Origin of the sequence: Alkalitalea saponilacus (assembly GCF_900168165.1) — a bacterium.
GTDB lineage: Bacteria > Bacteroidota > Bacteroidia > Bacteroidales > Marinilabiliaceae > Natronoflexus > Natronoflexus saponilacus.
Genome location: NZ_FUYV01000025.1, coordinates 1 through 47126, shown reverse-complemented (window position 1 = coordinate 47126; position 47126 = coordinate 1). Strand labels below are relative to the sequence as shown.

The window sequence follows — 47126 nt, the reverse complement described above, 5'->3', positions numbered from 1 at the left end:
CAGGGAGATAAAGCAACTCCTTCATATTAAATCTTTCATCGGAACTAGCGAAAATGCTGTAATGATACAAATATGGACTGCTTTGATAACTATACTTGTCCTAAAATACTTAAAAGCATTAGCCCAATATGGCTGGAGGTTGTCAAATTTAGTTGCGTTTATCAGGTTGAATATGTTTGTGAAAATTGACTTGCAAAAGTGGTTGGATAAACCCTTTGATGAACCTCCTGAACCAGTTCAAAAATACATACAGGGGGTTTTATTCTGAAATTGTAGATGTTTCTGGCTAAAACTACTATTTTTAAAGAGCAATAAATCCTACTGAAGATTATTTAGGACAGTATTGATACAAAACCTTCAAAACCAGAAAGTCATTTTGACCAACAGGCTTTTTAATTCGATAAATAAGGATCGAATGATGGTTCTTTTTCAGAATTCACTAGAATTGCAAATCACATCATAAAATTTTCCCGGAAAATTTGGTACTCAACTTGTATGACTGTGGTTTCCTCGATAAAATTGATTATTCTATTCGTTCAGACAGTTGGCAACGGCTTTAGGGCATCGCTGAGGTCACAAACCTTATGATGTTTTGATTTATGCTATAATGTAGTATCAACAACGATATTTCTCTGATTTTCTATAATCGCTTTAATGATTGATATTTCTCTTGGCTCTTCTATATGAAAATTTTGGTGCATATATTCTAACTCTAGTTTCCGACCAAAATGATACTTATTCTTAAGCTCCAATACAAAAAAAGTAGTCCATGGATTCTTGAAATCATTATGACCTGCGATTGCTGAACTAACTGATATAACCTCCCTAACCGGTATGGTAATTTTCTTCCAATTGTATTTTAAAATAATGGTGTCATTCTTTAAATACCCATTTTGAATATTATTTTTATAAATATTGAGGGCTGACAAAACTAAAATTGCTGGATAGAAGACAATCAGCAGTCTGGTACCGTCTTGAATAATAAAAGAGAAAGTTATTACTAGTAAATTAATCACTATAACTCTTATTATTGTCCATTTTCTATTTGTGATGGGTAGTTTCAAGTCTCTTTTTTTGTTTCTGAAGAGGCTGTCCAAAAAGTAATTTTAAATTTTCCTTAACTTTCAAATCGTAAATTTCACGTTAATAATTCACCCCTAAATCCCCCAAGGACTTTAAGCCTCCCACTTGGGGGAGGTTTGGAGGGGTGAAAGCAAGGTTGTTTTACAAATTGTAAGTGTTGAATATTCTTAACAGACTTTTTAGACAGCCTCTTCAGCATTATATGATTTCAGGTTCGCTCTACTTTTCACTTTCCTTTTTGCTGTTGAGAAGTGCTGCGAATCACCCAATGCCTATTGAGTTTAACACGTTATTAGTAAAAAAGAAAGGGTTCGTCCGGCTTGAGGACAAAACACACAATACTATGGGCTGTTAACTTTTTCAACAAACCCTAAATATAAGCTTTTAAGAATTGTATATGCAATATTAAACCCTTTGAGCAATTTGAAAAATTTCGTTCTATAATAAACACACCAAGTCATAGCAATCATGCACACACCTCATCAATGTGGTTGCAATGGTGGCTGCAACAATAAACACAAAAACCGTAAAAGCTTTAAAAATAAAGCAATTACGGTTTTAATGTGTAGCCCCAACAGGACTCGAACCTGTATCTGAAGTTTAGGAAACTTCCGTTCTATCCCTTGAACTATGGAGCCATTAATTGAAATGCAAAAATAGAAAAATTATCTTACTCTTAAATAATAAGAGGCAGATTAAATGAACATTGAAATCAAAGATTTTCTTCACTGTTGACATCGAAATGGTTAACTGCAAATAAAGTTTAAAGCATCCCTTTTGCCTATGTTCTCTCAATCTAAGTAGTTCCTGGAATTAATAAAAAATTAAATATGCCCGTATTATTTAAAAATTATCATTGGTGTCCGGTTAATTATTTAAAAATCATGAAATATGCCTTGTTTATTGAGCTGCGCGGCTTTCTTGGAATATTGGGCTTGCTTTCCGCCTCAGGAAAAAGACGTTAAGAAAATCAATGTTGTTTTCGTTAAGAAAACCGTGTTGTTTGAGCGTAGCGAGTTCACGGTTTTTAGAAAAACATATTGATTTTTAGTCTTTTTCGTGCAGCGGCGGCATTTTTTGTTTACTTTTTTTTGCTGTAGAAAAAAAGTAAAAGCCTGTGCGGCTTGAGCACTTAAATAATATGAAATTATTTCCCCGGACAATAGTGAAAAATTATCATAAAAATATTATTTTTGATTCTACTAATCACTAAACAAATCCGAAAACTATGTCAACTTACTCTACAGATTTCATTAAAGTGGAATACTCAAAAGAAAATGAGTGCCTCTATTCAACCTGGCTTAAAGCAACTGAAAATGCAACATGGGATGATATCCGCACCGCATTTATGGATGTTTTTCTGGAGGCGGTAAAAAAGCACAAGCCGCGTTTTCTTCTCAACAATGAACAGGAAATGAATCGTCCACATACTCCCGAAGAGCAGGAGTGGATTGATAAAAATTCTGCCCCTATTGTCCTGAACTCCTCTGTTGAGAAAATTGCCGTGATAATTAGTCAGGATGGTTTTGTTGAACTAGCTTCCGAATCAATGATGGAAGAGGAAGTATCCAAAAACCTGAATTTCAAATTTTTCGACAATGTAAACAGCGCGGAAGATTGGCTCTTTAATTAATCCAGAACTAAACCCGAACCATTATAATGAACTCTCTCTTAGGTTTTTTGCTCATCTTTATTGGAATAGTCATCCCAGGCCTGTTTTATGGAATAAAGTATTTATATAAAGGAACTTTTCTTCATAAAACAGCCTTGGTTTTATTGGCATATACTGGAATTATCGCAACTATATTTTATATCGTTGGATCGTTAAGTTTATGGCATTTACTTTGGGTTGTTCCCTTAATGACTTTTTTGTTATACAAAGGGATACAACTTTTTAACAAGCAGTTATCTGATTTATTAGCCGGGCTCTCAGATCAAATAAAACTGGTTGCAAAAGGGGATCTAACCATTCGACATAAAACAATAAAACAAGGAGAGAGTCTCGAAGAACTCACAAATGTCTATAAATCATTAAATCTGCTTGTAAACAATCAGGTTAATGTAATTAAAAAACTCAGAAGAGAGCTGGAAAGCACAAAAAAGTTCAACGAGGAAGTAGTACAGAGGTCTAATAATATTCTTCAAAGAGTAACAGATCAGGCCGGAACCCTCGAAGAAGTTTCTTCCTCCATTGAGGAAATATTAGCAAACATTGAGCAAAATGCAGAAAATTCCAAGAAAACTGAGTCAATTACCAAAAAATCAGCAGATAATATTTCGATAATAAATAAGGCAGTAGAGGGTGCCATAGGATCTGTTCGTCAAATCATTGAAAAGGTATCGGTAATCAATGAGTTTGCAATGAAAACGAACCTTTTATCATTAAATGCAGCCGTTGAGGCAGCACGTGCGGGTGAGCATGGTCGTGGATTCGCAGTTGTGGCATCAGAAGTGAAAAAACTTGCTGACAACAGCAAAACAACAGCCAACGAAATAAACATAATGACCAATCAAAGTCTAAAAACGTTCGAAAGGTCAATTAAGTTGCTGGGAATGATAATTCCTGAAATACAAAAAACAGCATCATATGTGCAGGAAATTGCTGCTGCAACGGAAGAACAAAAAACAGGAACCGATCAAATAAACACAGCTGTGCTTCAACTGAATTTATTCACGCAGGAAAATGCCTCCGCTGTAGAGGATATGAACAACTACTCTTCATTATTAGATAAATCCTTCTCTGCTTTGGGAAAAACAATAAATCTTTATAAACTATAGAACAGTTTTCTGCTTATGCCAATATGCCTGAGTATTTACTTAAAATCACATGTTAGCCGAACATCATAATACATGAAACCATAATAATTTCTCTTCCGCCATTATCTTGAGTAATCATAATCGAGAAAGTCGGCTAATAGCACTATCCAAAATATCAACAGGTCTTGCAAAATTAAACCTAATCCAGGGGTTTTTCTGTTTTTCATGGAAAAACAGACTATAAGGAACTGCAGCCACTCCGGTATGATGTAAGATCTTTTCAATAAATTCACGGTCTCTATCTTCCGATATCATTTCATAGCTAAAAAGTTGAAAGTAGGTTCCTTGACTGGGAATGGGAATCAAACGGGTGTTGTTGATAATCTTCCCATTAAAATAGTCGCGCTTAGCCTGATAATAGTTTCCAACTTGCTTGTACACATCAGGATTTTCAATAATCTCAGCCAAAGCCATTTGAAACGGGGCAAAATGTCCACTGTGAAGTACTTGAAGTATTTGACGTACTTTCTTCATCATTTTTGCTGGTGCAGCGCAATAACCAACCGGCCAGGAAGCCCGACAGGTTTCACTCAATGAACTAACCAAAATGCTTCGTTCTACCAATTGCGGATACAGTGCCACGCTTTGATGGGAGAATCCGTCAAAAACAATATGTTCATACCTTTCATCGCTTAAAACAATAATCTGGGTACCATTTATCACTTTTTGTAGTCTCAACATATCCAACTCGTTAAACACCATTCCTGTTGGATTGTGTGGCGAGTTGATGATGATCATTTTTGTTTTTGCTGTTACCATGCGTGTTACTGCCTCCCAATCCACATGGAAATCAGGTTCTTTGAGCGAGATATAAACAGGGCGGGCTCCACATAGCAAAATAATGGGAAGATAGTTCTCGTTAGCTGGTTCGAATAAAATCACCTCATCACCCTCTTCCAGAAAAGCACTCATGGAGGCGAAAAGAGCTTGGTTGGCTCCGGTAGTAATAGAAATTTCATCACCTGCGCAATAACCATGGCCGTATAACAGAGCTGTTTTTCGGGCAATGGCCTCCCTAAGCGACATCAAGCCATTTGCCGGGGCAAAGGGACGAAGAATATCCTGTTCCGGAAGATTCTTAAAATAGGTTGCTAGTTCAACCGGCATGTTTTCCATAGAACTGCCGGCCGCCAGATCGATTGCCCCTGAAGTCAAGGCTGTTTCACTAACTTGAGAGACATACTCTGGATCCAATGATAAGAATTTTGGTTGTATCATGCTGGTTTAATATTTATCATAAAACGACTTTACTCTACTACCAAATATAGTGAATAGATATGAATTAAATACCGCCTGAAACCTCCATAAATCCTGAATATTTAGCTGTAAGCAGCCAAATAGCATTCATTGGTCAAATATTTGGATACATTCTTCAAATTATGGTTAAACCAAGCCAGAAAAAAGCTCTTTTAGTACATCCAGGGACCTGATTTTGCCAATTTCCTGATGATGAAACTCATAGAAAAGTACAATGGAGTTAAGCAGTTGGCGTCGGCGCGTGATATTTTCAGCGATATCGGCAAGTTGCCCCAACTCAATATGGAATAACGATGCAAGCCAACCACTCTCTTCTTTATCAAGAAAATATGGGTGAGATGGTTCTCCGCTGACAAAACAGCCCTCCTTGATATCAAAACGGGAATATGCATCACTAAAATTATTGTGAGGGAACAATCCCAGATACCGTGTTAAATTAAATAAGAACCAGATATGATAGTTCTCCATCCCGGAATGATCTCCATCCATAAATTCCACAGACTGATCTAGAAATTCGAACAGGTATTGATTTTTACCTTCACCCCGAAGTCCCCTTGATAAAATCTCCGTAATCAAAAATGCCTGAGCTCTGCGTGTTTGTGAGTATGGGATCCGCAATAAAGGTCTGACTGGACGAAACTCCTTTATTCGATGTATCTCCTTGTTTGAATGGTGATACACTTCCATTTCAAGCACATTGAGAGGTTGGAGTAAAAGTCCGTTGGACTTTTTGCGTTTGCCAAAAACCCGGTTAGCCATGTAACTCTGCATACCAAACATTGATGTATAAACATGTACTATGGCGCTGGAATCGCCATAACGTGTATGATTCAGAACTATACCGCGGGTTTTGTGTATCATGAACAGAGCATTTGTCCTGCAAAAGTAAATAAAATGTAAGGAATATGGTTTTTTCTTGTTTGGAATGATGAATTATTATATATTTGCCGCGCAATAAATCTTAATGTTGTTTGCCCGGATGGCGGAATTGGTAGACGCGCTGGTCTCAAACACCAGTGACAGCAATGTCGTGCCGGTTCGACCCCGGCTCCGGGTACAAACTTCAATTAAAGCTGCCTTGAAAAAGGCAGCTTTTTATTTTTACTCCCATATTACTTCCTTTAAATATTCTCAATTGGTAAAATACGGCTCAGCAGCACTTTCTGAGGAGAATAAAATCCATAACTTAAGCACTCAGTTTGCCTACCTTTGTCGCGCTGGATATAGTGATCCAACCTGGATCGGCTCTGTTTATGAATATAATATTTACAGTGGTGTTATGAATCCTCAGGAAATTGCCACAAGGGCTGCGGATTTTCCATTTTATGTTTCGTCAGATGCCACTTTATTTGATTTAAAAGTTGACGATATTACCATAGACAATTTCGATGCAAACACATTGGAATATACTATGATTTTGACCAATGATATTACAGAATCTCCTGAGGTGACCGGATGAGCCATATGCAAATGTTGTTATAACCAACGCGAGCCAAATTCCCGGTTCAACAACAATTCAAGTTACAGCTGAGGACGGCACAAAAGCTACATACACCATCAACTTTATATATGATACCCAGACTTCGTTTGAACAAGAAAAAAATAGCAGAGTAATTGTTTACCCGACTATTACGGACAATGGATTCTATGTTATTTTAAACGATGAATTTGTTGCAGTAAGAGTATACGACATAACAGGAACTCTTATAAAAACAATCATTAACCCGAGCGAGAGCAATATGATACCATTGCCAGGTCCTGGCGTATACATTATTCAAATAGAATCTGAGACTCTGAATAGATCCTTCAGAGTCTTAAAAACGAAATAGTTAAATTGTGCTGCCATCCAACCCCGGATATAGAATTTACTCTCTATCCGGGGCTCTTTTATCAAGACTTAAATTGAGTTTAACCAGTTTCCCAAAAATTGTTAACAACTTTTTCATAAATCCCAAACAAACTAAAGCATAAATATTTATATTTAGCCATGAAATATGATTGAGGAGAAGTGACAAAACCTATGTCTAAAACAACAAAAACCTACATTCGTCATTTACATGCTTTGATTAACAGGCATTTGGGGCCGTCGTCACTACCCGGAGAAGGCATCCAATATTGGAGGCAACGGATTTTTCACTACTTTTCTTTGGCGATTGTATTTTTTGGGGTAACTGTATATCTGTACTACGGTTTATATTTTCTCTTTTCTCAGGATTACCTTTTGCTTGCTTTCAGCACCTTTATTTTTATCTCTTCACTTTTGATGGTCAGCCTTCCGGGCATTCCACTTAAAATCAGGTCAGGCTGGGTGCAGCTGATGCTATTTATTACCGGGACATTCCTCCTTTTCCTGGGGCCCCATACCAACATTGGGATGATCTTCCTTTTTGCCTGTTCCATCATGGCTGTTACCATGTCGGGAACAATTACGGCCATCAGATATATGATTTTGCACTCCATTGTGTTGACAGCGGTGGGCTTTTATTGGTATTCAGGAAAATTCCAACTGACCAATTTTCCGGACATATCACTTCACACCTATATAAATCTGGCAATAAGTTTCATGGTGCTGAATACGATTACTCTGGCACCGCTAATCTCTCTGATTAACGGATTAATGTTCAGCATAAAAAAAGAACGCAGGTATCAACGCATTCTGGAAAAAGAGCAGGATGATCTGGTTTTAGCCCGCCAGAGAGCCGAAGAGTCTGATAAATTGAAAACGGCTTTCTTATCCAATATGAGTCATGAAATTCGAACTCCGATGAATGCCATTCTCGGATTCTCGAACCTTTTATCGCATAAGGGGGTCAGCGATCAGGAGAAGAAAGAATTTGTAAATCTCATTCGAATAAATGCCAACAACCTGATGTCTCTGGTTGAGGATATCATTGATATTTCCAAGATGGAAAGTGGTCAGTTTGAATTACACAACAGCCCCTGCCAACTGCACCAACTACTGGATGAGACCAACAACATCTTTGAAGAAGAGATCTTCAGACGTGGAATTACCAATGTAAAGCTATACCTGAAGAAAGGCCTGGCAGATGAAAATCTCCAGATTTTAACGGATGGAACCCGGTTGAAAAAAGTTCTGGCCAACTTAATAGGTAACGCTATTAAGTTTACGCACAAAGGATATGTGGAATTTGGATATGTGGTAATAAATCATCATCAACTTGAGTTCTACGTTAAAGATACCGGCATCGGACTTCCTGAAGGAACTGAAGAGCTTATTTTTAATCGTTTTTACAAATGCAGCAACAACAGTGAAAAACTTTACGGAGGAACCGGCATTGGGCTCACCATTGCCCGACATTTAGTCAGATATATGGGTGGAGACATTCGCGTGGATTCCAGATCGGCTGTTGGAACAACCTTTTATTTCACCATCCCTTTCCAGAAGGTGTTAGTCCCATTGCAAAACCTGGTGAAGCCCTGGCTTTCGGACAGCATAAATTGGGAAGGAAAAACCTTTTTGATAGCAGAGGATGAGGAGGATAATTTCCGTTATCTGGAAGTGGCGCTGTCGCTCTTTAATGCGTCTCTGATTTGGGCAAGAGATGGGAGAGAAGCCGTTGACATCCTGCAAAAAGTGAAACAGATAGATTTGGTACTGATGGATATAAAAATGCCGGTTATGGATGGGTATACTGCAGTGCGGGAGATACGAAAATTCAACAAAACAGTACCTGTTATAGCCCAAACAGCTTATACAATGAGGGGAGAGAAGGCCGAAGCGATGAAAGCTGGATGTAATGAGTATATTTCCAAACCCATTAATTACAACGAACTAGTTGATATGATTAAACAGTTCATTCCCGACAAAATGGAAAACAAGACCCAAAGTCAAGGGATTGTTTCATGAGGAAATTAATAAAATGCCATTCCTACTACCGAGATGTCATCAAAAATGGATTGCCTATCCACATGTTTTGATATAAACTTTCTTATCTCCTCAATATTGGTATCAATTGATTGAGAATTTGAGATGATTTTCTCAACAGCATTCAACCCGGATGTGATCTCATCGCCACGCTCCAACTCCACCAAGCCATCAGTAAAAGCAAGCAGTTTAGATCCTCTTGAAACGGTCACGCGACCGGTTTCAATTACTGGAATGGTGTCCAGCATCCCCAACCCGATGCAGCCTTTATCAAGAGAGATCAGATGCCCCTTTTGCGGCTCAAACAGCAACGGAGGCAGGTGTCCGGCATTTACATAACTAAGCCTTCGTGTCAGAATATTATATTTCCCAATAAAAATGGTAATGAATTTTTCACTATTGGCGCTCTCGTTTACTCTTTTGTTTAATTGGTGAATCAGTTTTTTCATTTTCACCCGTGAAGTAAATGCAGATCTGATAACCGCCTGAAAATTTGACATCAGCAACGCTGCTGAAATACCTTTGCCGGAGACATCGGCTACGCAAAAGCCAATGGTGTTTCGCGAAAGTTTCACGAAATCGTAATAATCGCCCCCTACTCCATAGTGAGGATGATATAAAGTGTGAATTGCCAGCTTCCGGTGTTGCGGTAAATCTGCGGGTCCGGGAATCAACTGATTCTGAATGCGGGAAGCCAGCTCCAGCTCCTTTTTCATTACTTGCTGCTCAAGTAGTTCTGCATGCATTCGTTTGTTTTCAATGAAAACAATGATCAAATTTGAGATAATCTGAATGAGCTTAAGGTGTTTGATGGTTGGACTTATGCCTTGTTGTTCTTCCTCAACATCGCCAATTAGGACATACCCAATCGCCTTAAACCGGTGGAAAAGCGGGATGATTGCATCAAAGCCTTTTAGATTTTCAGGAGGAGTGAGTGTGATGTTTTCTATGCCTTTAAAAACCGTTAAATCTCTTTCGACATCAATACCTGCCACCTCTTCGGGAGTAACTCCTGAATTCAACAAATTAGACCAGACTCCTTCCGTGTTGGTGTATACAAGAATCTTTCCAACATCCAGTTCTTCACGTAGCAAAATTTCAAACTCAGACAACAAATCTTCAATGTTGTGGTCTTCATTGATGGTCTGCGCCAAATCCAACAGGATGTTTAACCGGTCTTTATATAATCTAATGCGTCTTTTCCGTGTATGTGTAATCATTATAACTCTTTTTCCCGTTCTGCGACAGACTAAATTTACAAAAAAAATATATGTAGTCAAGTAACAAATCATGCTTAGATCATCTGATTTAAACATATTGTCTGAAAATTTGATATAAATAAAGATTTTGTTACGATTCGATTATCGCTAGTCAACCGGAAAACACTTTAAAGTATCTGCCATAACAAACACATTATAAGATGAATGGTTTTCAAAACGAAAAACCGGGTTAGCGTAGTTGCGCTAACCCGGTTTGTCTATATAGATTAATTTTAAATCGAAGAAATATAAACTCAAAGAATTTATTCCTTCGCTCTTTCAACATAAGATCTCTCTTTGGTATCCACTTTAATTCTTTCTCCATTTTCAATAAAAAGAGGTACCATAACAGTTGCCCCGGTATCAATCGTAGCTTGTTTCAAAGATGATGTAGAAGAGGTATCCCCTCTCACACCAGGTTCAGTATAAGTTATTTCGTAAACAATAAATTGCGGGAGATTTACCATTAAAGGTGTTTCAGAGTCCACATGGTAAACAAGGTCTACCTCCTGACCTTCACGCATAAGGTCGGGCGATTCTACCAATGCTTCCTGAATGGTCATTTGTTCAAAGCTCTCAGTATTCATAAAATGATAACCCATATCATCCTTATACAAAAATTGGTGAGGACGGTGCTCTACGCGAGCTTCGGTTACTTTAACTCCGGCTGAAAAGGTGTTTTCCAATACACGACCGGTTGAAATGTTTTTGAGCTTGGTTCTTACAAAGGCAGGGCCCTTGCCCGGTTTTACATGCTGAAATTGCACAATGGAGAATAATTGCCCGTTGTGCTCAATACACATCCCGTTTCTAAAATCTGCTGTTGTTGCCATATTAAAATATCGTTTTTTCGAATAATCTCAACAAAATCAGGCTGAGAATGATCTGTTTTTTTGGCAAAAATAGTCTAAAACAATAAAATATGCTTTATATAACCTTAATAAAATACTTTTACAACTACAGATAAACCTCATTTACAAATAAAAAGCGACAACCGCTTATCGGTTGTCGCTCAAAAAAGCAGTTCATTTTATACTACCCTTATCTTCCAAACAAAAAAGCAGCTCCAAAAATTCCAGCAACAAGAATCCATAGTACGATACTGATGGCAGTCCATATCAATGCTGCTTTTGCAAAATTGGCTTTGCTAACTTTGGTGTTTCCGCCGAAGGCCCAGACAAAAAGCATAATTAATCCTATAAGCGGAATCATTACAATTAAAAGAGAAAGTACCCATTCTCCAACCGATACATTTTGACTTTCCTGTGCGTAAGCTAAAGGTTCTTGTTGATTTTCCATAGTAGTTTGATTTAAATATATTAATGTGATTTAAAGGATGGCTAAAACTTTTATCAGTTGTCAAAAAAATCAGTAACCAAATTACTAAAATAGGACATTGCTATGGTCTCTTTTTTGACTAAATCATTAATCTACAAGATAAAACCTTTTATTCTGTTGACTAAGAGATCTGAAAAGCGAAATAATGGCAAACTAAAAATTTAATGTTAAATTTACGCGATGTAATCCCGCTTCATGTTAAGCGGAGTGGAAAATTGAAAACTTTTTAAAATGCATATTTTTGATATTATTGCATTAATCATTATCCTTTTTTTTCTTTTTAAAGGACTAAAGAACGGTTTCATTATTGAGTTGGCTTCGTTGGCTGCTCTTTTTTTAGGAATTATCCTTGCAGTGATGTTCTCAGAAGTAACAGCAACGTGGTTATCTGATTACATCACCTCCAGATATGTATCCATTCTTGCGTTTATTTTGGTATTTACTGCCACTGTGCTTGGGGTACATCTGGTTGCAAAAATGATTGACAAGCTGGTTTCAGCCATTGCACTGGGTTGGCTGAACCGCCTAACCGGAGCGGCCTTTGGGGTTGTAAAAGCAGCCATTTTAATCAGCATTGGTATTCTGTTGTTCGAAGCCACCGGCCTAAGCGAGAAATATATGACTGCGGAAAATCGTGAGAATTCTCTTTTGTACAGCCATCTGCAAAAGGCCGCTCCACACGCTCTGCATCTCATCAATCTCAGTGTCGATCATTTACTACCCAGACTTGAAGAGTTACCCGTTATGCCGCCTGCTTCCATGAGCTGATAAATCAATCACAGTAAAAGATAGTATTTAGGTTGACATGTTTAACCGGCTTTTTTTGATATATTTGCGCCGCAAAAAGCGCAAAAAATAATTGACCATGAATTTTGTTGAAGAATTAAAATGGAGAGGTATGATCCACGACATCATGCCCGGAACTGAAGAGCAACTGCAAAAAGAGATGACTTCTGCCTATGTTGGCATTGACCCAACTGCAGACTCCCTGCATATTGGCCATCTGGTAAGTGTTATGATGCTTAAACATTTTCAGGTAGCGGGACACCGTCCCATTGTATTGGTTGGTGGAGCAACCGGTATGATAGGCGATCCTTCCATGAAATCGGCAGAACGTAACCTTCTGGACGAAAAAACTTTACGTCACAATCAGGAGTGCATCAAAAACCAGTTGAGCAAATTTCTGGATTTCAAAAGCAGCGAGCCCAATAAAGCCGAAATGGTCAATAATTACGATTGGATGAAGGATTTTACCTTTTTAGACTTTATCCGGGACATTGGCAAGCACATCACGGTAAACTACATGATGTCTAAGGATTCTGTTAAAAAACGAATCACCGGCGACACACGTGAAGGACTATCTTTTACCGAATTTACATATCAGTTGGTACAAGGGTATGATTATCTGCACCTGTACCGTGATAAAAGCTGCAAACTGCAAATGGGAGGTTCCGACCAATGGGGTAACATCACCACTGGAACTGAGCTGATTCGCAGAGTGGCAGGAGGTGAGGCATACGCGCTCACCTGTCCGCTTATTACCAAAGCCGATGGGGGTAAGTTTGGGAAAACTGAGTCGGGTAATGTATGGCTGGATCCGGAAAGAACCAGTCCTTATCAGTTCTACCAGTTTTGGCTGAATACATCAGATACCGATGCTGAAAAGTACATCAAAATTTTCACCCTGCTAACGCGTGATGAAGTGGAAGCTCTCATACAAGAGCATCAACAGGCGCCCCATGCACGCGCATTACAAAAAAGGCTTGCGCAAGAGGTAACCACCATGGTACACGGTGCGGAAGCATATGAGTTTGCCGTGGAAGCATCACAAATCTTGTTTGGAAAAGGAGCAACTGAAACTCTCAAAAAGATGGACGAAAAAACACTATTAAGTGTTTTTGATGGAGTTCCTGTATTTGAAGTAAACCGTTCTCTGCTTGAATCCGGCATCAATGTTTTGGATTTGATAGCCGATGCAGCGGCCGTTTTCCCATCAAAAGGGGAGGCCCGAAGAACCGTAAAGGGTGGTGGGGTCAGCATCAATAAAGTAAAAGTGGAATCCCAGGACGATGTAGTTGATACCTCAGCATTGCTGAATAATAAGTACATTTTGGTTCAGAAAGGAAAAAAGAGTTATTCGCTGATAATTGCACAGTAATAACCATCAAAATTTACAACAAAACTTAAAGGGGTTGTCGATCATTCGACAACCCCTTTTTGTCAGGTGTGACAGTATTACTAAACTTCAAAACCGACTCCGGATAGAACATGGAAAAATTAACTGGTCTGGTCTGTATTAATTTTTCGGAATCTCTTACCTAATTTGATTACGCATAAATCTCAAATTATCTCGACCCATGTTTTTATACCGGCTTCCGATTTTAATGTAAATATATGTTTACAATTCCATTTGAACCTTAATCCGGAGTGTTAAAATCCCTTAGATGCATATTAACAAGTTATTAATTACAACTTCTTGCACAGGTAATGATGCAGTTATTGAGGAAGTTAGCCTCTGTTTTCGTTTTGTGAAAAAAAAATCAGAAAAAAACAGAAATCCCTACATATAAAAAAAGGCCGCTCTATCGAGCGACCTTTTTTCTATACAGTCATTATGTCCTGTTCTTTTCTCTCAAGCATCTCTTCGATGCGTTTCATGAACTTATCGGTGAGTTTCTGAGTTTCGTCCTCGGCATCTTTAGCCATATCTTCAGGAAGTCCATCCTTCTGAAGTTTCTTAAATTCGTCTATGGCTTCTCGACGCACGTTACGGATTCCAATTCGGGTCTCTTCCCCAATTTTTTTAACCATTTTTACAAGATCTTTTCTTCGCTCTTCGGTTAATGGCGGAACATTTATGCGTATAACGTCTCCATTGTTATCGGGGTTCATACCGAGATTAGCAGCCAGAATTGCCTTTTCTATGACGGAAATCATTCCCTTTTCCCACGGCTGAATTGCGATGGTTCTCGGATCGGGAGTATTTACATTTGCAACCTGTGCAAGCGGAGTCATGGAACCATAATAATCGACCATAAGGCCATCAAGCATTTTGGGGTTGGCTTTACCGGCACGTATTTTGGCCATTTCACGATCTAAATGGTCAATGGCTTTATCCATTTTTTCTGTGGCATCTTCCAGAACTAACTTAATTTCATCTTCCATAATGCAAATATTTTGTTAAACATTGCTGAGTTTAGTAACAAATATAAAACTTTTACTCTGACTGACAACCCTCCAATTCAGCTAAAATATTAAGTGCCTCAAGTCTGGAATTACCACATATCAGTAACTCAGCCATAAATCCTCCGCAAACAGAAGGCCTGTCAATACTTTCAAAAATGGCACAACGGTAATCTTCCGTTAAATGTATGCAACGCACACCAGCCGGTTTGCCATTGGGCATTCCGGGAATTGGGGAAGATATAGAAGGAGCAATACAACATGCCCCGCAGTTTGCTCTGCAATCCATCATTTTTTTTGCGAAAATAAGAAAACCTGTTGTTGATAACAACACATTAACAAATATTTATACGGCTACTATACAATGAATTACCTTGCTGTGAGAAACTACCATGAATGATTTCTCAGTGGATTTTTGTAATTTAGCAAAAAAGACTCTTTTGTCTCTATAACATAAGAATAGGAAAATGAATCAACATTTGATTGAATTAAAGAGCTGGTTTACAAAGCACAAAGGTGTTTTAACTGCTCTGTCGGGGGGAGTTGACTCTTGTCTGGTTGCCTGGGCTGCCCGTCAGGCGTTACCAAAAGAAAAAGCCATTGCATTAATAGGCGATTCTCCAAGTTTAAAACGTCGCGATTTGGATATTGCCATCGAATTCTGTAATCAACACGACATACATTACGCCATCATCTATCCCAACGAAATTGAAGACCCAAACTATAGGGTAAATCCTGAAGATCGTTGTTTTTGGTGTAAAAGTTCACTATATACTGTGATGGGTGAGTTCAGAGAAAAAAACTATCCCGATTTTATTCTTGCCAATGGCAACAACAAAAGCGATTGGGGTGATTATCGTCCCGGATTGAAGGCTGCCGATAAATACCACTCATACAGTCCACTGGCCGATTGCGGAATGACCAAAGAAGATATACGCAATCTGGCACGTGAAGCTGGTTTACAGGTTTGGGATAAACCTGCAAGCCCGTGTTTAAGCAGTCGTTTCCCTTATGGTGAATTGATAACCGTGGACAAGTTGGCACTCGTTGAAAAGGCTGAGGAGATTGTAGCCAACCATGGTTTCATGGATGCAAGAGTTCGTTATTTTGGCTCTAAGGCCAAAATAGAGGTCCCACAATTTCAGCTATCTATCCTTAAAGAGAAAATCAACACCATTACCAAACAATTTGCAGAAATTGGGTTTAACGAAACTGAGATAGATGAAGAAGGGTTTGTTTCAGGAAAGTTAAACAGACTCATAGGCAAATGATATTTCAACAAAAACTGGTTCACGGAACTTTAATAAAACGTTATAAACGTTTTTTGGCCGATATAAAACTGGATTCCGGAGAAATTGTAACAGCCCATTGCACCAACAGCGGCTCCATGAAAAGTTGTCTGGAAGAGGGTGCAGAAGTATATATCTCGCCTGTTACCGATCCGAAACGAAAAACCCGGTTCACTTGGGAGATGATTAAAATCAATGGCGACTGGGTTGGCATCAATACATCACATCCCAACAAAATTGCTTACGACGCCATTCTTAAAAGGGAAATTCCCGGGTTGGATAGCTATACTTCAGTGAGACGTGAGGTGAAATTCGATGAAAGCCGTTTGGATATTCTGGCCGAAAACGACCACGAGAAATGTGCCATTGAGGTAAAAAACGTGACCATGAAAGATGGTGATTTTGCACGGTTTCCCGATGCACGGACAGAGCGGGGTCTGAAGCATCTCCACACCTTAATACGACTGAAGAAAGAGGGTTTTCGAGTGGCCATGGTTTACATTATTCAGCGACAAGACGTTAGCATATTTGGCCCGGCACATGAAATAGATCCGGAATATTCCAACACCCTGATTCTGGCTGAAAAGGAAGGAGTGGAAATATTTCCGGTTCAAGTGAAAGTTGAACCGGAAAGGATTGTTGTTGATAGGGTTCTGCCTTACAATCTTTTAGATTAGCACAATTCGCTAATGCACAATACTCGAAAAAGGATGCTGTAAGCCACGGAAGTTCTCCAAATCGCACACGAATGCACCAACCCGCAGATTAAAACGGATGCGTATTGGGACACGATTGGCATCACGTGTGATCCATACATGCATGTCGTCTTCGGTCTTAAAAGCGCGTCCAACCTCTGTAACAGGTGAGAATTTATAGCACTCCACTTTACCAAATCGGGTATTAATTACCTCAATTCCTCTGTAACGTATACGAAGCGGAAACTCCTCGTCGGAGAAGTAGGTCATGAATTCCATCACCTGGCCTTCAACCATATCATCGTTAAAATGATGCTTTCGGGCAACATAAAAAGCAGCAACAATGTCATAAATGTTTGGGTAAACGTATTTCTCACCAGTACGCTGGCTGATGATGAAAGTGGAATCAGGTCCATGGTCAAACAGCACCTCATTATATCTGCGGTAACTGCCTTCTCTTACATTCCGTATGGCCTTTACGGGAAAGTCGGTTTTGGGGTCGATAAAGCTCTCGTAAACATTACGAACCCGAAAAACCCGGTCGGCCAAACCTACTGTATTTGCAGCTCCTACCAGGTGATGAACATGTCTGCCATTTAAAATAGTATCCTTTACTGATAGGACTCCGCGACCGCCGGTAATAAACCCGTAGGACATGATATAGTGTAACTCCTCTCCGGGGCCGTATGCCGGTCTGTTCGGTGTTTTGGGTGAATTGCTTGCTGATGCAGTATCAGACATAATGGCCATCAAAAAAAAGATGATGTATAGAATAGGTTTAATTGTGCCCATGTGCATAAGATTTTAATGAATACTCACATCACAATGACCTTTGGTTCATTGTATATGGTTTAACAATCTAAATCATGATTTGGATTGTTAATATCTGTTATACAAATTATGAGCCTTTCTTGTTTCAGTATTAGAAAAAAAGAAGAAGATTGTTGATTAAGCGTTGAAATAGAGGTTCTTATATCTGCTAAAAAACTTTGCGTTTTGGTACCGTTACCAGAAAATCTTTTAGGTAAAACGGCTCAAAATAAGCGACGCTTTCAAATTTTTTATCCAAAAACCTTTGATGTGCCAGACTGGCCATTTCTGATGCCAATGGCATCACCTCGTCATCGGGGAAAATAGCGTTTGGATGACGTATAACTCCACGGCATTTAACTGCTCCGTTTCCGGCAAATATGATCCGCGATTGGTCAAGTTGTTCTCGGTAACTCTCTTCAGTGATTATTTCAGCTTCTGTGTTTCGAATTCTCTCAAGCCTACTGTTGTACAAAGCAGAGTAAACCTCCATTCGTCTGGCATCCAACATGGGACAAATCAGGGTGTCGTCAGAAAACTCCTGGTGATGCAGAACCATGGCTGCCAATATTTCTAGAGTAGGAACAGATATCAGTGGTTTTGAAGCTCCGAAGCACAATCCCTTTGCAACAGAAACTCCTATTCGCAAGCCGGTATAAGATCCCGGTCCGCTGCTAACAGCCACTGCATCCAGATCATTGATTTGCAGATTTTGATTTTTAAGTAACTGTTCTATAAGCACTGTAAGTCGGGCAGAATGGGAGTTGGGAACATCTTCCCTCAATCTGGCAATGGCGACACCATTTTCTGACAGAGCTACAGAACAGGTTACAGCAGAAGTTTCAATACACAAAATCAAAGCCATAAAATCATTTTTGGTAGCACAAAGATAGGAAAAGAATCTTTGAGAGAGAATATAAAAAATTAGCCCGGGTAAAACCCGGGCTAACAATATAATCAAACATTAAACATCGACAATCTGATTATAATTCAATTGGATTTCCCTGGTAAAACTCCAGAATCTTCAATCGCAAAATATAGGAATATTTTGCCTGAATGAAGTCAGATTCTGCCTTCATCAACTCAGTTTTTGCCACATTATAATCAACAGGATTAAGCAAGCCCACATCGAATCTTTTTTCGGTATACCTGAATGACTCCTGGTAGGATTCAACAGCCGTTTGGCTTGCCAGATATTGGCGAAAAGCAGCTTCTGCATCTGCATATGCCTGCTGTATTTCTTTTCTAAGTTGTTGCTTTTGCCGATCCAGTTCAAACCTGGCATTTTTAACACCTAAATGAGCATTTTCAACGCCGGTTCTAGCCTGAAATCGATTAAAAACAGGAATGGCTAGATTCAGTCCAACGTAACTGTTGGCATTGTCTCTGAATTGGTTCCCGAATGAAGGATTCTCAAAATCTTTAACCGAAACATAATTAGTTCCCCAACCCATCTCGAAAGAGAGCGTTGGTAACATTCTCCCCTTGGCAATTTCGACATCAAGTTCGCTGCTGGATAGACGATGCTCTGAAGCAGCAATCTGTGGCATGTTATTGATGGCATACTCAAGAACATCGGCTCTTTCTACCAGTTCAGCACCTGATAATTCGTCCAGTACAGGTTCTTGAATATCAAATCCTTCAACCACTTCCAGATCCAAAGCCTGAGCCAGATCAAGCAGAGATAGAGCCACACTGTTCTCCAGCTGGGTTATATTTAAAGACTCTCGTGCAACCAATGAACGCATTTCAAGATAGTTTCCCTGGGGGACACTTCCTGCATCTACCAACCGGCGGGTTCGTTGCATCTGCTGTTCAACTACCTCATATTGCCTTTTAGCTGCCTCCAGGAGTTCTTTATCAAACAATATCTGAAGATATAAGGCGGTGATGTTCAAAGCCAGATCATTTCTGGCACGATCAACATCCTTTAGCGCAGCCTGCCAGTCCGATTGATTTCTTTCAATGGTATTTCGCCTGGCAAACCCTTCAAACAAAGGAGTTGATGATCCCACGTAGAAGTTAGTGGTATTTGATGTAATATCCACAATTCGCAGGTTTACCTGATCCGTCGTGCGTCCGCGTGTTATACGGTGGGATGAACCTGCATTCAGGTTCGGATATAATTCATACCTGCTCTGCGTATATTGGTTCCCGGCATACTCAGCATTTAAGGATTGCTGTTTTATGGAGAGGTTATGTTCCAATGCGTGATTGATACAATCCTCCAGGCTCCACGGTGCAGGAGTCTCATCTGCCTTGGCAAAACCAACAACCAACAGAAAACTGCTTACCAGGATGGGATGTATAAACTTCATATTCAAATTTTTTTTAATTACCAATTTATTTGTTCGTTTGAATTTTGAATGCCAAATATTGTAATATTTCCCTCTGCATCCCCAGTTTTAAATTCAGCAATATCCAAACAGGCCAATGACACAACAACAGCGGACTATATCCCTGCTTTTTATCAGTCATTAAATCCTCGGAACTTTTACTTTGTCACCTTCTGTGACACCTTCTTTTATCTCGATATTGAGGCCATCAGATAGACCTGTCTTTACCACTCTTTTCTCAAAAGTCTGTGGCGCTGTTTCAACCTCCACGAAAATGGAGTCGCCATTAAACTGTAAAACCCTTTCGGTAACAGCCAGAACACTGTCTCGGCGATCAAGAACGATGTCGGCATTGGCACTGTATCCGGCTCTGATAAAATTACCTTCCTGTAACTTAACCGCTGCTCTGATTTCAAACTGTATGGCTCCGCTCTCCTCCTGTCCTTTGGGTGAAATGTATTCCAGATAAGCATCAAAGGAATCGCCTTGAAGTGCTCCAATGGTAAGCAGAAGATGCATTCCTTCGCTGATTCTTCCTACTTCTGTTTCGTCCACTTTTCCTTCAAAAATCATTTCATTCATATCAGCCACAATAGCAATTGTGGTGCCTTCGTTGAATGCATTGGTCCTGATCACGGAGTTTCCTTCCCGAACAGGAACATCAAGAATCATCCCATCAATGGTTGATCTTATAAGGGTGTTGGTCTGAGAACCCATTTTGCGGGTAACACCTTCTTGAATCAGCTGTAAATGGTTATCTGCAGCATTGAGATCCTCAAGTCTGGTTCTGTATCTCAATTCTTCAGCCTCAAATTCTGAACGGGCTATGACATTTTGTTCGAACAGCCCCTTTTTTCTTTCGTATTCGATACGGGCATTTTCATACTCCAGCTGCGCTTTGTTCAACCGGCTTTCTGCCGCGTTTACCTCAATCATTTCCGGAATGATTTGAATGCGAGCAATCAGATCACCTTCTTTTACCCGATCACCTGGATCTACATAGATTTCTCGAATAATCCCATTCTCCTGCGGTTTAATAGCAATTTCTCTTCTTGGAATTACAGAACCTGTGGCCACCGTTTTATTAATGATATCGGTGGTAAAAGGTGTTTCTGTGTCAAATACAACAGGGTCAGATTTTGATTGCTTGTAAAGATATACAAATACCCACAAAACAAGGCCTACAAATACTAAAAGGCCGAGAATTTTAAAAAATCGTTTCATTGTTATGGCGTTTTAACAGGTTTTTCAAAAATGATAATTACAATGTTAGATATATGATTTTAGCGTATTTATTCGTGGCGTAAGGCTTCTATTGGTTTAATACGAACGGCTTTTTGAGCGGGGATTAGTCCTGCAATCAAACCGGTAATAACCAGAATTATGAGAGATGCTACAGCCATTGTCACTCCAATTTCCGGGTTTGTGAAAAATACTTGTTCATCGGCAGGCATTGCTGCCTGTGAATGAGTTAAGGCTGTATCTACACCGTGCAAAACCAAAGTTCCAAGGGACAGCCCTATGAACCCTGCGATGGTGGTTAAGAAAACCGACTCCGTTAAAACCTGGCTAACAATGGTCCATGGACGTGCTCCTATGGCACGTTGAATCCCAATCTCTTTAGTTCGTTCCTTCACCACAACAACCATGATGTTACTGATTCCAACTGCTCCGGCAATCAAAGTTCCAATTCCAACAATCCATATCAGCACGTTGATTCCAAGGAAAAGATAAGTCATGGTTCGAACCATCTCTTCCACATTGAAATGACCAATGGCGTCTTTATCATCAGGTGCAACCGAATGGTTGTTTTTAAGCACCGCCATTACCTGTTCTGCAGTTTCAGCAACACTATGTCCTTGCTTAGCTGTAAAACCAAAATAGTGTACCCTGTCACCGTAATTATAAACCTGCTGCATGGTAGTGAATGGGACATATATGCTCTCGCTTTTATTACTTCCTAACTGAATGTTGGGATTTAAGGTTCTGAATACCCCAACAACCTGAAAATAGACACCACTCACTTTCATATACTGCCCAACAGGGTCTTCTCCGCGCTCGAACATTACTTCGTAAACCCGTTCTCCTATAATACAGACCTTACGACGTAAATGAATATCCATTTCGTTTAAAAATCGTCCATGAATCATTTCACTCGGATCGATGAGGTTATATGCAGGATAGTCCCCATTAACAGTAAAAGAACCACTTCGCAAGCCCCGGTGCACATTCTCTCCCTGTGAAACATCCCAGCCTTGCAATCGTGGAGCAATTACATCCACACCCGGAACCTGGTCACGGATAATTTCCATGTCTCTGTTGTTAAAATTCCACCAACGTCCTTGTCGAAATCCTTTATAAGGTTTTGTTGTATTCTGAGTCCACATAAATGCGCTGTTGGATGCAAAATTTGCTGTACCTTGGGTTACGCCATTAACCAGTCCGTTGCCGGAGCCGGTCATAACAACGAGCATAAATATGCCCCAAAACACACCAAATGCTGTCAGGACACTTCGTAACTTATTCTGCTTAATGGCAATAAATATCTCTTGCCAACGATCTTTATCAAACACGATTTCTCTTTTTTAATAGATAAATAGATCTAAAACTTATAGTTTTACGGAAATTAGGTGTCAATCATTCCGAAAGAATTTTTACAAATTACTCATCATGTAGTGCTTCTATTGGTTTAATTGCTGCAGCTTTTCGTGCCGGGATAAACCCTGCAATTAATCCAGCAGCAATAAGGATTAAAGTTGCGGACACAGCCACTCCAAAATCCGCCGATGGGTTATAAAACATCCTGTTTACCATATCGTTATTTTCTGCAATGCCCATTAACACCATATTGGCTAAGTGTAATACACCCATTCCAAACAAAAGACCAAAAAATCCTGCTACAGCAGTTATAAATACCGATTCAGACAACACCAAACGGATCACACTCCATGGGGTTGCTCCAATGGATTTACGAATGCCTATTTCCCGGGTACGTTCTTTTACCAGTATGATCATAATATTACTAACTCCGACAATACCGGCAATGATGGTCATGATTCCGATCACCCATACAAACATTCGAATCGCGGCAAAAACCCCTTGTGCCTGCCTAAAATGTTCCAGTGTATTCCAGATGAAGATGGCACGGTCATCGGTTTCAGAAAAGCGATGGCGTCTGGCTAGCAGAGATCTAATTTCCGATTCAATTTGTTTGTTTTCCTCAACCGATGCTGAAGAAGTGGCAATGGCAAGATTCGCCAATCGGTTGGCTCCGCCAAATACCCGTTGTCCGGTACTGATTGGGATAAATGCCCTTCGGGCATCCCGATTCTGATAATCGTAAAAAGTTCCAACCACCTGAAACGGAACACCTCCTGCCTTAATATATTTTCCCATTGGATCCTCGTCCTTAAAAAGAACATCAACAATGGGTTGAGACAATACGATTACCTTTCGATAGTTATCAATATCCAGGCGATTAATGAACCGCCCTTGTTGCATATCAAAAACTTCAATCCCGTTAAATTCCGGCATCACACCTGTGATGGAATAAATTCCAAATTCATTTTTATAGGTAAGCGGGGCACTGCTTCTAAGATACATTCTTCCAGAAATGTTTTTAATGCCGGAAAGTTCCCTTTTAAGCATGTCATAATCCTCATTGGTAAACTGTATGCGTCTACCTTTTCCCAAACCTTCATATGATTCACCGGTTTCACCACTATGTATCCAGATGGCATTGGTAGAAGACCCCCGGAAATTATATTCCATGCCATTTTGCAGCCCCTTTCCTGAACCCAGCAACAAAAGCAGCATAAAAATTCCCCATGCCACACTAAAACCCGTCATGATGGCGCGGAGCTTATTTTGCTTCAATGTGCTAAATATTTCTTCCAGATAATCAATCATAATATAGCCTGTTTGTTCTCTAAAACATTACAGATAATTAAAGTGGTACTCTTCGAAATTGCCTTTAATTCAAATGAGGAGCTCATCGCTGCTCTAGTAAAACACCGGCAGAAACCTCATTGCTGAAGTTATGGTTTACCTCATTCGACTCAATGATTCCATCCCGCAGTCTGATGATTCTTTGCGTCTGTGCAGCAATCTCATTTTCGTGTGTTACAATAATGATTGAGATGCCGGTTGCATTAACCTCCTTAAGAATTTCCATTACCTCTGTGGAAGTAACTGAATCCAATGCTCCGGTGGGCTCATCGGCCAAAATAACCTTTGGTTTTGAAATGAGAGAACGTGCAATGGCCACTCTCTGCTTTTGACCTCCTGACAATTCTGAAGGCAAATGATGCGCCCATTCTCTTAACCCAAGTTTTTCGAGATATTCAAGCGCAATCATATTTCGCTTTTTGCGGCTTACCTTTTGATAATAGAGCGGCAAAGCCACATTTTCCATGGCATTTTTAAATGAAATCAGATTGAAAGACTGAAATACAAAGCCGATGTATTTATTTCTGAAACGTGCTGCGCGCGTTTCGCTCATCTTTTCAATTTTTATTCCATCCAGATAATATGCACCAGCATCATAGTTATCAAGAATCCCAATGATATTAAGTAATGTAGATTTTCCTGAACCCGAAGATCCCATAATACTCACCATCTCTCCCTGCCTGATATCCAAATCCACCCCTTTTAATACATGAAGCGCATTGCTTCCATTCACATAAGACTTGTGCAGAGTTTCAACACGAATGATACTGTTATCCATTGTATAAAAATTAGCAGGTTGTATAAAAATGCGAAAAAAACTTATCAATGATCAGACCAAAAACTTTTTCATCCTGATTTTGTGATAAATAGCATATCTGAGAAGATTCAAGAAAACATGATAATTGTCTGTTTTTGAACAGGAGGTGTACGTTTACGAACAATTTGTAAAGTTAAACCAGAATTAATTTCAGTGCAACATTGCTCGTAATTTATTGAAGAAAGTTCCATTTAAAAATGACATCAACCAACCCATGTAACATTTTTTCACCTTTATTAAGTCAATTTGTAGCCATTGTGATTCACTTGTAACCTATAGATTTGTTGACAGAAAAACAACAAAGTCCTTTATGACTCCCGAATAATGGTCGATCCCGATTGTCCATGTAATCAGCCACTAATTAAAATGTATATAGTAGCATAGCAAATCAGAATATTGTTTCGACTTATTTAGTCAAGCGATTTCATGATTCGGCTCAAATGGGTTTATTGTTAAAACCAACATACAATCAAAATGAAAAAAAATCTATTTACACTGTTTTTATTATTACTATCAGCCTCTGCGCTAATAAGTCAGAATCCCGACTTTAGTTTGGTTGGCTACGGAGACACCACTGGCGATAACAGCCCGCGAAGCAACAATACCGGAAGAGCCGGCATACATCATACCACTACAGGAGGAGAAGGGTCGAACCCGCAAGTGGTTACCTACACAGGAAACGACCTGAGGGATGTATTGCGAAGTGGAGATTATATGGGAGGGATGATTTATGAGATTTATGACGCCGATATGTTAGCCGGTGTTTTACTTGAGTTTACCCGGCATCACAGAAACAGCAACTATTCAGCTCCCTATCAGCCTGTAACATTTTACATAAAAAGCAACTTAACCAACACAGGCAGCACCAGAGAAATTCGCATTGAGGATACGGAGAATGTTTCCATCATTGGAATGATTAATGGCGGTGAAAAAGCCGATTTTCATGATCTTGGGATACGTATAATCAGATGCAGTAATGTGATTGTTAGGAATTTGCGGATATACAATGTGCGACAAGGAGCTTCAACAGGAACAGAAATTGCTTATAGTAATAATATATGGATAGACCGTAACGAGTATCATAGTGAAGGCCTGTTGCCGGAAATTCACAGGGATTATTACGATGGTCTTCTGGATATTAAGCATCAATCCAATGCTATTACTGTATCATGGAATATATTCCGAGACCATTACAAAGGTCTCCTCTTAGGGCATAGTGACAGCCCGAGTGCAGCACCAGATAATATTACATATCATCATAATTTGTTTCTAAACCTGAATACCAGAGCTCCTCTGATACGCTTTGCCAACGTGCATATGTTTAACAATGTTTTTGAAAACATTCAGGGTTCTGCCACCAATTGTCGCATGGGAGCTGTGGTAAGGATTGAAAATAACCACTACATAAATGCAGGATCTGGAACCGTTGACAGCCAAGGGAATTACCAGCAAGGAGCTGTAGGTTGGTGGTATGGCAGTAGTACCGGATATTGGCACCTGATTGACAACATATTTGACAACAGCCCGCTTGACGACAAAGTTTGGCAAAACAACCTAAGCAGTACAAGTGTACCCTATGAATATGCCCATGTACTGCATCCTGCTCAGGATATTTACGACCTTGTATATCAGTTTGCCGGCCGGGTACAAAGCTATGAACCGGATGAAGATGCTACATTGTCCGCATTGTATATAGGAGATATTCTGGCTGACGGATTTTCACCCTCTGCTTTTGAGTACTCCCATGAAGTTCCATTTGGCACTCCCAGTGCTCCAACTGTAAGTGCAATAACCGCACAAAGTGAGGCCGGATTGAGCATCAGTCAGGCGACTTCATTACCTGGAACTGCCACGGTGCATGTAACTTCTGCCAATGGACAAGAAAGTAATACTTACACTGTACAGTTTACCATGTATGATCCTTCAGATGATGCTACACTTGCAGGAATCACCATTGATGGAGAACCTATAGAGGGATTTAGCAGTACAAATTTTAATTATACTATTGATTTGCCCTTCGGATCACCTGTTCCGGTTGTAAATGCCACCTTAAGTTGGCATGAAGCAGGTATGGCAATGTATGAAGCAGGTTCAATTCCCGGAACAAACTCCATTCAGGTAACATCTGCCGATGGCACTGAATCGAACATCTATTATATTATTTTTACTCAGTCAGATCCTTCTGCTGATGCTACATTGAGTGAGATAAATGTAAACGGTTCATTAATTTCCGGATTCAGTCCAAGCCAGACAAACTATACGATTAATATTCCAGATTCAGAGGCCTCAATCCCTCAGGTTTCTGCGGTAGTGAACGATGAACTGGCTTCTGTGGAAATTAATCAAGCCGATGATTTGCCTGGTGTGGCAACGGTGGAGGTAACAGCGCAGGACGGCTCTAAGCAAACCTATACCGTTACATTTACAGTTACCACCAATTGGCTTATTTACGACGCCTCCGCTTTACCGGGAAGCAGCTCGCCTTCATTCTCGGCCAGTGATTTTGATAACCCTTCCTTCTCTCTCGTAGATGATACAGATGGATGCATTGACGATAATCAACTCCTTAAACTGGAACACACAAGCCCGTCAAGCAAAGGAAACTGGCGGTATGATTTCCCATCCGGCCAAATTGCCGTAACCATAGTGGCTCGTGTAAAAGCACTTCCTGGTGCCTTTGATAAAGTTATGGTGATTGATATGCAGTTTGCCGGATCTCGGGAACGAATATATATTAATAGTGACAACACCTACTGGCTGAGACATGCCGGAGCTGGAAGCGTATCAGGTCCGAATGAACAACTCCCAAATGGTGCGGATATAAATGAATGGAACATTATCCGTTTAACCAAACAGGGACACAATGTAAATTTCTATCTCAATGAGCATCCTGTTCCGGTGGAATCTGTTGTAACCGGTACTTCTACAAATAATAACTACTTCAGGTTTGGAGATCCGTTTGGAGATCAAACTTCAGGGGCACTTATTGACTGGATAATTTGGGATGAAACCGGAGCTTATGCTCCGGGAGAAGGTTCCCCAATTCCATCTTGGATATGCTCCACTTACGGAGACAATGTATCAACTGTTACCCCCGATTATGAAAATCAGCAAAAGGTTGACATTTATCCAAATCCGGTTACCAATGGATTGGTAAATATTGCTCTTACCGGTTTCGAAGGAAATAAAAAAATCAAATTGCTGAATCTGAGTGGTACGGTTATTTCAATATCAGAAACGTCTGCCAACAGCTATGTATTGCCTGTAAACCTGCCAACAGGGATATACCTCATACAGATAAATAATGCAGACTTTGGTGTTACCAAAAGACTAATAGTCAGATAATCCTCAATAAAGGAACTGTTAATTTCAATTGCGAAAGGGGGTTTGTCCGTACGGGCAAACCCCCTTTATTTGCAATTATTTCTTCATTTGATGCAATCCGAAAAATTTAGGAATTGATTTCAAGCAGGACTAAGCTATCGTTTATGTTTAAAAACCCTATAAACAGATTGTTTATAGTTAAAAAATCAGAAAATTGATGTCTTAAGACATCAATTACAGAAAAAAATCTCTATATTTGCAATTGCAATCTAGAGATAGCAAAATATGATGTTTTATGAAATGTTCGTTTGATAACATATTTTAAATATTCGGTTTCTCAGTTTGCAAATAACAGAAAAACAACAACATTCAATCACCAAAAAACTAGTATCATGTTTAAATCCGGCAATTGGGAAAATGCGATAGACGTTCGTGACTTTGTGCTGAAGAACGTTCGCCCCTACGATGGCGACGCACAATTTTTGTGCGAAGCCAGTGAACGCACCAAACATTTATGGAACATCTGCCTGGATGCCATTTCAAAAGAACGCGCCAACAACGGAGTTCTGGCCATTGACACCGAAACCGTTTCGGGTGTGACCTCGCACGGCCCCGGCTATATTGATAAAGAGAATGAAATCATAGTTGGTCTTCAGACTGACATGCTTTTAAAACGCGCCATGAAACCTTACGGCGGAATTGCCGTGGTTGAAAAAGCATGCGAAGAGCATGGTGTTGAAGCATCAGAACGTGTAAAAGATATTTTCAACAATTATGCAAAAACACATAACGATGGGGTTTTTGATGTATATACGCCTGAAATCAGATTATACCGCTCATTGGGTATTTTAACCGGTCTTCCTGATAATTACGCTCGTGGACGAATCATTGGTGATTACCGTCGTCTGGCTCTTTATGGAACCGAGAGATTGATTCAGGCTAAAAAGCTTGACATGTTATCACTGGTTGGCCCCATGACCGATGAGCGCATCAGATTGAGGGAAGAGGTTGCTGAGCAAATCAAAGCGCTTCACCAATTGAAAGAACTGGGTGATATTTACGGATTGGACTTGTCTCGTCCGGCAAAAACTGCCCAAGAAGCTGTACAGTGGGTTTACATGGCTTACCTGGCTGCCGTTAAGGAGCAGGACGGAGCGGCCATGTCTTTAGGAAATGTGAGTTCGTTCCTGGACATATATATAGAAAAAGACATTGAGGAGGGAAAAATTACTGAAGATTATGCACAGGAATTGGTTGACCAATTCGTGATGAAACTTCGCATGGTTCGCCACCTGCGCATGGAAGCATACAATGAAATTTTTGCCGGCGACCCAACCTGGGTGACCGAAGCCATTGGCGGAAAACTGGCAGATGGACGCCACAAGGTGACCAAAACCTCTTTCCGTTTCCTACAGACACTATACAATTTGGGGCCATCACCGGAACCAAACATGACCATTCTTTGGTCGCAGGACTTGCCCGAAGGATTCAAAAGATTCGCCGCTCAGGTTTCCATCGATACCTCGTCTATCCAGTACGAAAACGACGACCTGATGCAGTGCACCCGCAACAGCGACGACTACGGAATTGCATGTTGCGTTTCCTTCCAGGAGATTGGAAAACAAATCCAGTTCTTTGGAGCACGTACCAACCTGGCAAAAACTTTGTTGCTTGCATTGAACGAAGGGTATTGCGAGCTATCAGGCAAAAAAGTGCTTTCCAACATTCCGAAATTGAGTTCAGACACGCTTGAACTTGGAGAGGTAATGGATAATTTCAAACTGGCCATGAAAGAAGTTGCCAGGGTTTACAATGAGTCCATGAACATTATCCACTACATGCACGATAAGTACTATTACGAAAAAATGCAGATGGCTTTGGTGGATACCAATCCGAAAATCAATCTGGCATACGGAGCTGCCGGTCTGAGTATTGTTGCCGATTCGCTTTCGGCCATTAAACATGCAAAAGTGACTGCCATTCGCAATGAGAAAGGTCTTACCACCGATTTTAAAATCGAAGGTGAATTTCCGTGCTACGGAAATGATGACGACCGCGTGGATATTTTCGCGAAGCAGATTCCTTCCTATTTCAACGGTTTGCTGAAAGAGCTGAGAACCTATAAAAATGCCGAACCAACGCTTTCCATCCTGACCATTACCTCCAACGTGGTGTATGGGCAGAAAACAGGTGCAACGCCCGACGGAAGAGCCCTTGGAATACCGTTTGCTCCCGGAGCAAACCCCATGCACGGACGCGATAAAAGTGGTGCCATTGCATCTTTGAGTTCGGTTTCGAAAATTGATTACCGCGACTCATTGGACGGTATCTCCAACACCTTCAGCATTGTTCCTAAAACACTTGGCGCAACACAGGATCAGCGTACTGAAAACCTGGCTTCCATTATGGATGGATATTTTGCCAAAGATGCCCATCACCTCAACGTGAACGTGATGAACCGTGAAATGCTTGCCGATGCCATGGAAAATCCTGAGAAATATCCTCAGTTGACCATCCGTGTATCAGGTTATGCCGTAAATTTTGTAAGACTAACAAGAGCCCAGCAGCAAGATGTTATTGCAAGAAGTTTCTTTGAAACCGTATAAGAGGGTACAAACCCACGCAGCCTGCACAAGCAGGCCGCGTGTGGCTCCTGCCCCAAAACTGAGAGTTCATTCCGTTGAATCTCTGGGAACCTATGACGGACCAGGTATTCGGCTGGTTATTTTCCTTCAGGGATGTAATCTCAAATGTTTATATTGCGCCAATCCCGACACCATTGAGTTTGGCGCTGGTTACGAATATGAACTGGACAATCTTGTTCAAATGGCACAACGACAACGCCCCTTTTTCGGAAAAAAAGGAGGAGTTACCGTTTCAGGAGGTGAACCTTTAATGCAGGCAAGAGATTTGGTTCCTTTCTTTCAGAAATTACAAAATGAGGGATTACATACTTGTATTGATACCAACGGAACCATTTTAAACAACAACTCCAAAGAATTGTTGAAACATACTGACCTTGTACTTCTCGACATCAAACACATCGACAACCAAAAACATCTTAAACTTACCGGAAAGCAGAACGACCGCACACTGGCTTTTGCTGAATATTTGGCATCTGAAAACATCCCCACATGGATAAGATATGTTTTGGTGCCCGGATATTCTGATGATGAAGAGGATTTGCATAAAATGGGACAGTTCCTTGCAAACAAAGGAAACATCGAAAAGCTGGAAATTCAGCCATACCATAAGCTTGGCGAACACAAATATGAATCGCTGGGATGGAAATACCAACTAACAGACGTTCCCTCTAATACAGAAGCACAACTTCTAAAAGCCAAAACCATTTTTGAACAATATTTAAAAGAAGTGGTGATAAACTAGGCACTTTTAAGTTCAAAGTCATACTTTTGCGGATTGGAATTCGGGATTGAAACAAGATGGATTCATCAGATGGAAAAGATTTTTTGACATCTGTGCCTCTGTCATTTTTACAATCTATCTAATTTTCATATATCAAAAACGCTTAAAGACAAAATTGAAATGTCTTATTTTACTTCAAAGGAGATTCTGGCTGGGGTTTACGATGCTGCTTTTAAGCGGAGTAACTCTCCCGTTTCAAAAACCATTGTTCTTTCATTTTTAGCAGGTGCCTACATTGCATTTGGCGGACTGCTTTCTATTTCTATTGCGGGTGGCATGCCCGAAATAGCTGCACAAAATCCAGGCCTCCAAAAGCTTGCCATGGGTGCCGTTTTCCCCATGGGACTAATGCTTGTTGTAATTGCCGGTGCCGATCTCTTCACAGGCAATACCGCCTATTTTATACCCCCTGTTGCCTCCGGAAAGATTTCAGTTAAAGCCATGTTTAAAAACTGGGGAATTGTTTATTTGGGAAATTTCATTGGCTCTGTTTTCGTTGCCTGGGCATTGGCATATCACACCGGCATTTTTCAAAGCGAACCATGGTTGGGATTCTTGCATGGAATTGCGGATTATAAAACTTCTGCCACGTTTACTTCTGTTTTTGCAAAAGGGATTGGAGCCAACTGGCTGGTGACATTAGCGGTTTGGACCGCCTTTGCCGCTCGTGATATTCCCGGAAAAATAATGGCCATCTGGTTTCCCATTATGGCGTTCGTAGCCATGGGATTTGAACACAGTGTGGCCAATATGTTCTATATTCCGGCAGCCATCTTTCATGGTGCTGATATTACATGGGGAGAATTCATTACCAGCAACCTGATTCCTGCTACACTTGGCAACATAGTTGGTGGTTCATTCTTTACCGGGACACTTTATTGGTTTGTTTATGACAAGGAATAAAAGGTGAGAGGGTGGAAAGGTAAGATGGTAATAGGGTGGAAAGGTTGTTTGTTTATGGTTTATAGTTCAGGGTTTTAAGTTAACAATGGAAACATCGAACCTAAAGATAAAAAAGGCGCAAAGCATAAACTTTGCGCCTTTTTGTCATTGCATTTGTGATGCTATAAAGCAAAAACTTCATCATCAATTCCTGTGTTCACTTCAATGGAATCGATGGTAATATCAAAAGTTTGAGGTCCGGCGCTTTGTCGCATGGCCGAAGGAAACTTCACCCCATTAACTTCTTTGTAATCCATAAAAACGGAGATAACAGTTCCTTGCATACCGGTGCTCACTTCTCTTAATTTTAAACCACTTTCAACACAATAATAGAGGCTCTTGGTGCTCTCGCCATTGCTCAAAACGTTAATTCGGAAAGCTTCCATTCCTTCAACATTTTCTACACCCACCAGCTCAATTTCAGCATCGGGCTTTAAAAGTGCGTGTTCGGCAAACAAGGCTGATGCCTTCTTCATCTCTTCAAGCATCTCACCTTCCAGACGCTGTTCTCCCATTGGGGATACAATCAGTCCGTTTACGCCATCAAACACCTGTTTTGTAACAACATTTCCACCCATTAAGGTTTCCACCAATAGTTTATTTGGAGCTTTTTGTTGGGTTATCATATTTAACTGCATGCCCTGAATGGTAAAGCTGGCATGCATTTTTACATCTTCTACGGCATTCACTGCATCATGGCCTCCAATGGCCTCCAAATAACGCTCAATGACTTCAACTGCATTGACATCTGTCACTTCGCGAGGGCCGGTCACCACATTGCCATAAAAATCATACTGAACCACCTCTCCTGTTGGTGAAAATTTGCTTAACGACTCACGGATTTTATCGGCCTCTCCCACAGCAAGGATGATCACGTGATCGGGATGCAGATATTTATTAGCCATGGCTTTGATGTCCTGTGGAGTTACTGCAGCCACCTTTTCCAGGTAAGTGCGATAGTAATCAGCAGGCAGATTATATCGCTCAATATTGAGCGCAAAACGTGCCACGGTTTGCGGATCTTCAAGGGAACGGGAGAAACTGCCGGTGAGAACATTTTTCATCAAATCCAGCTCCTCCTCACTCACCAACTCTGTGCGCATTCTGGTCATTTCATGTAAAATCTCATAAACAGCGCTGTCGGTTACCGAAGTGCGCACCTCCGTAGAAGCGGTAAAATGACCGATTCTTTTGTCGTTGCTCAAACGGGAGTATGCCCCATAGGTAAATGCTTTATCTTCTCGCAGGTTTTGGAATAAGCGTGCGTTAAAGGAGCCGCCACCCAAAATCTGATTCATCAGCGATGCTTTAATGGCATCGGGGTGTCCCGGGGTTAAATTCACAGTGTGTGTAACATTTATTGTGGATTGTTTGGCTCCCTCCCTGTTTGCAATGGCAACCTTAGGTTGCTCATACTTTGCGGGATCATTATATTGGTGGGTAGGAACATCTCCTTTTTTCCATTTCCCAAAGTGTTTTTTTGCTTGCTTTTTTGCCTCTTTTAGGGAAATGTCACCAACAATTACCAGATACCCCACATTGGGTCGGAAATAGGTTTTATGGTAATCCTTTAAAAGATCCACAGTGATGTTTTCGAGGGTCTCCTCAGATACCAGTTCTCCGTATGGGTCGTTTTTGCCAAAGCGCAAAACATTGGCCACATTAGCGGCAATGGATCCCGCATCTGATTTATTGGCTTGTAATGCAGAGCGCATCCGCAGGATGCTTCGATCTAGTTCTTCCTGTTGGAATGAGGGGTTCATAACCACGTCTGACATGATTTCCAGTAATTCTTCACTGTGTTTTTTCAATGAACGTGCATACATGCCATCAGAAAAGGTATTAAATGTAGCACCAATAAAATCAATGGCTTCATCTATTTCACCTTTTGTGCGGTTGGTAGTACCTGAGCGCATGAGCGATCCGGCCATAGAAACGTAACCCACTGCTTCGCCTTCCAGAATGGGATCGATTTCCAGATTAAGACTATAAGCTACAAATGGGAGTCTGTTGTCTTCAACCACAAAAACCTGCAAACCATTGGAAAGCTTAAACTTCTTGTACTCTCCTATATTGATCTGCGGAGCCGGACCGGCCGATGGCGGAGTGCTTCTGTCGAGCTGAGCAAGCAGTCCGGTGGTAAAACAAATTGTAAGAATGGATAATATGATCTTCTTCATTGTATATCAATTTTCTATTGTCTTTTTGGTAAATAGTATAACACCACGCGGTTATCGGTACGGAAATATTTTCTGGCAACTCTTTGAATATCCTCACGTGTTACTGCCATATATTTTTCCAATTCCTTATTGATGAGTGATGCATCGCCAAAATACGTGTGATAAGTGGCCAAATTATGAGCGCGCTCAGCAATTCTGGAATTCCCGCCAATGATATCGTTTTCAAACTGATTTCTCAGTTTTTGGAATTCCTCTTCGGGAATCAATTCATTACGAACCTTTTCAATCTCTGCATTCATGGCCTCTTCCAATACATGAGGTTCTATCCCCATATTGGCAAAAGCATAAGTTAAGGTTACCGTTGGTTCATTGTAAGGCAGCGGAAAAGTTCCTACCTGAAGTGCCAACTCCTGATTATCTACAAGCTCCCTGAAAAATCTTGAACTCTGCCCGGTTGATAGCAAAGTACCCAGCATATCGATGGCAAAGTAATCTTCGGTATTGAGAGCGGGCGTGCGGTATGCTTGCAGAACCAGAGGAATCTGTACATTATCGAATATGGTATCGCGCACCTCAGCTTTTAATGGAGGTTCAATGATGTTAGGACGATAAATCTCTTCGGTTCTTGTTGGGATATCACCAAAATATTTCTCAATAAGAGCACGAGTATCTTCTTTTACAATATCTCCGGCAATTACCAGAACAGCATTGTTTGGTACATAGAACATCTCATAGAATTCCTGAAACTCGTGGTCTTCAGCAGCCATGATGTGTTCAGGTTCTCCAATGGTGGTCCATTGGTATGGATGTTTGGTGAATGCCCGTGCCATGGTTTCAATCAGAATGGTTCCGTATGGCCGGTTGTCATACATCTGTTTACGTTCCTCAATTACGACCTGCTTTTGGGTTTGGATTCCAACAGAATCCACCGATGCGTGCAGCATCCTTTCCGATTCCAGCCACAATCCAAGTTCAAGCTGGTTGGAAGGGAGGGTCTGATAATAGTAGGTTCTGTCGGCAGAAGTGTTGGCATTGAGGGTTCCACCGGCCATTTCTACAAACCTTGCATACTCGCCGCGGGGAATATGCTTGGTTCCTTCAAACATCAAATGTTCAAAAAAGTGTGCGAACCCGGTTCTGTCCGGACGCTCATGCTTGGAACCTACATCATACATTACAGCCACTGTTACAATAGGAGTGGCGTTGTCCTGATGTAAAACTACATGCAGTCCGTTGCCCAGGGTAAATTCCGAGAACTCAATCCTCCCGGATTGAGCATCCACCGGAAACATGGCGATGAACAAGCCAAGAAAAAACAGTAATAACTTTTTCGTTTGCTTCATGTTAAATAAAAATTTGTTTTAAAAATTTGGTTGGGACATTCAAAACATCTAAGATTTCAGACTTGTAAAATTAAATCATTTGAAAATGGTTTTCAACCAGAAAATTGAACCTATGATGAAATGGTTCTATAAAATGACAAAGGGGGAAAAAATCATGACAAATAGCAGGCCACCAATTGTTAAGTTCTAACTTTTAAATGTTTGAAAACTGTAAACGATATTGAATTCAATACACATGTGTTCGGAACCGAACATGTGTGTGCACGTATTCGGACACACTTTAACGCATCGAATAAAAACGTCATGATGTAATAAGGCACTCTCTGATTTTATTTTTACTTTTGCCATTGTCATTAATGCAGAAATTCATGCTGAGACCATTTAAGTTTCTATTTATTATTCTATTCGTTGCCATGATGCTTCCGGCATCATGCACGCAGGATCAAATCTGTTTGTCGAACCAAAGTGCCGTTCAGGTGGAATTGGTATCTTTTCATACAAACAGAGATACAACTCTGGCCGGTACCACCATTTTTGGTCTTGATCGCTCTAGTGAAAGAATCTACGACAGCATCAGCGTGTCGCGACTGTTTTTACCGCTGTCCTTTTCATCTGATACCACGGCCTTTGTGATTTCAAGCGACAATTATCTGGATACCATTTGGTTCAGGCATCAAAGTGAGATGGAGTACATTTCAAGAGAATGTGGTTTTACATTCAATTTTGAACTGGATACCATTTGGTTTACAAACACTTTTATCGATTCTGTTTCGATCATATATCCCCTGGTTAATTATGGAGAAGATTTTCAGAATGTTCAAATATATATCTATTAGTTTTTTCCTTTTGATTTCTACGGCCATCGCCGCACAAATCAACATGGAAGAGGTTCCCCGCGATCCGCAGGGATTTACCCTCGGCATTAATCTGGCAGGCCCGTTTAATCGGATAATGGATAACGATCGCACAGGCATTTCTTTTCTAACACGGATTAACGTAGCCGAAAATTTGTTTTTTCGAGGTGAAGCAGGCTTCGAAAATGTCAGTTTTAATCAGGATGCCTATTCATACGATTCAAACGGCACTTTTCTAAAAGCCGGGATTGAATTAAACTCTCTCTCCAAGCGAGAGCCGGGAACACATGCCCATCTTTTGTTTGGTATAGCCTATGGAATGGCCATACAAGAACAGAGCGCCTCCCGCTTTACCATTGAAAACAGTTACTGGCCGGACTTTGTTGACCGTGTAGGTTCGCATACCGTTAATACACATTGGGTAGAACTATCGGGAGGCCCAAGGGTGGAAGTTTTTCAAAACCTTTATCTTGGATGGAGCATTCACCTCCGGGTTTCTGTTCTACGGGACAATCCCGAAATGCTTAAGCCATACTATGTCCCCGGATTTGGTAACGGCGACAACAGACTCAATGGAGGATTCTCATATACCATAGAGTACCTGATTCCCTGGAAAAAGTAGGTATCATTAAAAGAAAATGTGCAGAATTAAATTTCCGCTGGCAAAAGGGGATAATTCAAATTTGTTCATTCCGGAATCGATAACAACTTTAACACCATCGCTACTTGTATATTCCCGCTCAGTCATAGTGCTATATTTTAACCCCAATCCTAATTCCCCTCCGATCGCAACTTTGGGAGCAAAAAACCATTTTGCACCTAAAAAACCATTTGCAGAAAACCCATAAGTACTCCCGCCTTTTTCTTCAAAGTCTCCATCGATAAGGCCCTTGTTAACATATTCAATGTTCCCAATAAAAGTTTGGTTATCTATAATATAAGATCCTCCTCGAAAAGGAAGTAAAAAACCACCTACTTCATAACCATAATATCCCCTGATCCGACTTTTTATTGGCATATAATATTCCTGACCAAAAAACAAACCGACAGCAAGTCCGGATTGTTTCAAATATGCCTCATCGGAACCAAAACTTTGGGTACTCAGAATATCTTTCTCCGAAGTATATCCAAACAAGAATTTCATCCGATAAGCTTTGTCCTCAGCATAGAAATATTTAAAGAATAAGGTTCCCGGATTTTGAGCTGTAAATGCAAATGACGGTGATTCCTGTCGATAATGATTGGAACTTATGTACTCACCCCACCCATCGTAGTAATATACATCGTAATATTCCTTGCTACCAATTAAACTTCCAATATAGCTTAAGAAAGGAGTTGCATCAACACTGATGGTCCAATCTCCTTTTTCAGGAAAATAGTAAAACCCTTTTTTTGAATAAAGATTATGACGGGTGGAATCAGTTTGAGAAAATGCCGAAGCGAGAATAGAAGAAAACAGGATGGAAAAAATTAAGGTACGTTTCATAACTTGGGTTTAATAAAAATACAATAGGTTAAACATGCTTGCAAATATTAAAATAAATTTTCACTTTTGAAACACATTTAATTAGTATATAAGTTTGAATACAATGCATCAACATTTTAAATCCTTAATTCTAAACTAATAAAACGCTTAACTAATCCAATCCCATGAAAAATTTATATAAATTATCTACCAGTATCAGCCTTTTTTTTGTGATTCTGGTTTTTAACTCATGCCACAAAAATGATTATTCAGAACATTTATCCCTTTCAGATACTTTTGAAATAAACCTGGTTAAAGAAGACGGAAAAGTAAAGATTAATTGGACACTTGTTCGTTCAATTAATTTTTCTGAGTACAGGATTTATCGGATACAAGATCCAGATATCTATAACTATGTTTATCGTTCTAACTATGTCATCAAAAACATCCAAAATAAACACCAACTATCCTACATTGATGATGCCCCTGTATATTTAGGCACCAACTATTATTGGATTGAAATATTTGATAATAGAGGTGTCCGTACGCACACAAGCAATATGCTATCTATCAGTATTTCAGAAATCAGGACGTTTAACTATTTTCCCGTAAATGTAATCTTTGATGTTGAAGAATGTTTATTAGGTTTCAATTCAGACAAAGGATATGGAAATAGCTTCACCCTTTATAACTTCGAAAGAGATGAAATCATAATTGAAGCATCCATTTTTTCTCCCCATGCCAGACCTGCTTTTGGGAAATACAATGGTAATACTGAACTATACTTTCCTGCACCTAGCCAACGGATTATAATATATAATGCCTCAAACATGAGTGAAAATAACCACATGTCTTTACCTAACAACCGAATGGCACAAAGCATAGCTGCTGCTGATAATGGGAATATATATGTTGTGGAGCGATTTGGATATTATTTATATGCGCTAAATCGTACAACTGGCAGTGCATTGCGATTTTGGCAAAGCTACATGGATGGGAGTAACCAAATGATCTATTCTCAAAAACTTAGCAAACTTTTATCGTTTAATAATAGTAATGATTGGAGTGGATTTTTGATTTCTACTGCACTGAATTCTGATGGATCCATCAATGACTATGAATCTAATAGCAAATGGGTTGAAGGTGATTATTATTCTGAATTTAGATTTGATCCAAGAAATGATGATATATATCTTTTCCCCAATGTAAAAAAATTCAATGCAAATAATCTGGAAGAGATTCCTCTAAACAAGCCCTTGTATTTAAATGATATTGCTTTTTGTGAATACTTTTCATACTTAGCTCCATTAGATCAAAAAAAGATTATCAAAAAAGACCTAAACGATGAAGTAGTGGAGACTTTTGAATTAAAAGGATATCCGATTAATGTTTTCAAGGCAAAAGATAAACTTGTGGTTATTATTGTCGAAAACAGATCTCAATGGCCAGTTTCGAACTACCATCTTAAAGGTTATCCGAGAAATACGCCATTCGGTATCGAAATCATAAAACTATAAAATACTATTCATAACCCTCAATACACCATTCTCATTATTGTCGTACTCAGTTATAAAACGGGATGCTTTAATGATTTCCGGGTGTGCATTCTTCATGGCATAACTATGCATGGCTGTTTGCATCATCTCCAAATCGTTGAGGTAATCGCCAAACACCATGGTCTCTTCCGGTTTTATGTTCAGTTTTGTCTGGATGGTTTCAATGGCTTTACCTTTGCTGGCTGTATTATTAAATACATCCATCCACTCTTTTCCTGATACTACAACTTTGAGTTGGCCATTGCTGTGTTTCAAAAAATGTTGATAGCTGTTCTCTTCGGCAATTTTGTAATCGAACATGGCCAATTTTAGCACGGTATCTTCTACCTGTGTTAAATCCTTTACCAATTTCAGACGGCCATAATACTTGCCGGTTTCCTGCACAAACTTTTCATTGGCACACTCAATATAAGCGCTGTTTTTACAACAGAGAACGATTTCAGCATCATCAATCTCCCGGCCTGTTTTTATTAACTCAGTTGCATGATCAAAATCAAGTGAATCTACATGAATCTCTTCGTCCCGATGGCGAACGTAAGTACCGTTTTCGGCAATAAACAGCGTTTGATGCCTGATGGCATTAAACATCTCCTCCATGGTGTAATATTGCCGACCACTGGCTAAGGCAAATAAAATTCCTTTATCAATTAGTTTATTATGAATTTCCCAAAACTCGGTCGGCAACTCCTTCCTATCGTTCAGTAAAGTACCATCCAAATCAGATACTATTAGTTTTATGTTCATTGGCAATGTGTTTATCTAAAAAATATGATTCCTGTTAATCCAGGGATCAGCGAAATTAGCCAACCTTCTGTTGGGGAGCAAATTAATTAACCTTGTTTAGGTAATTTAATCAGTTGATAATTATTATCAAGTAATAAGTTTCAATATCTATTTTCCATAAATGCCATCATTCAACTCCAAATCAATTTGCGCCAGCAAATCTGATTTATCTCTTGATAAAGTGCCGGAAAGAACCAGGTTGTTGGAAATATGATTGCTTCTGTAAATGATACGCTCAGCATCAATGTCTTCAATCATCCACCTCAACTCCCTAATGATTTCAGGTACTGTTTGTAACTCAAAATCGCCTCGGAATCTTTTTTGATATTGAGGTTCACCCATGGGAAAAGAGAGCGTTAAGGTGGATAAGAATTTTGGTTTTGTGAGATTGATTAATTCTGCCGATTTTTTGGCATGCTGATGGCTGTAATTTCTTCCACCAAGTCCATTGAGAATCATAACGGAGGTTTCGATGCCAGCCGAATGCGCTTTTAGCAAAGCTTCGCTGGTGGAGGCAAATGTTTCTCCTTTGTTGATGAGCGATAAAAGCTCATCATCGCCCGTTTCGGCTCCCACATATAGAAGTTTTAACCCATAGCTGCGTAGCGTTTCCAACTGAGTCGGCGTTTTTTCCAGGATATCTTTAGGTGAAGCGTAGGCAGAAATCCGCTGCAATCGTCCAAAAGCAGAGTTAACTTCCTCCAAAATCGGCATCAATTTTTCAAAGGACAACACAAAGGCGTTGCCATCACCCAAAAACACTTTTTTTACAAAACCCTTGTAGTGATTGGCCAGTATGTTGATCTCCTGCTTTAGCAGATCCGGTGGTTTTACCCTAAACTTTTTTGAAGTATACATTTCGCAAAAGGCACAACGATTCCAGGAACAGCCGATGGTGGCCTGCAAAATGGCAGAGCGTGCTTCGGCGGGGGGACGAAACAACGGTTCATCATATTCTAGCGGCTGAGAGAAAAAACCAGAAAAGATCATTTTTTGTTAATCAATATATCTTTTTACAATATTTTCGAAAGCATCAATGCGTCGATCACGGAAAAATGGCCAAATCCGGCGAACAGCCTCTGAACGAGCCAAATCAACATCCACAATGAGGTTCTCTTCATTGTTGCTACTTCCCTGTACCAGGATTTCTCCCTGTGGGCCGGCTACAAAACTGCTTCCCCAAAACTGAATACCATTGGTAACCCCGGATGGATCGGCCTCAAAACCCACACGGTTAACCGAAATTACGGGCAAACCGTTGGCGACGGCATGTCCACGTTGTGAAATGACCCATGCTTCGCGCTGTCGCATTTTTTCGGCCTCTTCATCGGTGCTTTCCCATCCTATGGCGGTTGGGTAAATGAGTACGTCTGCACCACGCATGGCCATTAATCGGGCTGCTTCGGGATACCATTGATCCCAGCAAACCAGCACACCCAATTTGCCCACAGAGGTGGAGATGGGTTCAAAACCCAAATCGCCGGGCGTGAAATAGAATTTTTCATAGTAGGCAGGGTCGTCCGGAATGTGCATTTTGCGGTATTTTCCTGCAATGCTTCCGTCCTTTTCCAGTACCACCGAAGTATTATGATAAAGGCCCGGTGCACGTTTTTCAAACAGCGATGTAACAATGACCACTCCCAGTTCTGCGGCTAGCTTTCCAAACCGTTCGGTGGATGGTCCGGGAATCGGTTCTGCCAGATCGAACACATCGGTATCTTCAGTCTGACAGAAATAGAGACTATTGTGCAACTCCTGAAGCACAATCAACTGAACCCCCTTTGATGCCAATTGCCTAATGTTTTCTTCCAACTTTTTTATGTTGGCCTGTATGTTTTCTCCATTGGATTGCTGAACCAATCCTGTCTTTATTGCCTGCATTCTACCCGATTATATGTTCAATTTCTGATTTAATGGCTGCCCAGCGTTCTTCGTCCATTTTGGGGCCAATGACCTCAATCACACTGGCCGATAAAAGAGCACCAAGTTGCCCGCATTTTTCAAGCGGCAGTGATTTAATAAGCCCATATAAGAACCCTGCAGCATACAAATCGCCAGCTCCGGTTGTGTCAATCGGGTTGGCCTCTACCACACCCACTTTTACTACCGTATCAAAATGTTTTATAAGGGAACCTTCAGATCCTTTCTTCAAAATGGTGATTTCGGCCATCTTTCCCATATAGTCGAGAGCTTCATGATTATTTAATCCTCCGGTAAAAGAACGAGCCTCTTCTTCGTTGGCAAACAATATGTCCACATGATCGGAAACGATCTCTCTTAAGAATGCAAGGTTATCCTCCACAACGTTAAAGCTGGCCAGATCAAGTGAAACTTTTAGACCGTTTTCCCGAGCTTTAACCAATGCTTGGCGAATCAGATCACGGTTTTGTACCAGATAACCTTCTACATGGAAATAGGCATACCCCTGAAAAATATCCGTTGGGATATCGGCAGCACTCATCTCCACTGCTGCCCCAAGGTAGGTGGCAAATGTACGTTCTGAATCAGGTGAAATCAGAGCAATGGCACGTCCAGAGTCGCTTTCGCTCTCCAACAACAAGGGCGATATGTTTTTAAACTCCATATCTTTTCTGAAGAAATCGCCCCAGCTATCCCTTCCGATCTTGCCGAGAAACCCGGTTTCAATTCCCAAATTTGCCAGCCCGTGAATGGTGTTGGCTGCCGAACCACCCGAAGCTTTACTGCTTTTGCCATTCCCAAGTGCCTGAAGCACTTTGTCGGCTGTTTCGCCATCTACTAACTGCATGCTGCCTTTTGGCAACGAAAGTTCATTTAATACAGCGTCACTCTCTAGCTGCATCAGTATGTCTACCAATGCATTGCCCATTCCTAATACTTTTCCCATAATTTCTATTAAGTAGATATCATACCAAACCAGTAACTGCAACTAATCTGATTGCTATTATTTTATTTTTCAAATACTCTTTTTTAACGAGAAGCTCTTTTGTTACATGATAAAGATATGAACTGTTCCCAAACCCTACAAAATCTTAACCAACAATATCTCAGAACTTTGCTCTGAATACAAGAAGAACCGGCTAAAATATTTCTACAAAGATGGATTTTTTTTTACAAAATCGTTTGGAGAATTAAAGTAAAGCACATACTTTTGCAAAGCATTTGAAAAACGGAGGGCTTTTCAGGAACTGAAAGATATAAAAAAATCCTTAGTTTTATCTAGCATAGGGATTTGGTTTATAAAGATAAACCATACAAGTACTAAGAATTTAGTGAAGTCAATATTCCTCAGTAGCTCAGTTGGTTAGAGCGGCGGACTGTTAATCCGTAGGTCGTAGGTTCAAGTCCTACCTGAGGAGCAAAAATCCTACATTTTTTTAATGTAGGATTTTTTTTTACCCTAGAATTTAACCCCATGATCTATTCTGTTTACATTTTGTATTCCGACACCTCAGATCGTTATTACATTGGATATCCGGAAACATTGAAAAGCGGATAAATGAACACAAGAATCCAGAGGTTCAGAACAAATTTACTTCCAAAAACTTACCTTGGCTAATTGTTGCACAAATAGAGATGTCTCAGGATTGAGGAGAAGCAATGATATTAGAACGATTTATCAAACGCCAGAAATCACGAAAATTTATAGAATTACTCATTGAAAATCAGACTGACATAGAATTTGTGGAGAAACTTATGAATTCGGCACTTTCTAAGTCGCAATAATATTTCTCTATCGGTTAGTTAGAGCGGTTCCATATGCTCGGGATTAATCCGTAGGTTCCCGAGTAAATCGGGTTAGGCTCCGGTTCATCCCGAATACATTTGGGATAGTAGCTCTCAATTCTGCTTCCACAGAAAAAATGATTGATCCTCATAATTATTTTGATAAAAGCTAGCTTTCGTTGAATAAATGGGATTGTTGGTCAAAATGGCTTCTGATTTTGAATGATTTTGGGTATATTTAAACTTAACGTTTAAATATAATTAATTGGAATATCATGTCATTATAATAAATTCGAAATCATAACAATGCGTTTTTACACGTGCCTAATATGTTAATATGAGCAACCATGTAAAGTATTTACCATTAATTATTTTTACCTTTTTATTATGTGCTGTCTTTGATGGCAATGCATTGGGAGAGGAATATAATAACCGAAGAAAAATTATAGTTGGAGGTGATTTCGACTATAAGCCTTTTTCATATCTCGATGAAAACGGCGAAGCAAAAGGTTTTGATATTGATGTTGTTAAGGCTATTGCAAATAAGTACAATTTTGATGTTGAATTTCGGCTGACCAATTGGGATCAGGCATTAAAGTCATTAGAAACAGGCGAAGTAGATATGCTTGTTTCTATCCTTTTCACCGAAAGTCGTAATATAATATTCGACTTCACCATACCCCTCACCGAAGAGTATTATGCAATATTTGCTCGTAAATACTCAACCATTGGTGAAATTAGTGATCTGGCAGATAAAAGCATTATTTCTTTAAAGGGTGATGCATCGATAGAAAAATTCTTAAAGCCAATGGGCTTTTATGAGAACACTACGTTTATAAACTCCTTGCCATTGGCAATTTCTCTGCTGTCTCAAGGAGAACATGATGCAGCGATAGTACCCTACTCAATTGGAGTTGAAACGATAATTGCTGAAAAGATAAGAAATGTAGAAGCTGTTGGACCACCCATTATCCCAAGTCTGTACAGGTACGCTGTTAAAAAGGGGAATTCTGAACTACTTTCCATTCTTAATGATGGTATATACTACGTTAAAACCATGGGCATAAGTGATGAATTGCGGAAAAATTGGAATTTTCATAAACGTGGTGATGTTACTGTCAGCAGAGTTCTGCGTTACATCGCATATTTTTCAATTCCATTCATCCTGGGTTTTGTAATTCTTTTGTTCTGGTCATGGAGCTTGAAGCGAGCAGTTAATGTCAAAACCCAAATGCTCAAGGAAAAGAATACTCAACTTGAAAACTTAAATGCGGACAAAGATCTGTTCATCACCATTCTTGCACATGATTTAAGAAGCCCGTTTAATGGCTTGCTTGGGTTTTTGGAAGTGCTGAAGACCAATGTTCGTGACTATGATATTGAAACAACCAGAAACAGCCTCAATCTATTATATGAAATTGCGCAAAACACCTTTAAAATTCTCGAAGACACATTGATGTGGGTAAGAGCAAATTCAGGCAAAACATCTTATGAACCTCAAAAACTAAACTTGAAGGTGATATGCACTGATGTTGTTCAAAATATGAAAGAGGTTGCCAACGCAAAAAATATTACCATAAATCACTCTTTGGCAGAGGATTTATTGATTTATGCCGATAAGAATATGTTGAGTTCCATTTTAAGAAATCTCATTTCTAATTCAATAAAATTTACGAATAGAAACGGAAGGATTGAAATTCATGCAGAAGCAGATCACACAAATGCCATAGTAACAGTTTCCGACAACGGAATTGGAATGGAGCCTGAAGAAATCAATAAACTTTTTGGTATTTCGCAAATATTTACAACCGAAGGAACGGAAAACGAAAAAGGAAGTGGATTTGGTCTGTTAATTTGCAAAGAATTTGTAGAAAGACACGGAGGCAAGATATGGGTAGAAAGCAAAGCCGGAAAAGGAAGCGATTTTAAATTTACCATACCCTTGAAACAATGAATATCAATACAAACACTTGGAACAAGATTAGATATACCTTTTATACGCCTGTATATGATTTTATAGCTGGATATATAAAGAATTCAAGAAAGAAGTCGGTTGACTCTTTAGATATTAAAGCAGGTGATAAAGTGCTTATTATAGGAGCTGGAACGGGATTAGATTTAGAGTTCCTACCCAAGGACTGTGAGGTTTTCGCAACGGATATTACGCCCTCCATGGTTGAAAGGATTAAAAAACGCAATAGAAGATTAAATCGTCAAGTTCAGACAATCATCATGGATGGACAAGCTCTTGAATTTGCTGACAATTCGTTTGATAAGATAATTCTACATTTGGTTCTTGCTGTAATTCCTGACCCTATTGCTTGCATTTCTGAATCAGAGCGAGTTTTAAAACACGGCGGACAAATTGCTGTTTTTGATAAGTTTGTTCGTAAGGGTAAGAAAGTGTCTAGCCTTCGCAGGCTTGCAAACGTATTTACAAATTTTCTTTTTTCTGATATTACTCGTGATTTTGAAACAATTGCAAAGAATTCAGGACTAACAATACTTTCAGATGAGGATGCAAATTTCAATGGTAACTTTAGAATGATTAAAATGACAAAGGAATAATAAACTTGACTTCAGGTTTAATTAATAACTGTTTTAGATTTGTTGATTGCCCTCGTAGAGGGCAAACGTTGATAGAAAAGCATCAGATTTAAGAATTAGCACCTCATAGAGGTGCAATGTTTTAATACCGAAACTACATTTATTCAATAATCTGTCAATTGGCTATGGCTATAACGGTTCAAAATGTGCCACCGATTTCGGTTTCATTGTGCCAGTGATTTCGGTTTAAAATGTGCCACTATGTTTGGCATTTTGGTCAAAG

General features: G+C 39.9%; 40 protein-coding genes, 3 tRNA genes and 1 pseudogene. 21 read left to right on the top strand and 23 right to left on the bottom strand.

What is annotated here, in order from left to right; translation table 11 throughout:
• Positions 1-268: pseudogene (locus B5X70_RS18400) on the top strand (hypothetical protein); the annotation flags it as partial.
• A 334-nt stretch (positions 269-602) separates the two neighbouring features.
• Here the strand turns inward: B5X70_RS18400 and B5X70_RS16215 are convergent.
• Both B5X70_RS16215 and B5X70_RS16210 read right to left on the bottom strand, forming a co-directional pair.
• A complete protein-coding gene (locus B5X70_RS16215; protein WP_143255092.1) occupies positions 603-1064 on the bottom strand; it encodes a hypothetical protein in 462 nt (153 codons plus the stop codon).
• A gap of 585 nt (positions 1065-1649) precedes the next feature.
• Positions 1650-1721: transfer RNA gene (locus B5X70_RS16210), tRNA-Arg, on the bottom strand.
• Positions 1722-2311: 590 nt separating this feature from the next.
• Between B5X70_RS16210 and B5X70_RS16205 the strand changes: the two genes are divergently transcribed.
• Positions 2312-2716 carry a hypothetical protein gene (locus B5X70_RS16205; RefSeq protein ID WP_079558957.1) on the top strand — a complete coding sequence of 135 codons (405 nt, stop codon included), beginning with the start codon at positions 2312-2314 and terminating at the stop codon, positions 2714-2716.
• 26 nt (positions 2717-2742) lie between these two features.
• Positions 2743-3861 (top strand): methyl-accepting chemotaxis protein, encoded by a 1119-nt coding sequence (locus B5X70_RS16200; RefSeq protein WP_079558956.1) that lies wholly within the window; start codon positions 2743-2745, stop codon positions 3859-3861.
• A gap of 114 nt (positions 3862-3975) precedes the next feature.
• Here B5X70_RS16200 and B5X70_RS16195 read toward each other — a convergent pair whose 3' ends face one another.
• Positions 3976-5118 (bottom strand): aminotransferase class I/II-fold pyridoxal phosphate-dependent enzyme, encoded by a 1143-nt coding sequence (locus tag B5X70_RS16195; RefSeq protein WP_079558955.1) that lies wholly within the window; start codon positions 5116-5118, stop codon positions 3976-3978.
• Positions 5119-5283: 165 nt separating this feature from the next.
• Complete coding sequence (recO, locus tag B5X70_RS16190; RefSeq protein WP_079558954.1) at positions 5284-6018, bottom strand: DNA repair protein RecO; 735 nt, start codon at positions 6016-6018, stop codon at positions 5284-5286.
• A 112-nt stretch (positions 6019-6130) separates the two neighbouring features.
• Here recO and B5X70_RS16185 point away from each other — a divergent pair.
• The 4 genes from B5X70_RS16185 to B5X70_RS16170 all read left to right on the top strand — a co-directional run bounded on the left by B5X70_RS16185 (position 6131) and on the right by B5X70_RS16170 (position 9025).
• A tRNA-Leu gene (locus B5X70_RS16185) sits at positions 6131-6214 on the top strand.
• Between the two features lie 21 nt (positions 6215-6235).
• Positions 6236-6616, top strand: a complete 381-nt coding sequence (locus B5X70_RS16180; protein ID WP_143255091.1) for a hypothetical protein — start codon at positions 6236-6238, stop codon at positions 6614-6616.
• A 19-nt stretch (positions 6617-6635) separates the two neighbouring features.
• Positions 6636-6986, top strand: coding sequence for a T9SS type A sorting domain-containing protein (locus B5X70_RS18605; protein WP_079558952.1), 351 nt, complete (start codon positions 6636-6638; stop codon positions 6984-6986).
• Positions 6987-7177: 191 nt separating this feature from the next.
• Entirely contained in the window at positions 7178-9025 is a 1848-nt protein-coding gene (locus B5X70_RS16170) for a response regulator (protein ID WP_079558951.1), read from the top strand.
• Positions 9026-9030: 5 nt separating this feature from the next.
• Here B5X70_RS16170 and B5X70_RS16165 read toward each other — a convergent pair whose 3' ends face one another.
• The 3 genes from B5X70_RS16165 to B5X70_RS16155 all read right to left on the bottom strand — a co-directional run bounded on the left by B5X70_RS16165 (position 9031) and on the right by B5X70_RS16155 (position 11601).
• On the bottom strand, positions 9031-10263 hold the full coding sequence (locus B5X70_RS16165; protein ID WP_079558950.1) for a PP2C family protein-serine/threonine phosphatase: 1233 nt from the start codon (positions 10261-10263) through the stop codon (positions 9031-9033).
• 302 nt (positions 10264-10565) lie between these two features.
• Positions 10566-11135 (bottom strand): elongation factor P, encoded by a 570-nt coding sequence (efp, locus tag B5X70_RS16160; protein WP_079558949.1) that lies wholly within the window; start codon positions 11133-11135, stop codon positions 10566-10568.
• Positions 11136-11343: 208 nt separating this feature from the next.
• Positions 11344-11601 carry a hypothetical protein gene (locus B5X70_RS16155; RefSeq protein ID WP_079558948.1) on the bottom strand — a complete coding sequence of 86 codons (258 nt, stop codon included), beginning with the start codon at positions 11599-11601 and terminating at the stop codon, positions 11344-11346.
• Between the two features lie 270 nt (positions 11602-11871).
• Between B5X70_RS16155 and B5X70_RS16150 the strand changes: the two genes are divergently transcribed.
• Together B5X70_RS16150 and tyrS are read left to right on the top strand one after the other, a co-directional pair.
• Positions 11872-12408, top strand: coding sequence for a CvpA family protein (locus tag B5X70_RS16150; RefSeq protein ID WP_079558947.1), 537 nt, complete (start codon positions 11872-11874; stop codon positions 12406-12408).
• Between the two features lie 97 nt (positions 12409-12505).
• Positions 12506-13798, top strand: a complete 1293-nt coding sequence (gene tyrS / locus B5X70_RS16145; protein WP_079558946.1) for a tyrosine--tRNA ligase — start codon at positions 12506-12508, stop codon at positions 13796-13798.
• A gap of 443 nt (positions 13799-14241) precedes the next feature.
• On the opposite strand, the gene frr is transcribed toward tyrS, so the two are convergent.
• Together frr and B5X70_RS16135 are read right to left on the bottom strand one after the other, a co-directional pair.
• Entirely contained in the window at positions 14242-14805 is a 564-nt protein-coding gene (frr, locus tag B5X70_RS16140; protein ID WP_079558945.1) for a ribosome recycling factor, read from the bottom strand.
• Positions 14806-14857: 52 nt separating this feature from the next.
• Complete coding sequence (locus B5X70_RS16135) at positions 14858-15115, bottom strand: YkgJ family cysteine cluster protein (protein WP_232468434.1); 258 nt, start codon at positions 15113-15115, stop codon at positions 14858-14860.
• Positions 15116-15290: 175 nt separating this feature from the next.
• Between B5X70_RS16135 and larE the strand changes: the two genes are divergently transcribed.
• Both larE and sfsA read left to right on the top strand, forming a co-directional pair.
• Complete coding sequence (gene larE, locus B5X70_RS16130; protein WP_079558944.1) at positions 15291-16094, top strand: ATP-dependent sacrificial sulfur transferase LarE; 804 nt, start codon at positions 15291-15293, stop codon at positions 16092-16094.
• Positions 16091-16789 (top strand): DNA/RNA nuclease SfsA, encoded by a 699-nt coding sequence (gene sfsA / locus B5X70_RS16125; protein ID WP_079558943.1) that lies wholly within the window; start codon positions 16091-16093, stop codon positions 16787-16789. Before larE ends, sfsA begins: the two co-directional genes overlap by 4 nt.
• Before the next feature lie 9 nt (positions 16790-16798).
• Here the strand turns inward: sfsA and B5X70_RS16120 are convergent, their stop codons facing one another.
• The 7 genes from B5X70_RS16120 to B5X70_RS16090 all read right to left on the bottom strand — a co-directional run bounded on the left by B5X70_RS16120 (position 16799) and on the right by B5X70_RS16090 (position 24679).
• A complete protein-coding gene (locus tag B5X70_RS16120; protein WP_232468435.1) occupies positions 16799-17599 on the bottom strand; it encodes a DUF3108 domain-containing protein in 801 nt (266 codons plus the stop codon).
• 187 nt (positions 17600-17786) lie between these two features.
• A complete protein-coding gene (gene tsaB / locus B5X70_RS16115) occupies positions 17787-18482 on the bottom strand; it encodes a tRNA (adenosine(37)-N6)-threonylcarbamoyltransferase complex dimerization subunit type 1 TsaB (RefSeq protein WP_079558941.1) in 696 nt (231 codons plus the stop codon).
• 118 nt (positions 18483-18600) lie between these two features.
• Positions 18601-19935, bottom strand: a complete 1335-nt coding sequence (locus B5X70_RS16110) for a TolC family protein (protein ID WP_079558940.1) — start codon at positions 19933-19935, stop codon at positions 18601-18603.
• A gap of 159 nt (positions 19936-20094) precedes the next feature.
• A complete protein-coding gene (locus tag B5X70_RS16105) occupies positions 20095-21177 on the bottom strand; it encodes an efflux RND transporter periplasmic adaptor subunit (protein WP_079558939.1) in 1083 nt (360 codons plus the stop codon).
• 68 nt (positions 21178-21245) lie between these two features.
• Positions 21246-22526 (bottom strand): ABC transporter permease, encoded by a 1281-nt coding sequence (locus tag B5X70_RS16100; RefSeq protein WP_079558938.1) that lies wholly within the window; start codon positions 22524-22526, stop codon positions 21246-21248.
• Between the two features lie 88 nt (positions 22527-22614).
• Complete coding sequence (locus B5X70_RS16095; protein WP_079558937.1) at positions 22615-23862, bottom strand: ABC transporter permease; 1248 nt, start codon at positions 23860-23862, stop codon at positions 22615-22617.
• A gap of 82 nt (positions 23863-23944) precedes the next feature.
• On the bottom strand, positions 23945-24679 hold the full coding sequence (locus B5X70_RS16090; protein ID WP_198314245.1) for an ABC transporter ATP-binding protein: 735 nt from the start codon (positions 24677-24679) through the stop codon (positions 23945-23947).
• Positions 24680-25192: 513 nt separating this feature from the next.
• Here B5X70_RS16090 and B5X70_RS16085 point away from each other — a divergent pair.
• From B5X70_RS16085 to B5X70_RS16070, 4 genes are all read left to right on the top strand, one after another.
• Positions 25193-28063 (top strand): pectate lyase family protein, encoded by a 2871-nt coding sequence (locus B5X70_RS16085; protein ID WP_079558936.1) that lies wholly within the window; start codon positions 25193-25195, stop codon positions 28061-28063.
• Between the two features lie 371 nt (positions 28064-28434).
• Positions 28435-30648, top strand: a complete 2214-nt coding sequence (pflB, locus tag B5X70_RS16080; protein WP_079558935.1) for a formate C-acetyltransferase — start codon at positions 28435-28437, stop codon at positions 30646-30648.
• Positions 30635-31429, top strand: coding sequence for a pyruvate formate-lyase-activating protein (pflA, locus tag B5X70_RS16075; protein ID WP_232468436.1), 795 nt, complete (start codon positions 30635-30637; stop codon positions 31427-31429). Before pflB ends, pflA begins: the two co-directional genes overlap by 14 nt.
• A gap of 159 nt (positions 31430-31588) precedes the next feature.
• Positions 31589-32371, top strand: a complete 783-nt coding sequence (locus B5X70_RS16070) for a formate/nitrite transporter family protein (protein ID WP_079558933.1) — start codon at positions 31589-31591, stop codon at positions 32369-32371.
• 161 nt (positions 32372-32532) lie between these two features.
• Here the strand turns inward: B5X70_RS16070 and B5X70_RS16065 are convergent, their stop codons facing one another.
• Positions 32533-34590, bottom strand: a complete 2058-nt coding sequence (locus B5X70_RS16065; protein ID WP_079558932.1) for a M16 family metallopeptidase — start codon at positions 34588-34590, stop codon at positions 32533-32535.
• A gap of 14 nt (positions 34591-34604) precedes the next feature.
• Entirely contained in the window at positions 34605-35933 is a 1329-nt protein-coding gene (locus B5X70_RS16060) for a M16 family metallopeptidase (protein ID WP_079558931.1), read from the bottom strand.
• Between the two features lie 368 nt (positions 35934-36301).
• Between B5X70_RS16060 and B5X70_RS16055 the strand changes: the two genes are divergently transcribed.
• Both B5X70_RS16055 and B5X70_RS16050 read left to right on the top strand, forming a co-directional pair.
• Positions 36302-36769 carry a DUF6452 family protein gene (locus B5X70_RS16055; RefSeq protein WP_079558930.1) on the top strand — a complete coding sequence of 156 codons (468 nt, stop codon included), beginning with the start codon at positions 36302-36304 and terminating at the stop codon, positions 36767-36769.
• Entirely contained in the window at positions 36729-37409 is a 681-nt protein-coding gene (locus B5X70_RS16050) for a DUF6048 family protein (RefSeq protein WP_157666489.1), read from the top strand. The genes B5X70_RS16055 and B5X70_RS16050 overlap by 41 nt, the downstream gene beginning before the upstream one ends.
• A 6-nt stretch (positions 37410-37415) precedes the next feature.
• On the opposite strand, the gene B5X70_RS16045 is transcribed toward B5X70_RS16050, so the two are convergent.
• Positions 37416-38273 carry a hypothetical protein gene (locus tag B5X70_RS16045; RefSeq protein ID WP_079558928.1) on the bottom strand — a complete coding sequence of 286 codons (858 nt, stop codon included), beginning with the start codon at positions 38271-38273 and terminating at the stop codon, positions 37416-37418.
• A gap of 164 nt (positions 38274-38437) precedes the next feature.
• Between B5X70_RS16045 and B5X70_RS16040 the strand changes: the two genes are divergently transcribed.
• Positions 38438-39769 carry a hypothetical protein gene (locus B5X70_RS16040; protein ID WP_079558927.1) on the top strand — a complete coding sequence of 444 codons (1332 nt, stop codon included), beginning with the start codon at positions 38438-38440 and terminating at the stop codon, positions 39767-39769.
• Here the strand turns inward: B5X70_RS16040 and B5X70_RS16035 are convergent.
• The 4 genes from B5X70_RS16035 to B5X70_RS16020 form a co-directional block, all read right to left on the bottom strand.
• A complete protein-coding gene (locus tag B5X70_RS16035; protein ID WP_079558926.1) occupies positions 39764-40552 on the bottom strand; it encodes a Cof-type HAD-IIB family hydrolase in 789 nt (262 codons plus the stop codon). The genes B5X70_RS16040 and B5X70_RS16035 overlap by 6 nt on opposite strands.
• Before the next feature lie 147 nt (positions 40553-40699).
• Positions 40700-41581 (bottom strand): radical SAM protein, encoded by an 882-nt coding sequence (locus B5X70_RS16030; RefSeq protein ID WP_079558925.1) that lies wholly within the window; start codon positions 41579-41581, stop codon positions 40700-40702.
• Between the two features lie 6 nt (positions 41582-41587).
• The gene (locus B5X70_RS16025; RefSeq protein WP_079558924.1) at positions 41588-42472 is read right to left on the bottom strand and encodes a carbon-nitrogen hydrolase; all 885 of its coding nucleotides are present in this window, start codon (positions 42470-42472) and stop codon (positions 41588-41590) included.
• A 1-nt stretch (position 42473) separates the two neighbouring features.
• Positions 42474-43457, bottom strand: a complete 984-nt coding sequence (locus B5X70_RS16020; protein WP_079558923.1) for an adenosine kinase — start codon at positions 43455-43457, stop codon at positions 42474-42476.
• Positions 43458-43855: 398 nt separating this feature from the next.
• On the opposite strand from B5X70_RS16020, the gene B5X70_RS16015 reads away from it, so the two are divergent.
• From B5X70_RS16015 to B5X70_RS16005, 3 genes are all read left to right on the top strand, one after another.
• Positions 43856-43929 (top strand) — tRNA-Asn (locus tag B5X70_RS16015).
• A 704-nt stretch (positions 43930-44633) separates the two neighbouring features.
• Positions 44634-46250, top strand: coding sequence for an ATP-binding protein (locus B5X70_RS16010; protein WP_079558922.1), 1617 nt, complete (start codon positions 44634-44636; stop codon positions 46248-46250).
• Entirely contained in the window at positions 46247-46864 is a 618-nt protein-coding gene (locus tag B5X70_RS16005; RefSeq protein WP_079558921.1) for a class I SAM-dependent methyltransferase, read from the top strand. The genes B5X70_RS16010 and B5X70_RS16005 overlap by 4 nt, the downstream gene beginning before the upstream one ends.
• Positions 46865-47126: the final 262 nt, after the last annotated feature.

Bases quoted from the DNA above. Each gene is read 5' to 3' on its own strand.
- B5X70_RS16020 (WP_079558923.1), bottom strand. From the start codon at position 43,457: ATGGGAAAAGTATTAGGAATGGGCAATGCATTGGTAGACATACTGATG.
- B5X70_RS16195 (WP_079558955.1), bottom strand. From the start codon at position 5,118: ATGATACAACCAAAATTCTTATCATTGGATCCAGAGTATGTCTCTCAA.
- B5X70_RS16050 (WP_157666489.1), top strand. From the start codon at position 36,729: ATGGAGAAGATTTTCAGAATGTTCAAATATATATCTATTAGTTTTTTC.
- B5X70_RS16205 (WP_079558957.1), top strand. From the start codon at position 2,312: ATGTCAACTTACTCTACAGATTTCATTAAAGTGGAATACTCAAAAGAA.
- B5X70_RS16110 (WP_079558940.1), bottom strand. From the start codon at position 19,935: ATGAAGTTTATACATCCCATCCTGGTAAGCAGTTTTCTGTTGGTTGTT.
- B5X70_RS16035 (WP_079558926.1), bottom strand. From the start codon at position 40,552: ATGAACATAAAACTAATAGTATCTGATTTGGATGGTACTTTACTGAAC.
- B5X70_RS16155 (WP_079558948.1), bottom strand. From the start codon at position 11,601: ATGGAAAATCAACAAGAACCTTTAGCTTACGCACAGGAAAGTCAAAAT.
- B5X70_RS16065 (WP_079558932.1), bottom strand. From the start codon at position 34,590: ATGAAGAAGATCATATTATCCATTCTTACAATTTGTTTTACCACCGGA.
- B5X70_RS16070 (WP_079558933.1), top strand. From the start codon at position 31,589: ATGTCTTATTTTACTTCAAAGGAGATTCTGGCTGGGGTTTACGATGCT.
- sfsA (WP_079558943.1), top strand. From the start codon at position 16,091: ATGATATTTCAACAAAAACTGGTTCACGGAACTTTAATAAAACGTTAT.
- B5X70_RS16170 (WP_079558951.1), top strand. From the start codon at position 7,178: ATGTCTAAAACAACAAAAACCTACATTCGTCATTTACATGCTTTGATT.
- B5X70_RS16150 (WP_079558947.1), top strand. From the start codon at position 11,872: ATGCATATTTTTGATATTATTGCATTAATCATTATCCTTTTTTTTCTT.
- B5X70_RS16060 (WP_079558931.1), bottom strand. From the start codon at position 35,933: ATGAAGCAAACGAAAAAGTTATTACTGTTTTTTCTTGGCTTGTTCATC.
- pflB (WP_079558935.1), top strand. From the start codon at position 28,435: ATGTTTAAATCCGGCAATTGGGAAAATGCGATAGACGTTCGTGACTTT.
- B5X70_RS16165 (WP_079558950.1), bottom strand. From the start codon at position 10,263: ATGATTACACATACACGGAAAAGACGCATTAGATTATATAAAGACCGG.
- B5X70_RS16055 (WP_079558930.1), top strand. From the start codon at position 36,302: ATGCTGAGACCATTTAAGTTTCTATTTATTATTCTATTCGTTGCCATG.
- B5X70_RS16005 (WP_079558921.1), top strand. From the start codon at position 46,247: ATGAATATCAATACAAACACTTGGAACAAGATTAGATATACCTTTTAT.
- larE (WP_079558944.1), top strand. From the start codon at position 15,291: ATGAATCAACATTTGATTGAATTAAAGAGCTGGTTTACAAAGCACAAA.
- B5X70_RS16120 (WP_232468435.1), bottom strand. From the start codon at position 17,599: ATGGGCACAATTAAACCTATTCTATACATCATCTTTTTTTTGATGGCC.
- frr (WP_079558945.1), bottom strand. From the start codon at position 14,805: ATGGAAGATGAAATTAAGTTAGTTCTGGAAGATGCCACAGAAAAAATG.
- B5X70_RS16105 (WP_079558939.1), bottom strand. From the start codon at position 21,177: ATGAAACGATTTTTTAAAATTCTCGGCCTTTTAGTATTTGTAGGCCTT.
- B5X70_RS16085 (WP_079558936.1), top strand. From the start codon at position 25,193: ATGAAAAAAAATCTATTTACACTGTTTTTATTATTACTATCAGCCTCT.
- efp (WP_079558949.1), bottom strand. From the start codon at position 11,135: ATGGCAACAACAGCAGATTTTAGAAACGGGATGTGTATTGAGCACAAC.
- B5X70_RS16040 (WP_079558927.1), top strand. From the start codon at position 38,438: ATGAAAAATTTATATAAATTATCTACCAGTATCAGCCTTTTTTTTGTG.
- B5X70_RS16135 (WP_232468434.1), bottom strand. From the start codon at position 15,115: ATGATGGATTGCAGAGCAAACTGCGGGGCATGTTGTATTGCTCCTTCT.
- B5X70_RS16025 (WP_079558924.1), bottom strand. From the start codon at position 42,472: ATGCAGGCAATAAAGACAGGATTGGTTCAGCAATCCAATGGAGAAAAC.
- recO (WP_079558954.1), bottom strand. From the start codon at position 6,018: ATGATACACAAAACCCGCGGTATAGTTCTGAATCATACACGTTATGGC.
- B5X70_RS16030 (WP_079558925.1), bottom strand. From the start codon at position 41,581: ATGATCTTTTCTGGTTTTTTCTCTCAGCCGCTAGAATATGATGAACCG.
- B5X70_RS16095 (WP_079558937.1), bottom strand. From the start codon at position 23,862: ATGATTGATTATCTGGAAGAAATATTTAGCACATTGAAGCAAAATAAG.
- B5X70_RS16200 (WP_079558956.1), top strand. From the start codon at position 2,743: ATGAACTCTCTCTTAGGTTTTTTGCTCATCTTTATTGGAATAGTCATC.
- B5X70_RS16045 (WP_079558928.1), bottom strand. From the start codon at position 38,273: ATGAAACGTACCTTAATTTTTTCCATCCTGTTTTCTTCTATTCTCGCT.
- B5X70_RS16090 (WP_198314245.1), bottom strand. From the start codon at position 24,679: ATGGATAACAGTATCATTCGTGTTGAAACTCTGCACAAGTCTTATGTG.
- tsaB (WP_079558941.1), bottom strand. From the start codon at position 18,482: ATGGCTTTGATTTTGTGTATTGAAACTTCTGCTGTAACCTGTTCTGTA.
- tyrS (WP_079558946.1), top strand. From the start codon at position 12,506: ATGAATTTTGTTGAAGAATTAAAATGGAGAGGTATGATCCACGACATC.
- B5X70_RS16010 (WP_079558922.1), top strand. From the start codon at position 44,634: ATGAGCAACCATGTAAAGTATTTACCATTAATTATTTTTACCTTTTTA.